General features: G+C 37.1%; 47 protein-coding genes and 3 pseudogenes (1 of these 50 cut by a window edge). 10 read left to right on the forward strand and 40 right to left on the reverse strand.

The genetic code is table 11. The features are described from left to right. From AB8E63_RS07100 to rpsL, 10 genes are all read right to left on the reverse strand, one after another. Positions 1-344, reverse strand: partial view of an ABC transporter substrate-binding protein gene (locus tag AB8E63_RS07100; RefSeq protein ID WP_368910547.1) — the 5' portion only. It extends 220 nt beyond the left edge of the window; only the first 344 of its 564 coding nucleotides appear in the window; its start codon is at positions 342-344; its stop codon lies off the left edge, out of view. A 186-nt stretch (positions 345-530) separates the two neighbouring features. Next, complete coding sequence (gene queA, locus AB8E63_RS07105; protein WP_368910549.1) at positions 531-1,568, reverse strand: tRNA preQ1(34) S-adenosylmethionine ribosyltransferase-isomerase QueA; 1,038 nt, start codon at positions 1,566-1,568, stop codon at positions 531-533. 28 nt (positions 1,569-1,596) lie between these two features. After that, on the reverse strand, positions 1,597-2,505 hold the full coding sequence (locus tag AB8E63_RS07110; RefSeq protein ID WP_004250738.1) for a LysR family transcriptional regulator: 909 nt from the start codon (positions 2,503-2,505) through the stop codon (positions 1,597-1,599). Between the two features lie 141 nt (positions 2,506-2,646). Further along, positions 2,647-2,877 (reverse strand): GlsB/YeaQ/YmgE family stress response membrane protein, encoded by a 231-nt coding sequence (locus tag AB8E63_RS07115; RefSeq protein ID WP_314944312.1) that lies wholly within the window; start codon positions 2,875-2,877, stop codon positions 2,647-2,649. A 9-nt stretch (positions 2,878-2,886) separates the two neighbouring features. Beyond that, the gene (locus tag AB8E63_RS07120) at positions 2,887-4,128 is read right to left on the reverse strand and encodes an aminopeptidase (protein ID WP_016466266.1); all 1,242 of its coding nucleotides are present in this window, start codon (positions 4,126-4,128) and stop codon (positions 2,887-2,889) included. A 20-nt stretch (positions 4,129-4,148) separates the two neighbouring features. Next, on the reverse strand, positions 4,149-4,301 hold the full coding sequence (locus tag AB8E63_RS07125) for a hypothetical protein (protein WP_368910552.1): 153 nt from the start codon (positions 4,299-4,301) through the stop codon (positions 4,149-4,151). A 23-nt stretch (positions 4,302-4,324) separates the two neighbouring features. Continuing rightward, positions 4,325-8,719, reverse strand: coding sequence for a PolC-type DNA polymerase III (locus AB8E63_RS07130; RefSeq protein ID WP_368910554.1), 4,395 nt, complete (start codon positions 8,717-8,719; stop codon positions 4,325-4,327). 113 nt (positions 8,720-8,832) lie between these two features. Next, a complete protein-coding gene (fusA, locus tag AB8E63_RS07135) occupies positions 8,833-10,914 on the reverse strand; it encodes an elongation factor G (protein ID WP_049495285.1) in 2,082 nt (693 codons plus the stop codon). Between the two features lie 277 nt (positions 10,915-11,191). Beyond that, the gene (rpsG, locus tag AB8E63_RS07140) at positions 11,192-11,662 is read right to left on the reverse strand and encodes a 30S ribosomal protein S7 (protein WP_004250722.1); all 471 of its coding nucleotides are present in this window, start codon (positions 11,660-11,662) and stop codon (positions 11,192-11,194) included. 19 nt (positions 11,663-11,681) lie between these two features. Next, positions 11,682-12,095 (reverse strand): 30S ribosomal protein S12, encoded by a 414-nt coding sequence (rpsL, locus tag AB8E63_RS07145; protein ID WP_001142332.1) that lies wholly within the window; start codon positions 12,093-12,095, stop codon positions 11,682-11,684. Positions 12,096-12,438: 343 nt separating this feature from the next. Between rpsL and AB8E63_RS07150 the strand changes: the two genes are divergently transcribed. Beyond that, complete coding sequence (locus AB8E63_RS07150; protein WP_254724853.1) at positions 12,439-12,879, forward strand: LytTR family DNA-binding domain-containing protein; 441 nt, start codon at positions 12,439-12,441, stop codon at positions 12,877-12,879. Continuing rightward, positions 12,876-13,334: a DUF3021 domain-containing protein gene (locus AB8E63_RS07155; protein ID WP_254724854.1), complete on the forward strand. Its 459-nt coding sequence runs from the start codon at positions 12,876-12,878 to the stop codon at positions 13,332-13,334. The genes AB8E63_RS07150 and AB8E63_RS07155 overlap by 4 nt, the downstream gene beginning before the upstream one ends. Positions 13,335-13,373: 39 nt before the next feature. Here AB8E63_RS07155 and mutS read toward each other — a convergent pair whose 3' ends face one another. Together mutS and argR are read right to left on the reverse strand one after the other, a co-directional pair. Further along, complete coding sequence (gene mutS, locus AB8E63_RS07160; RefSeq protein WP_368910564.1) at positions 13,374-15,908, reverse strand: DNA mismatch repair protein MutS; 2,535 nt, start codon at positions 15,906-15,908, stop codon at positions 13,374-13,376. 46 nt (positions 15,909-15,954) lie between these two features. After that, positions 15,955-16,401 carry an arginine repressor gene (gene argR / locus AB8E63_RS07165; protein WP_004250715.1) on the reverse strand — a complete coding sequence of 149 codons (447 nt, stop codon included), beginning with the start codon at positions 16,399-16,401 and terminating at the stop codon, positions 15,955-15,957. A gap of 153 nt (positions 16,402-16,554) precedes the next feature. Here argR and argS point away from each other — a divergent pair, with 153 nt between their 5' ends. Then, a complete protein-coding gene (argS, locus tag AB8E63_RS07170) occupies positions 16,555-18,246 on the forward strand; it encodes an arginine--tRNA ligase (protein ID WP_368910565.1) in 1,692 nt (563 codons plus the stop codon). Positions 18,247-18,756: 510 nt separating this feature from the next. After that, entirely contained in the window at positions 18,757-19,005 is a 249-nt protein-coding gene (locus AB8E63_RS07175) for a MarR family transcriptional regulator (protein WP_368910566.1), read from the forward strand. Between the two features lie 34 nt (positions 19,006-19,039). Here the strand turns inward: AB8E63_RS07175 and AB8E63_RS07180 are convergent, their stop codons facing one another. From AB8E63_RS07180 to AB8E63_RS07290, 23 genes and pseudogenes are all read right to left on the reverse strand, one after another. Further along, positions 19,040-19,249, reverse strand: a complete 210-nt coding sequence (locus AB8E63_RS07180) for a hypothetical protein (protein ID WP_004250709.1) — start codon at positions 19,247-19,249, stop codon at positions 19,040-19,042. Positions 19,250-19,319: 70 nt separating this feature from the next. Next, a complete protein-coding gene (gene nrdI / locus AB8E63_RS07185) occupies positions 19,320-19,787 on the reverse strand; it encodes a class Ib ribonucleoside-diphosphate reductase assembly flavoprotein NrdI (protein ID WP_223333922.1) in 468 nt (155 codons plus the stop codon). 75 nt (positions 19,788-19,862) lie between these two features. Further along, the gene (locus tag AB8E63_RS07190; protein ID WP_223333924.1) at positions 19,863-20,393 is read right to left on the reverse strand and encodes an ABC transporter permease; all 531 of its coding nucleotides are present in this window, start codon (positions 20,391-20,393) and stop codon (positions 19,863-19,865) included. Positions 20,394-20,454: 61 nt separating this feature from the next. Next, positions 20,455-21,741, reverse strand: a complete 1,287-nt coding sequence (locus AB8E63_RS07195; protein ID WP_006153016.1) for a response regulator transcription factor — start codon at positions 21,739-21,741, stop codon at positions 20,455-20,457. 2 nt (positions 21,742-21,743) lie between these two features. Beyond that, a complete protein-coding gene (locus AB8E63_RS07200) occupies positions 21,744-23,417 on the reverse strand; it encodes a sensor histidine kinase (RefSeq protein ID WP_368910609.1) in 1,674 nt (557 codons plus the stop codon). Next, positions 23,395-24,009, reverse strand: coding sequence for a YesL family protein (locus AB8E63_RS07205; RefSeq protein ID WP_368910568.1), 615 nt, complete (start codon positions 24,007-24,009; stop codon positions 23,395-23,397). The genes AB8E63_RS07200 and AB8E63_RS07205 overlap by 23 nt, the downstream gene beginning before the upstream one ends. Positions 24,010-24,548: 539 nt before the next feature. Beyond that, on the reverse strand, positions 24,549-24,755 hold the full coding sequence (locus AB8E63_RS07210) for a CsbD family protein (protein ID WP_281137511.1): 207 nt from the start codon (positions 24,753-24,755) through the stop codon (positions 24,549-24,551). Between the two features lie 36 nt (positions 24,756-24,791). Next, positions 24,792-25,421 carry an Asp23/Gls24 family envelope stress response protein gene (locus AB8E63_RS07215; protein WP_368910570.1) on the reverse strand — a complete coding sequence of 210 codons (630 nt, stop codon included), beginning with the start codon at positions 25,419-25,421 and terminating at the stop codon, positions 24,792-24,794. Between the two features lie 11 nt (positions 25,422-25,432). Further along, positions 25,433-25,603, reverse strand: a complete 171-nt coding sequence (locus tag AB8E63_RS07220) for a DUF2273 domain-containing protein (RefSeq protein ID WP_004250679.1) — start codon at positions 25,601-25,603, stop codon at positions 25,433-25,435. A gap of 11 nt (positions 25,604-25,614) precedes the next feature. Beyond that, positions 25,615-26,178: an alkaline shock response membrane anchor protein AmaP gene (amaP, locus tag AB8E63_RS07225; protein ID WP_368910571.1), complete on the reverse strand. Its 564-nt coding sequence runs from the start codon at positions 26,176-26,178 to the stop codon at positions 25,615-25,617. An 85-nt stretch (positions 26,179-26,263) separates the two neighbouring features. Further along, the gene (locus AB8E63_RS07230) at positions 26,264-26,503 is read right to left on the reverse strand and encodes a GlsB/YeaQ/YmgE family stress response membrane protein (protein ID WP_195183617.1); all 240 of its coding nucleotides are present in this window, start codon (positions 26,501-26,503) and stop codon (positions 26,264-26,266) included. A gap of 405 nt (positions 26,504-26,908) precedes the next feature. Next, on the reverse strand, positions 26,909-28,174 hold the full coding sequence (locus AB8E63_RS07235) for a tyrosine-type recombinase/integrase (RefSeq protein ID WP_368910573.1): 1,266 nt from the start codon (positions 28,172-28,174) through the stop codon (positions 26,909-26,911). A 91-nt stretch (positions 28,175-28,265) separates the two neighbouring features. Beyond that, positions 28,266-28,526 (reverse strand): helix-turn-helix transcriptional regulator, encoded by a 261-nt coding sequence (locus AB8E63_RS07240; RefSeq protein WP_368910574.1) that lies wholly within the window; start codon positions 28,524-28,526, stop codon positions 28,266-28,268. Beyond that, positions 28,523-29,104 (reverse strand): replication protein, encoded by a 582-nt coding sequence (locus tag AB8E63_RS07245; RefSeq protein ID WP_368910576.1) that lies wholly within the window; start codon positions 29,102-29,104, stop codon positions 28,523-28,525. Before AB8E63_RS07245 ends, AB8E63_RS07240 begins: the two co-directional genes overlap by 4 nt. Positions 29,105-29,261: 157 nt before the next feature. After that, the gene (locus AB8E63_RS07250; RefSeq protein ID WP_368910578.1) at positions 29,262-29,852 is read right to left on the reverse strand and encodes a hypothetical protein; all 591 of its coding nucleotides are present in this window, start codon (positions 29,850-29,852) and stop codon (positions 29,262-29,264) included. Continuing rightward, a complete protein-coding gene (locus AB8E63_RS07255; protein WP_368910579.1) occupies positions 29,852-30,928 on the reverse strand; it encodes a cell division protein FtsK in 1,077 nt (358 codons plus the stop codon). The genes AB8E63_RS07250 and AB8E63_RS07255 overlap by 1 nt, the downstream gene beginning before the upstream one ends. Before the next feature lie 2 nt (positions 30,929-30,930). After that, on the reverse strand, positions 30,931-31,245 hold the full coding sequence (locus AB8E63_RS07260) for a hypothetical protein (RefSeq protein ID WP_368910581.1): 315 nt from the start codon (positions 31,243-31,245) through the stop codon (positions 30,931-30,933). A 95-nt stretch (positions 31,246-31,340) separates the two neighbouring features. Continuing rightward, positions 31,341-31,874, reverse strand: a complete 534-nt coding sequence (locus AB8E63_RS07265) for a hypothetical protein (RefSeq protein WP_368910582.1) — start codon at positions 31,872-31,874, stop codon at positions 31,341-31,343. Between the two features lie 299 nt (positions 31,875-32,173). Further along, a complete protein-coding gene (locus AB8E63_RS07270) occupies positions 32,174-32,845 on the reverse strand; it encodes an ATP-binding protein (RefSeq protein WP_368910583.1) in 672 nt (223 codons plus the stop codon). Positions 32,846-32,972: 127 nt separating this feature from the next. Continuing rightward, positions 32,973-33,821, reverse strand: coding sequence for a DUF87 domain-containing protein (locus tag AB8E63_RS07275; protein ID WP_368910585.1), 849 nt, complete (start codon positions 33,819-33,821; stop codon positions 32,973-32,975). Beyond that, positions 33,808-35,178, reverse strand: coding sequence for an SIR2 family protein (locus AB8E63_RS07280; protein WP_368910586.1), 1,371 nt, complete (start codon positions 35,176-35,178; stop codon positions 33,808-33,810). Before AB8E63_RS07280 ends, AB8E63_RS07275 begins: the two co-directional genes overlap by 14 nt. A 4-nt stretch (positions 35,179-35,182) precedes the next feature. Then, a pseudogene (locus AB8E63_RS07285) lies at positions 35,183-35,638 on the reverse strand (type ISP restriction/modification enzyme); the annotation flags it as partial. Positions 35,639-35,908: 270 nt separating this feature from the next. Continuing rightward, positions 35,909-36,697, reverse strand: coding sequence for a hypothetical protein (locus tag AB8E63_RS07290; protein WP_368910587.1), 789 nt, complete (start codon positions 36,695-36,697; stop codon positions 35,909-35,911). Between the two features lie 215 nt (positions 36,698-36,912). On the opposite strand from AB8E63_RS07290, the gene AB8E63_RS07295 reads away from it, so the two are divergent. From AB8E63_RS07295 to AB8E63_RS07320, 6 genes and pseudogenes are all read left to right on the forward strand, one after another. Continuing rightward, on the forward strand, positions 36,913-37,686 hold the full coding sequence (locus AB8E63_RS07295; RefSeq protein ID WP_368910589.1) for a hypothetical protein: 774 nt from the start codon (positions 36,913-36,915) through the stop codon (positions 37,684-37,686). 13 nt (positions 37,687-37,699) lie between these two features. Next, the gene (locus AB8E63_RS07300) at positions 37,700-39,205 is read left to right on the forward strand and encodes a serine/threonine-protein kinase (RefSeq protein WP_368910590.1); all 1,506 of its coding nucleotides are present in this window, start codon (positions 37,700-37,702) and stop codon (positions 39,203-39,205) included. A gap of 16 nt (positions 39,206-39,221) precedes the next feature. Continuing rightward, on the forward strand, positions 39,222-39,884 hold the full coding sequence (locus AB8E63_RS07305) for a hypothetical protein (RefSeq protein ID WP_368910591.1): 663 nt from the start codon (positions 39,222-39,224) through the stop codon (positions 39,882-39,884). A 61-nt stretch (positions 39,885-39,945) separates the two neighbouring features. Beyond that, on the forward strand, positions 39,946-40,635 hold the full coding sequence (locus AB8E63_RS07310) for a hypothetical protein (protein WP_368910593.1): 690 nt from the start codon (positions 39,946-39,948) through the stop codon (positions 40,633-40,635). 102 nt (positions 40,636-40,737) lie between these two features. Then, positions 40,738-41,583 (forward strand): FRG domain-containing protein, encoded by an 846-nt coding sequence (locus AB8E63_RS07315; protein ID WP_368910594.1) that lies wholly within the window; start codon positions 40,738-40,740, stop codon positions 41,581-41,583. 305 nt (positions 41,584-41,888) lie between these two features. Beyond that, positions 41,889-42,514 (forward strand): annotated as a pseudogene (locus tag AB8E63_RS07320) (IS3 family transposase); the annotation flags it as partial. A 52-nt stretch (positions 42,515-42,566) separates the two neighbouring features. Here the strand turns inward: AB8E63_RS07320 and esaA are convergent. The 5 genes and pseudogenes from esaA to AB8E63_RS07345 form a co-directional block, all read right to left on the reverse strand. After that, positions 42,567-45,254: a type VII secretion protein EsaA gene (gene esaA, locus AB8E63_RS07325; protein ID WP_368910596.1), complete on the reverse strand. Its 2,688-nt coding sequence runs from the start codon at positions 45,252-45,254 to the stop codon at positions 42,567-42,569. Between the two features lie 272 nt (positions 45,255-45,526). Continuing rightward, positions 45,527-45,982 (reverse strand): DUF5085 family protein, encoded by a 456-nt coding sequence (locus AB8E63_RS07330; protein ID WP_241767293.1) that lies wholly within the window; start codon positions 45,980-45,982, stop codon positions 45,527-45,529. A 22-nt stretch (positions 45,983-46,004) separates the two neighbouring features. Beyond that, complete coding sequence (locus tag AB8E63_RS07335) at positions 46,005-46,433, reverse strand: hypothetical protein (RefSeq protein WP_368910598.1); 429 nt, start codon at positions 46,431-46,433, stop codon at positions 46,005-46,007. Next, positions 46,426-47,151, reverse strand: a complete 726-nt coding sequence (locus tag AB8E63_RS07340) for a hypothetical protein (RefSeq protein WP_368910599.1) — start codon at positions 47,149-47,151, stop codon at positions 46,426-46,428. The genes AB8E63_RS07335 and AB8E63_RS07340 overlap by 8 nt, the downstream gene beginning before the upstream one ends. Beyond that, positions 47,148-48,150: pseudogene (locus tag AB8E63_RS07345) on the reverse strand (virulence protein); the annotation flags it as partial. The pseudogene AB8E63_RS07345 and the gene AB8E63_RS07340, both read right to left, overlap by 4 nt.

Below are 48,150 nucleotides of genomic sequence, written 5' to 3' on the forward strand. Positions count from 1 at the left end.
TGGATCGTTACAATTCCATCTGCTGTGACTGTTGCAGTTGTTCCCGCGTAGTTTTCCCAAGTCCCTACAAACTTAGCGTAAGCCTCTTGTGATTTTTGCTTATCTTCCTTTTGTTCTGCTTGAGTGGTTGTAGCTTCTGTCGCACTATTTGTTTCTGACTTCTGCTCCTCTTTTTGGCCTGCTTCAGTTTTACTTGCGGACTCTGTAGTCACCTTGCTTGTTGTCTCCTTTTGGTTTGAAGATGACGTATTCTTGTCAGTCTTTCCACCACAGGCAGCCAAGGTCAAGGCAGCTAACAAGGTCAGGACTGATAGGCTCGTATAGCGCAATGTTTTGTTTTTCATAAAAATCTCCTTTGAAATAGATACAGATAAAAGTAGCTCGTCAGATTTTGCATATATTTGACGGCTGTATCATAGTCTTCAGTGTATCATTTATTTGCTTTTAATTCAATAGCTATCATATATCGAAAAAAGGCTAATCCAAGTAGGAATTAGCCCTTTTATTTCTAGTTTTGATTTGCTCGTTTTTTAGTAGATAAACATGGCATCGCCAAAGCTAAAGAAACGGTATTTTTGCTCGATAGCATGCTGGTAGGCTTCGAGGACCAATTCACGGCCTGCAAAGGCTGAGACAAGCATGACCAAGGTAGACTTCGGCAAGTGGAAATTAGTAGAAAAAGCATCCACCACCTTCCAGTCATAGCCTGGTTTGATAAAGATATTGGTCCAGCCAGAGTCGGCCTGGATTTTCCCATCAAACTTGCTTCCGATGGTTTCTAGCGTACGGATAGAGGTTGTCCCTACCGCAATGACACGGCCACCATTTTCTTTAACCTGACGCAAGGTCGCTGCAGCTTCCTCAGACAATTGGTAAAACTCTGAGTGCATCTCGTGCTCATCCAGATTATCTACTGAAACAGGTCTAAAGGTCCCAAGTCCAACGTGCAAGGTCAGGTAGACTAGATGAACGCCTTTTTGCTGGATTTCTTCTAGTAATTCTTTGGTAAAATGTAGCCCTGCAGTTGGGGCTGCTGCTGATCCACTCTCCTTGGCATAGACTGTCTGGTAACGTTCACGGTCATCCAATTTTTCATGAATATAAGGAGGCAAAGGCATTTCTCCAAGACTTTCAAGCACTTCTAGGAAAATTCCTTCATACTCAAAACGGACAATACGACCGCCATGGGTTAATTCCTCAGCCACGACTGCGCTAAGTCGACCATCACCAAAAATAACACGGGTGCCGACCTTGAGACGTTTGGCAGGTTTTGCCAAGACTTCCCATTCGTCTCCTGCTGTATTTTTCAAAAGCAAGAGTTCAACATGGCCCCCTGTTTCTTCCTTTTGGCCATGAAGCCGCGCTGGTAGTACGCGGGTGTCATTCATAACCAGGGCATCACCTGGCTCTAGCATTTCGATAATGGAGTGAAAGTGGCGATCTTGAAATTCTCCAGTCTGGCGATTGACCATCAAGAGTTTAGAGGCATCGCGCTTTTCAAGAGGTGTTTGTGCAATCAACTCCTCAGGCAAGTGAAAATCAAAATCATTTGTATTTAATGTCGTCATTCTTCTTTTCTCTTCTCATTTATTCAAATTACTTATCAAAGCGAACTTCTTCAAGTAGGTACTCGATGAAGCGTTCACCCATCTTAGACAAGCTAGTTTTCTCATGCTGGATATAAACCAGTTCAATGGGATCATCAATATCAAGCGGAATCGAAACGATATTGTCTCCATTAAGATTACTATTGAGGATACCCGTCGCGATGGTATAGCCGTCCAAACCAATCAAGAGATTGAACAAGGTCGCACGGTCACTAACAACGATGGATTTCTTGTGGTGTTCCTGAGACAAAATCTCCTCTGAGAAATAGAAGGAATTATGGGTACCTTGGTCATAGCTCAAATATGGGAAGTCTTCTAGGTCTGCCAACTGCACCTTGTCTCTTTTAGCAAGAGGGTTGGTCTTGCTGACAAAGATATGGGGTTGGGCTGTAAAGAGATGGTGGGCAACTAGATGGTTGTCGTCCAACATCTTCGAAAGAACGTCCCGGTTATAGCTATTTAAAAAGAGGACTCCGACTTCACTTCGGAAGTTCTTGACGTCGTCAATGATTTCCCAGGTTCTGGTTTCACGCAAAAAAAGCTCATACTTTTCCATATCGCTTTTCTTAAGCAAGGAAACAAAGGCGTTGACCACGAAGGCATAGTGCTGCGAAGACACACTAAAAAGCTCGCGATGAGCGATTGGGTTCTTATAGCGTTCTTCTAAAAGTTGCGTTTGTTCGACAACCTGACGGGCATAGGACAAAAATTCCATCCCATCACGTGTGAGGGTGATTCCCTTAGGATTTCGGATAAAAATCTCAATCCCCATCTCATTTTCTAAGTCACGAACTGCATTTGATAGACTGGGCTGCGTAATGAAGAGTTGCTTGGCAGCCTCATTCATGGAACCAGTCTCTACAATTTTGATAATATAGTGTAATTGTTGAATTCTCATGCTTTTATTGTACCATACTTGACGCAATATAAAAAGGACCAGTCACTGAAAGCCAAGCTAGTCGCATATCAGTCTTTTTGCAACTCATAAAAAAGAGGTTGGAAGATTTCCAACCTCTTTATCTGTTCTAGCAAGTTAAAACTAGCTGTCTTTTTTCCAAAAGATGGCTAATAAAATCATGGCTCCTAAAACTGATGGGATAATGGCTGTACCGTTTAGGCTTGGCCCCCAAGCACCAAAGAGTAATTGTCCTAAAAAGGCACCAATCCAGCCGAGAAACATTTTCCCGAAGCATCCCATACGTTCTCCACGATTGGTGATAGCTCCTGCTAATAGTCCGATCAAAAGACCGACAAACATACTTCCAATCATAGTTTCTCCTTAAATTGCCCAATCTCCATTGCGGAAGAGTGGTACGCGTGTCCCATCCTCACGGATACCATCGATATCCATTTGGTTAGAACCAATCATAAAGTCAACGTGAACATCTGAACGGTTAAGTCCTGCAGCTTCCAGCTCTTCTTCGCTCATCTCAGCTCCACCAACAACGCTCGTTGCATAGGCTGCACCGATAGCCAAGTGATTTGAAGCATTTTCGTCAAAAAGGGTGTTAAAGAAAGTAATTCCTGATTGTGAAATTGGGCTTGGATCTGGTACCAAGGCACATTCACCCAAGGCACGCGCACCAGCATTCTTAAAGACGAGGTCCTTCATAACCTGATCACCCTTTTCAGCTGTGATATCAACGATTTGACCATTTTCAAAGGTCACCTTGATGCCTTCGATAATATTTCCATTGTAGCTAAGAGGTTTTGTAGAAGTGACATAACCATCTGCGCGACGGAAATCAGGGGCTGTAAAGACTTCTTCTGTTGGCATATTTGGCAAGAAACCTTCGCCTTGAGCATTGATTGCTCCGGCAGATTCCCAAACGTGGTTCTTAGGCAAGCCAAGTGTCAAGTCTGTTCCAGGAGCAGTGTAGTGAAGAGCTGAGAATTGTTCTTTGTTGAGCATTTCTGCCTTGCTCTTCAAGATAGCTGCATGTTCTTCCCAAGCTTTAACTGGATCTTCTTCGTAGACACGGCAAGTCTTGAAGATTTGGTCCCAAAGGAGGTCTACTGCTTCTTCGTCACTTGCAGCATTTGGAAAGACTTTCTTAGCCCACTCGAGTCCAGCAGCTGCTGCTACAGTCCAGCTAACCTTGTTAGATTGAGTTGCAATACGCATTGGCTTCATAGCAATTCCCATAGCTTTAGCAGAAGCTGAAAGTTTTTCTGCATCTACTCCGTTCAAGGCACCTGGGTCAGAAGAACGAACACCGAGACGACTTGCTTTGTTTTCAAGAAGGTAGTTCATCTCAGCAATCTTGTATTCTGGCACATTGTCCAAACGCTCCATCGGCGCGTGAAGGAATTTCTCACGGTTTACAAAATCATCTGCCCATTGAACGATAACTTCGTGCGCTCCAAGTGCATAGGCTTCTTTGACGATTAAGTGAGCCAACTCGCGTTGCTCCACATCGATTGAGAGTGCCAAAGTATGACCAGGTTGCACGTTAACTCCGTTTGCCACCAATAACTTGGCGTATTTTTCTAGATTTTCTTTAAAATTTGGTAAAACCATCTTGTTTCTCTTTTCTATTTTTATTTTTCTTTCAAAGCAGAAAGTAGCCCTGCTAGTGCAATAGTACCTGACAAGAGTGCTGTCGATAGAAGAATTGTTTGATCAGCAATGTCTAATTGATACTCAAACACCTTCTCAGCCGGCTTGTCTTCCGCAAAAATTCTTAGTTTCATGAAATGCCCTCCGTTACTAACCCTTAAAACAAATCATCAAACAAGCTCAACTGATTGTCCTCTGGCATATTGCCGAGAATGCCCATTTCATCCATTTTTTCAACCAAGGTTGAGGAAAGTCCTCCACGCTTGCGCAATTCAGTTTTAGAGAGGAATTCTCCCTCTTGACGGGCACGAACCAGTTGCTTGGCAACGTTCTCTCCCAGACCATCCATAGCAACAAACGGTGGGATAAGGGTATCTCCATCGATGATGAATTCAGTCGCATCACTGCGATAGAGGTCCAATTTGCCGAATTTAAAGCCACGTTCCCACATCTCATTGACGATTTCAAGTGTTGTATAGAGGTCAATTTCTACGTTGGAAGCTTCATTGTTCTTACGCTTTTCAGCAATTTCTTGCATCTTACGTTTGATAGCATCCAAGCCTGCACCCATGGTCTTGATATCAAAGGCCTTGGCACGGATGGAGAAGTATGCACAGTAATAATAAATTGGATGGTGAACCTTGAAGTAGGCCACGCGAAGGGCCATCATAACGTAGGCTGCCGCATGGGCTTTAGGGAACATGTACTTGATTTTTCCACAAGATTCGATATACCACTCAGGCACATTATTAGCCTTCATGGCTTCGATATAACCATTGCGCTCTTCTTCTGAGATTTTAAGCCACAATCCCTTACGCACTCGCTCCATGATGGTAAAGGCCATCTTTGGATCTAGACCTGCGTGCATGAGGTAAACCATGATGTCATCCCGACATCCGATAACGGTTGATAGGTCTGCAATTCCAGTCTTAATTAAATCCTGGGCATTTCCCAACCATACGTCTGTCCCGTGAGACAAACCAGAAAGCTGAAGCAACTCTGCAAAGGTCGTCGGATGGGTTTCATCCACCATGCCTCGAACAAAGTTAGTTCCAAACTCTGGAATTCCAAGCATACCAGTTGAAGTCCCGATTTGTTCAGGTGTCACTCCAAGGATATCTGTACCTGAGAAAAGGTCCATGACACCAGGATCATCCATAGGAATATCATTTGGATCAATGCCTGACAAGTCCTGGAGCTTGCGAATCATGGTCGGATCATCATGACCAAGGACATCGAGCTTAAGGACGTTCTCATCGATATCGTGGAAGTTAAAGTGAGTGGTCTGCCATTCAGCAGTGACATCATCTGCAGGATACTGTACTGGAGTAAAGTCATAGACATCCATATAGTTAGGGATAACAACGATTCCTCCTGGGTGCTGACCGGTCGTCCGTTTAACACCAGCAGCTCCTTGGGCTAGGCGCTCTACTTCAGCTTCTCGGTAGAATTTGCCATAGTCACGCTCGTAACCCTTGACAAATCCATAGGCTGTTTTAGCAGCCACCGTACCAACCGTTCCTGCACGGAAGGCATATTCTTCCCCAAAGATATCACGAACATCCAAGTGGGCGCTCGGTTGGTCTTCACCTGAGAAGTTCAAATCGATATCAGGTACCTTATCCCCATCAAAACCAAGGAAGGTCTCGAAAGGAATGTCCTGGCCATTCTTGCTAAGCTTGTGGCCACAGTTTGGACAGTCTTTATTTGGCATATCAAATCCTGAACCGTAGGAACCATCTGTAATAAACTCACTGTACTGACACTGACCACAGACATAGTGAGGAGAAAGCGGATTAACCTCGGTAATTCCAATCATGGTCGCAACGAAACTGGATCCAACAGACCCACGTGAACCAACCAAGTAGCCTCGTTCGTTTGAACGGTGCACTAGCATCTGTGAAGCTAGATAAATCACAGCAAATCCATTCCCCAGAATAGAGGTTAGTTCTTTTTCAATCCGCAAATCGACAATATCTGGCAGCGGATTTCCATAAATCTCAAAAGCTTTCTTGTAGGTCAATTCAGCGACCGTTTCTTCAGCCTTGTCAATGAAAGGTGTATACAAGTCGCCTTTAACGACCTCAACAGGCTCAAAAATTTCTGCTAAGGCGTTGGTATTTTCAATGACAATCTTACGAGCCAAGTCTTCCCCTAGAAAGGCAAATTCATCCAACATTTCATTAGTTGTTCTAAAGTGTGCCTTGGGTAGTGGAGCTGGTTGGGCAGCTTCTCCATGACCGATCGTTCGGTTAATCATAGCCCCCTGACCTAGACTGCGGACGATGATTTCTCGATAAATCTCATCCTCAGGTTCGATATAGTGGACGTTTCCTGTCGCAAGAACTGGCTTACCGAGACGGTCTCCGACCTCTATCAAGCTCTTGATAATGGTCTGAAGTTCCTCCATATCCTTGACCTGCTCTTTGGCAATCAGAGGTGCATAGATAGCCGGAGGCATCACCTCGATAAAATCATAGTATTTAGCAACTTCGACAGCTGCATCTACACCTTGTGATACGACTGCATCAAAGACTTCCCCTTCCGTACAGGCTGAACCTAAGATCAAACCTTCTCGATGGGCATCCAGCACCGTACGTGGAATCCGTGGAACTCCTTCAAAATACTGGGTATTTGAGAGGGAAACCAGCTTAAAGATATTTTTCAAGCCTACTTGATTTTTCACATAGATAGTCGCATGCTTGACTCGAGCTTTCTTATAAGAATCTGGACTGATTAAATCAAGATTTAATCGTGCCAAGTTAGTAACACCGTGTTTTTCTGCTACTTCTTTGATAAAGATAAAGAGCAGACGGCCAGTTGCTTCCGCATCATAGTTGGCCATATGGTGGTGTTCTAGAGCTACACCAAAACGTTTGGTCAAGGCTCCCAAACCATGTCGCTTGTACTCTGGATAGAGATTTCTAGCGAACTCTAGCGTATCGATGACAGGTTGAGTAATTTTTGGAAGACCATGACGCTCATAGTTGGCATTCATAAAACCAACGTCAAAGCTTGCATTATGGGCTACAAGAACGGTATCCTTACAAAATTCCTGAAACTCTTTTAAAACTTGAACCAAGGGTTTAGCATTTTTCACATGGTCATCGGTAATCCCTGTCAATTCGGTTGTAAAGGCTGATAAGGGGTGCCCAGGATTGATAAATTCATCAAACTCAGCAATGATATTGCCCTTATACATCTTGGAAGCCGCCACCTGAATCAAATCATTATAGATAGCTGATAGACCAGTCGTTTCCACGTCAAAGACTACATAGGTAGCTTCAGAAAGATCCATCTCCACTTCGTTGTAGACGATAGGAACACGGTCTTCTACGATATTGGCTTCCATTCCATAAATGAGCTGAATACCAGCTTTCTTGGCTGCCTTATAACCGTGAGGGAAAGACTGAACATTGCCGTGGTCTGTGATTGCTACTGCTTTATGACCCCATTTGGCTGCTGTTCCAACGATTTCTTCGACCTCAGGAAGAGCATCCATAGTCGACATATTGGTATGGGCATGAAACTCAACACGACGCTCGCCTTCTGGCATCAAGTCCTTACGCTCATAGTGAACAACTTCCTGCACATCTTGCACATTCATGGTCAAATCTCGTGTGAAATTATTGACCTCGACATTTCCACGAACACGGAGCCATGAATTTTTCTTAATGATGTCAAACTTCTGAGCTTCTTCTTCGTTTCGGACCCATTTTTGCATGGAGAAACTAGACGTATAGTCCGTCATCTTAAAATTAATCAAGACACGACCCGTTCTAGTCACTTTATGCTCCACATCAAAGACAACCCCTTCAAAAACCAGTCGATTTTCTTCGGTATTGACCTCAATCATTGGAGTTACCTCTGCCTTGTCGAGTTTAGGCTTAGCAGCTGCCTTCTTGGCTTGGAAATCAAAGACAGGTTTATCCTCAACTGGAGGAGGCGGTGCCATCTGTTCTAACTGTTCCATAGCTCGAAGGGTCTCATCATTGGCAGCCTGAACAATCATTTGATTCTCTGTATGGAAGATTTCTTGTTCTTCCTTGGTCAGGTCCTCATTTTTTTCCAATCGGAAGGTTAGTTTAGGAAAACCAAATTCTTCCAACTGTTTGACAAGATTAGGCAGGTGATTTTTCCTGAAATGCTCTGTATCTGCTGCTTCAGAAGCCTCAATAATCAATTGATCATCTTCAAATCGAACCTGAAAATCCTGATACATGGTTCGAAAGCCTTGACTAGAACAAGGGCCAGCTGAAAAAGCCTCCCGATAGTATGCCTGTAAAAGCTCTCTTGAAAAATCTTGATCTTTCGTTTTAATCTCGAAAGTCGCTTGATTTCCTGTTTTTGAAAATTCTTCTTTCAATCCCTTCTTCAATGCTAAAAAGAGTTCAAAGGGCAGAATATTCTCAAAGACAAAACGAAACTCCCAAATGTTACTTTGCTTGTGTACAATAACTTGTTCAATTTCAGCCTGGGAGAAGGCCTCATGATTTCTGATCTCAGCGGGGATACCCAACTGATTCATTAAAATTTCAAAAGTGGTTGACATCCATTTTCCTCACAATATACTCCTTCTATTTTATCATATTTGAGGCAATTTTAGCTATTTCTACCAAACAGAAAAAGAAGCCACAAAGTGACTTCTTTTAAAGTGACGGTGAATTATTCTTCACCTTTGTTTTTCTTAATGATTTCTTCTTGTACTGACTTAGGTACATCTTCGTAGTGGTCGAATACCATCATGAATGTACCACGTCCTTGTGATGCAGAACGAAGAACTGTTGCATAACCGAACATTTCAGCAAGTGGAACGTAAGCACGAACGATTTGGCTGTTACCGTGTGCTTCCATACCATCTACACGTCCACGACGAGCAGTTACGTGACCCATAACATCACCAAGGTTTTCTTCTGGAACAGTGATTGTTACAAGCATCATTGGCTCAAGGATAGCTGGTTGTGCAGTCTTAGCAGCTTCTTTAAGTGCAAGAGATGCAGCGATCTTGAAGGCAGTTTCAGATGAGTCGACATCGTGGTATGAACCATCGTAAAGCTTAGCTTTAACGTCAACCATTGGGTAACCAGCAAGAACACCGTTAGCCATAGATTCTACCAAACCTTTTTCAACCGCTGGGATAAATTCACGAGGAACCACACCACCGACGATTGCGTTTTCGAATTCGAATCCTTTACCTTCTTCGTTTGGAGTAAATTCAATCCATACATCACCGAATTGACCTTTACCACCAGACTGACGTTTGAAGAATCCACGTGCTTGAGTAGAAGCGCGGAATGTTTCACGGTAAGATACTTGAGGAGCACCTACGTTCGCTTCAACTTTGAACTCACGACGCATACGGTCAACAAGGACGTCAAGGTGAAGCTCACCCATACCAGAGATAACTGTTTCACCAGTTTCAACGTTAGTTTCAACGCGGAATGTTGGATCTTCTTCAGCCAATTTTTGAAGGGCGATACCCATCTTATCTTGGTCTGCTTTGGATTTAGGCTCAACCATCAATTGGATAACTGGTTCTGGAACGTTGATTGACTCAAGGATGATTTTAGCTTTTTCATCTGTCAATGAGTCACCAGTTGTAGTGTCTTTCAAACCAACGGCAGCAGCGATATCACCTGAATAAACAGTGTCGATTTCTTGACGGCTGTTAGCGTGCATTTGAAGGATACGTCCGATACGTTCACGTTTACCTTTAGAAGTATTCAATACGTAAGAACCTGATTGAAGAACACCTGAGTAAACACGGAAGAATGTCAAACGACCTACGAATGGGTCAGTCATGATCTTGAAGGCAAGAGCTGCAAATGGCTCTTCATCAGATGCTGGACGAGTTTCTTCTTCATCTGTATCTGGGTTGATACCTTTGATCGCAGGGATATCAAGTGGGCTTGGAAGGTAGTCGATAACCGCATCAAGCATCAATTGAACACCCTTGTTCTTGAAGGCAGAACCACAAAGTACTGGGTAGAATTCAACGTTGATAGTCGCTTTACGGATACCAGCTTTCAATTCCTCGTTAGTGATTTCTTCACCTTCGAGGTATTTCATCATCAATTCTTCGTCAGTTTCAGCAACTGCTTCAACCAATTTTTCACGGTATTCTTGAGCTTGTTCAAGGTATTCAGCTGGAATATCTTCTTCAAGGATATCTGTACCAAGGTCGTTAGTATAGATTTCAGCTTTCATCTTGATCAAGTCGATGATTCCGCGGAAGTCATCTTCAGCACCGATTGGCAATTGAATTGGGTGTGCATTTGCTTGAAGACGATCGTGAAGTGTGCTTACTGAGTAAAGGAAGTCAGCACCGATTTTGTCCATTTTGTTGGCAAATACGATACGTGGAACTCCGTACTCAGTTGCTTGACGCCAAACTGTTTCAGTTTGAGGCTCAACACCTGATTGTGAGTCAAGAACTGTAACCGCACCGTCCAATACACGAAGAGAACGTTGTACTTCGATTGTGAAGTCCACGTGTCCTGGTGTGTCGATGATGTTTACGCGGTGGTTGTTCCATTGAGCTGTTGTCGCAGCAGATGTGATAGTGATACCACGTTCTTGCTCTTGCTCCATCCAGTCCATTTGAGACGCACCTTCGTGAGTTTCACCGATTTTGTGGATTTTACCAGTGTAGTAAAGAATACGCTCAGTTGTAGTTGTTTTACCAGCATCGACGTGGGCCATGATACCGATATTACGAGTTTTTTCAAGTGAAAATTCGCGTGCCATGAGGTTTGTTTCTCCTATATTTTTTATTTCTATTCTATTATAACACGATTTCAATAAAAACGGATAGGCAGGACCCACCCGTTCTCAATGTTTATCTTGTTTAGTTGGTTTCAACTCGTGAGATGGGAAGTTGAATTGTACTCGGGCTATAGTTAGTTAGCCGATTTGAGCCGGAACGGGATGCTGTGTGAAAAAGATAAACTTCCTTGTATTCGTCGAATACTGCGTCAGTTTCCTATTTTCACCTTGCATCCTTACCGTTCCTAGCATCATTTTATTACCAACGGAAGTGTGCGAAGGCACGGTTAGCTTCAGCCATACGGTGAGTGTCTTCACGTTTCTTAACTGCTGCACCAGTGTTGTTAGCAGCATCCAAGATTTCTTTTGCAAGACGGTCTTGCATTGTGTGTTCACCACGAAGGCGAGCAATTGTTACCAACCAACGAAGTCCAAGTGTTGTACGACGTTCTGGACGAACTTCAACTGGGACTTGGTAGTTTGATCCACCAACACGACGTGCACGTACTTCAAGTACAGGCATGATGTTTTCCATAGCTGTTTCAAATACTTCAAGTGCATCGTTACCAGTAGCTTCTTTGATTTGCTCAAAAGCACCGTAAACGATTGAAGCAGCTGTACCACGTTTACCGTCAAGCATAACGCGGTTGATAAGACGAGTAACTAATTGTGAATTGTAAAGCGGATCTGGCAATACTTCACGTTTTGGAGCTCTATTTTTACGACTCATTTCTCTTTATCCCCTTTCCTTATGCTTTTGGACGTTTAGTACCGTATTTAGAACGGCCTTGTTTACGATCGTTAACACCTGCAGTATCAAGTGCACCACGGACGATATGGTAACGTACCCCTGGAAGGTCTTTTACACGTCCACCACGAAGAAGCACCACGCTGTGCTCTTGCAAGTTGTGTCCGATACCTGGGATGTAAGCAGTAACTTCGATAAGGTTGCTCAAACGTACACGAGCAAATTTACGAAGGGCAGAGTTAGGTTTTTTAGGTGTCATAGTTCCAACACGAGTTGCTACACCACGTTTTTGTGGTGAAGAAACGTTTGTTTGAACTTTTTTATGACTGTTGTAACCAACGTTCAAAGCTGGTGATTTAGATTTTTCTACTTTTGATTTACGCGGTTTGCGAACCAATTGGTTAATTGTAGGCATCTACATTCTCCTGTGTTTTTTTTATTTTTGGTGATGATACACTTGGTGACAGCTATCATCTGTGTGTACTTTTGCAACATTTGTCAGCACGTCCCTGTACACTCTTGAGAGACCAAAAGTAAAAAGTACCGTCTAACATTGTACCACGTTTTTTCTATTTTTGTCAATATATTTCTTCTTATTTTTTGACTTATTTGCTCTAAAATCTCTTTGAAAACGGTCACCTACCAGATAGACTCTTCAACCGACCACATAGACAGAGCTTCTTGTATTTGTCGACAAAATGGTGTTTAATAGATTTGTAAGTAAGAGATCTCTATTACAACTTTATAAAGGAGAAATTATGAAACTCAGACTTGATATTGATCAGCAATACACCGAAGAGCAAATCATCATAGAGGCACCGACCTTGTCCCCTAGAGTTCAAAAGGTTCAGGACTTTGTACAATCCCTGGATCAAAAAGAAACTATCAAAGGAAAATTCCAAGACCAGGTCTACTTGATTCAGATTAGCAAGATTCAGCGTGTATACATTGAAAATCGTAAGGTTCTGGCCGAGACGGATAGCCAAACCTATGCACTTGACATTCGTCTCTACCAAGCAAGTGAAATTCTACCTGCTTCCTTTATCCAAATTTCCCAATCGGAAATTGTCAACATTGATGCAATTAGTCATCTAAAACTAACCTCTAACGGCTTGATTGAAATTTATCTTAAAAACGAAAGTTTCACCTACTCATCTCGCCGTTACCTCAAAACTATTAAGGAGAAATTAGAACTATGAAAAAACAAGTATTTCACGATGCCACAACTGGTATCCTCATCGGCCTCATCCTATCTATTATCTTTTCTTTTATCCACTCACCAAGTAACTACGCACCTCTCAGCCCCAACTCTTTAATTGGGCAATTCATGACCCAACATCAGGTGCATGGATCACTCGTCTTACTTTACTGTCTGCTTATCTGGTCAGCTATTGGAGTCCTCTTTAGTTTTGGTAGCCGTCTATTCGCTCAAGATTGGAGCCTTCTTCGTGCGACTGTCACTCACTTCTTCCTTATGTTGCTAGGTTTTGTACCTCTAGCAATCCTAGCAGGCTGGTTCCCTCTTCACTGGACTTTCATCCTTCAACTCATCCCAGAGTTTGCAATCGTCTACCTCATCATCTGGGTTGTTCTCTATAAGAGAGAATCAAAGAAGGTTGCCCACATCAACCAACTATTAGCTCAGAAAAAATAAGACCTAAAAACCCACTCACAAAACGGAGTGGGTTTTTGCTTATAATTTTTGTTTTAGCTCTAATAAGAGATTCATGGCTTGCATCGGTGTCATATTGTACACATCTACTTGGGCCAACTCTGCTAGGATAGGATTTTCTTCTTTTTCATCAAAGAGAGACATTTGCTCATTGACAACATTCCTTTGATTGATAGAAATTGGATTTTCCTGGCCTTGGCTCTCTAGTTGAGTTAGAATCGCATCCGCTCTTTTTAGCAAGTCTGCTGGCAATCCTGCAATCTTAGCAACGTGAATACCGTATGATTTATCAGCTGGACCTGGTTCAATCTTATGAAGGAAAGTAACCTGGCCATTTTGCTCAAGCGTAGCCACGTGTACATTTACTAGATGTTCAAGACTAGCTTCCAGACTGGTTAATTCATGGTAGTGCGTGGCAAAGAGAGTCTTGGCACCAATATGCTCATGGATATACTCGATAATAGACTGGGCTAGAGCCATACCATCATAAGTTGCGGTTCCTCGACCAAGCTCATCAAAAAGAATCAATGAATCCTTTGTCGCATGACTAATGGCATTATTAGCTTCCATCATCTCTACCATAAAGGTAGATTGACCTGAAACCAAGTCATCTGCCGCACCGATACGTGTAAAAATCGCATCAAAAATTGGCAAACGAGCACTTTCTGCAGGGACATAGGAACCCATCTGAGCCATAACCGCTGTAATGGCTAGTTGACGCATGTAGGTTGACTTCCCGCTCATGTTCGGACCTGTAATTAGTTGAATGCTAGTATCTTCATCCATCTGGATACTATTGGGAATATAGGTCTGAGCTCCCATGACCTTTTCAACAACTGCGTGACGACCATTCTGGATAGCAATCCGCGACTCTTTCCCAAACTCTGGTCGAATCAGGTGCTGTTTTTCTGCAACTACTGCCAAGCCTTGCAAGACATCGATAGTAGCGATTCCTTGAGCCAGAGCCTGTAGACGTTGGATATACTTGCCAACCTCCTCACGAATACGCATAAAGATTTCGTATTCTAGATTTGCTGATTTCTCACGCGCCTCTAACATTTCTCCCTCGATACGCGCCAATTCCTCTGTCCCAAATCGTTCAGAGTTTTTCAGCGTAGCCTTACGGAAAAAGTGGGCTGGTACGTTACCTAGCTGCGAGTTTGTTACATGGAAATAGTATCCGTCCTTTTTATTGTAGTCAATTTTGAGAGTATTGATGCCAGAGTTTTCTCTTTCCTTGGCCTCAATCTCAGCAATCCAGCTGGTCCCTTCTCTCAGCACACGACGGTATTTATCCAAGGTCTCATCAAAGCCCGTTCGGATAATACCACCTTCGGTAATCACGTGGGGAGCCTCTGGGGCAATGGCAGCACTTATCAGGCTTTCCAACTCAGGGATAGCATCCAGTTGTTCAATCAGATAAGCTAGAGCTGGTTGCTCCATTCCTTCTAAAATAGCGCGAATTCGTGGAACACTTCCCAAGGTAGTCGCTAATTGCAAAAGATCTTTAGGATTACTTTTCCCAAAAGACACTCGACTGGCCAGACGCTCGATATCGTAGACTCCCTTGAGACTTTCCGTTAAATCACTACGCTCAAAGAAATAATCCAGAAAGACTTGCACAACCTCCTGACGTTCAAGGATACGGTCCTTATCAATCAAAGGGCGTTGAATCCAGGAACGTAAGAGACGCATACCCATTGCGGTCTTGGTCTCATCTAGCAACCAGAACAGACTCCCTTGTTTCCTACCTGAGCGAGCATTTTCAACCAAATCAAGACTAGCCTTGGTCGCAAAATCCATCTGCAAGAAATCTTTGATTTCATAACGGATAACAGGCTTCAAGTGGCTGAGCTCTCGCATCTGCGTCCGATGGACATACTTGAGAAGTTTACCACTAGCTGCTCCTTCAACAGTTGCCAATCTTGAATCCAACAGATGAACATCTTCATACGGTTCCTGCTCATAGGAAAGTACCAGATTCATTTGACAACTGAGAATCTGTTCTTCCGCTTCAGACAAGTCGTAACCAATCACCACTTCTCTGGCCTTGAGGTTACGGATTTCACCACAGACTAGAGAGAAATCTGATAATCCCGTTACATAGAAATCACCTGTCACTAGGTCCATATAGGCTAGTCCATACTGGGAACCTTCACGATCAATAGCCACTAAAAAGTTATTGTGACTATCTGGCTTACTACTATCAACCACTGTTCCTGGTGTAATGACCTGAACAACCTCGCGCTTAACAACACCAACAGCCTGCTTAGGATCTTCCATCTGCTCGGCGATGGCAACCTTGTAGCCACGTTCAACGAGGACATCGATGTACTGTTGGGCAGAGTGATAGGGAACACCAGCCATGGGAATCGGATTTTCAGCATTTTTATTGCGACTGGTTAGTGAGATTTCTAGTATCTGTGCAGCATTGACTGCGTCTTCATAAAACAACTCATAAAAATCACCCATACGAAAAAGCAAAAAAGCATCTGGATATTGTTTTTTGATATCCACATACTGTTGCATACCAGGTGATAATTTTTCAGTAGTCATTTACTCTCTCCTTGTAAAAACAGTCCTGAGAGAAGCTCTCAAGACCTTATCTATCTTCCATTAACTCTAGCAAGCGTTCTTCCATGACTTTAGCTGCATGTTGATCTTTACAGATAACCAACAAGGTATTCGCTCCGGCAACAGTACCTAAGATCCACCCATCTTTATTTGAATCTACTACATTGGCTAAAACGGATGCTTCTCCAAGTTTAGTGTGGAGAACCAAGGTGAATTCGGCTCTTGCAACACCCTCTAAGTGATGTGAAAGGAATTCGACCAGATCAATCTTCTCTGTCTCATTTGCTAACACATAGTAAACAACATCGTTTTTCTTAACTTTGGTTAAGCCAAGCTCTCGCAAATCACGAGATAAGGTTGTTTGTGTCACAAAGACATCACAGGCTTCCAATCGATCTTGAATTTCCTTTTGAGTTCCTAATTTTTCTTCTGTAATCATTCGCTTGATGAGCTGATGACGTTCTCTTTTTCTCATAAGATCCTTTCGATTGCATATTTATTACATTTTACATTTTTTTAGTAAGAACATTATATCAAAAAAACTGGATATTTCAAAAAATATCTCTTCTTTCAAAAAAAATGTAGTAAATTGTGATAAAATAGTAAAAAAGCCCTAAAGGAGCCTTAAATGAATACAAAAGAATTGATTGCTAGCGAGTTGGCTAGCGTCATTGATAGCCTGGACCAAGAGGCTATTTTAAATTTACTAGAAACACCTAAAAACTCAGATATGGGAGATATCGCCTTCCCTGCCTTCTCATTGGCAAAGGTTGAACGTAAAGCTCCTCAAATGATTGCTGCTGACATCGCTGAAAAGATCAATAGTCAAGCCTTTGAAAAGGTTGTAGCAACAGGTCCTTACGTCAACTTCTTCCTTGATAAGGCTGCCATTTCTGATCAAGTTCTACAAAACGTTATCACTGAAAAAGAGCACTACGCTGACCAAGAGATTGGCAATCAAGAAAATGTTGTCATTGACATGTCTAGCCCTAATATCGCTAAACCATTTTCAATCGGTCACCTTCGTTCAACAGTTATCGGAGATAGCTTGTCACATATCTTCCAAAAAATCGGCTATAAAACTGTCAAGGTCAACCATTTGGGAGACTGGGGTAAACAGTTTGGGATGTTGATTGTTGCCTACAAGAAATGGGGCAATGAAGAAGCTGTCAAAGCACATCCAATTGATGAACTTCTCAAACTCTATGTCCGCATTAATGCTGAAGCTGAGAACGATTCAAGCTTGGATGAAGAAGCACGCGAATGGTTCCGCAAGCTTGAAAACGGTGATGAGGAAGCTCTCGCTCTTTGGCAATGGTTCCGCGATGAAAGCTTGGTAGAATTTAACCGTCTCTACAATGAGCTACAAGTTGAATTTGACAGCTACAACGGAGAAGCCTTCTACAATGACAAAATGGATGCAGTTGTAGACATCCTTTCTGAAAAAGGACTATTAGTCGAATCAGAAGGTGCTCAAGTTGTTAATCTTGAAAAATATGGAATTGAATACCCAGCTCTTATCAAGAAATCTGACGGCGCAACTCTATACATCACACGTGACTTGGCTGCGGCCCTCTACCGTAAAAACGAATACCAATTTGCCAAATCTATCTATGTCGTTGGTCAAGAACAATCTGCTCACTTCAAACAACTCAAGGCTGTCTTGCAAGAAATGGGTTACGATTGGAGCCAAGACATTGTCCATGTTCCGTTTGGTTTGGTTACAAAAGAAGGGAAAAAACTTTCTACTCGTAAAGGGAATGTTATCTTACTAGAACCAACTGTTGCAGAAGCCATCAGCCGTGCTAAAGCGCAGATTGAAGCCAAAAATCCAGAACTTGAAAACAAAGACCAGGTCGCTCATGCTGTTGGAGTTGGAGCCATTAAATTCTATGACCTTAAAACTGACCGTACAAATGGATACGACTTCGACCTTGAAGCTATGGTATCCTTTGAAGGTGAGACAGGTCCTTATGTTCAATACGCTTACGCTCGTATCCAATCAATCTTGCGTAAAGCCGATTTCAAACCTGAAGCAGGTGCCAACTATAGCTTGAACGATGCTGAAAGCTGGGAAATCATCAAGCTAATCCAAGACTTCCCACGTATTATTAAACGTGCAGCTGATAATTACGAACCTTCTATCATCGCTAAATTTGCAATCAGCTTAGCTCAAGCCTTTAACAAATACTATGCCCACACTCGTATCTTAGATGAAAGTCCAGAACGTGACAGCCGTCTAGTCCTTAGCTATGCAACTGCAGTCGTCCTCAAAGAAGCCCTTCGTCTGCTGGGTGTAGAGGCGCCAGAGAAGATGTAACTCGTTACAAGAGACTGGAACTAAAGTTCCTAGTCTCTTGACGGCAATCGCTATCGGGCGATTTGCCTAAACGCCTTACTAATGCATCCAAATAAATAATATCGACTTATTTGGATGCATGTCGTGATCTATTAAATTAATTTATTACTAAGCAATCTCAGTAACTAACGTCAAATCCTATTCGGACTTTGGCTAGGCGCCTCACTAGTCTTTCGATAGAAATATTATCGATTTCTACCGAAAGACGTCGTAATCTTCAAGTTACTGTAACTAAAATTCATAATTGTTAGACGCTAGCCGCTTTTATGCAGACTAGCTAACTGCTTCACTAGTCATGCCCCCTAAATATAATCGATTTAGGGGCCACGACGTCGTAAATGAGGCGATTTGCCTAAACGCCTTACTAATTAATAACAAGTAGCTAGGCGCTTACAGTATCATCACTCGAAAGGCGAAGGATATTCGTTTTTCTCTAACCACTTACTTCTTTATCACCTAGGGAGAATTTTTATGAGCCAATACGCTTATATCTTAGTTGTTATCAGTCTTCTTTTTCTCTTTCTTGTCAATAAATATGAAAAAGAGAAACTTCAAAGACTGCTTCAGGACCAACTATTAAAAGATCCAGCTTTTCGTGCAACTATCAAAGAGAAAATCCAAACGATAGAAAATATCAATGATGTCATTGACTACATCAACAAAGGCTACCGTTTAGGGATTCCCATTTCAAAAGAAATCGTTGACGAAATTCGCAACTAACAAAAAGACTCGAGATGACATTTCTCGAGTCTTTTTATTTATTTCTGACAGCTAAGATTCCTACCAAGATAACAATCCCTAAGGATACCATGGTTCCAACTGGTGCTACATTTTCATCAAAAATTTTCTCAGAGAACAGTAGCAGAGCAATCGCTAATAGTAGCAAGGCACTGCATAGCATAATATCCTTGAAGCTTGGTTTGCGTTTTATATACTTTAAAAATGATCTCTGTAATTTACTCATTTGAACTGCTCTCTTTTGAAATAATTCTATGAACCAGGGGATAAAAATCTAGCCTCACAACTCTATCCTATTACAAGGATTCAAGTTCATAAAGTTCAGCAATAATCCCAGCAACCTTCTTGATGTCTCCCAACATTCCGCGCATTTCAAAGTCAGCTAGGACTGGAAAACCAAAGCGCTGGCTATATTGTTTGGCGGTCAAACAGTATTGGTTGTTAAAATTGCGATTACCCGATCCTACGACACCAAAACACTTGCTAGCATTATCACCATATGCGATAAAGTCACCTACTGGAGTGGTCAAGATTTCCACATCTCCATTGTCAACCCCATTGCCACCTTCGAGGTAAGTCGGTAGAAAAGCCACATATGGGTTGGTCATCTCAAAGAAGTCTTCTCCTTCCTTGACCAAGTCTTTAATATGAATTTTTTCTACTTCAATGTTCGCATACTGCTCCAACAAATAAGCTTTCAAACGTGTTACAAAACTCTCCGTGTTGCCGCTTAGACTGATATAAACTAAGGAAATTTTTTTCATCTTTTCCTCCCTCTTTCTCGAATCCAAAAAAATAACTACCAAGATTGTATCTTGATAGTTATCCTTTGTCAACTCTTATGCGAGTTCTTCCTCTTGAGATTCTGTTAATTCTTTTTGCTGACGCCATATTTTATAGAAGACGATTCCCAAAAAGATAACATTGATGACGATGAATATGATAGTGGTTACTTTTGACATGACTTCCATTCCTAAACGTAGGGTGTCATCTTTAATCAATTGCATAGCATCTTGTAAATTCATATTGTCATGGACTAGTCCAACAATAGCTAGCAAGGCATATCCAACATAAGTGTAGTTTGCCAACTGCAAGTTCTTACGAATTAAGAAAACAAAGGCTACTACAACTAGGATAGCAGATAGAATAATGAGTATCGTGTTAAAAATAGAGTGAGATGACTCTGACACTTGGTGGGCATAGTTGACAGCATCTTCTATTTGTTGAGCACTAAGTGTCCCAACATTTTCTTGGCTAGCACGAAGGGCGTCCTTACTAGGTACTGGAGTAAATATTCCAACTACTGCCAAGGCTGAATTAATCGCTGATAAGACTAATAAAACCCATAGATAGATTGGTTTCTTTTTCATAAAAGCAACCTCCTCATAATTTTGAATTTATTATAGCATATTTTAAGATGGATAACAAAAGTTAGAGGGTGACTTCAATCTGCTTGCGGTAGGCCTTCGGAGACTTTCCACATAGTTTTCGAAAGACCTTGTAGAAATACCCTACATTACTATAACCAACCGTATAGCAAATATCCTCAATACTATCATTGGTTGATAGTAAAAGTTGCTGGGCCGCCTTAATCCGTTGCTTATTGAGAAGCTCAGCAAAGGTTGAATTGGTTTCCTTCTTGATTAACTGACCTAAATACACAGGATTGATAAAAAGATCCTTGCTGATATCCTTGAGAGAAAGTTCTTTTTTATAGTCTCTACCAATGACTTCGAGTACACTGACAACATTCTCATTCATGCGGTATTGGCCAAAGAAGGACGTCAAAGTTTCCTTGGTATAAGCCACTAAATCTTCAAAGTTTGTGATGGCATGAATTCTTTTGACAATATCTGTCATATCATCTGCTTTCAGATGTTCAAAGAGGTGGAAGACATCCATCACAAACTGAGTAAAGAGTTGCTTGGTAATGGACACCCTCGGTGTATTTTCTAACACAATCTTCTCAAGCAAATTCAACTCTTCGATAATCTGCTGAAGATTTCCTTGGATAATCACCCGATAGATGGGTTCATAATAAGAGAAGAGACTTTCAGATTGATCGAGGTTTACAGTTCCATAGAAGAGGGCTTTTTCAACGTCAAATTTCCATTTTTCAAAGTTGGCCTGATAAGGTAACTCAAAAGGCATAACGAGTAAACCGTCGAATTTCTGAGCTGCAATCACAATCTGCCAGTCCTGACCTAAAACATAGTAAGGAATGACAAAATCCCCTTGTTTCTCTTGGGAGAGTCCAATCCACCAGTTTTCTTTTTGAGACAGGTGTGCTTTAAATGCTTCGTCGTCTAACTTTTGACTTAACATTTCTGGCTCATGCACTTTCTCACGAAGTTGACCAAGGATTTTCTCAAGTAAATGCTCCAGTTCAACCTTATCAACTGGTTTGACAAGATAATCTACAACATTGAGGTTCATGGCTTTCTTAACATAGTCAAATTCTTGATAGCCGGAAAGAAGAATATAGTAAGCCTCTGGCAAGAGTTCCTTCATTTCCCCAATCATTTCAAGTCCTGTCTTGCCAGGCATGTTGACATCAGAAATGACGATATCTACGGGATGTTCTCGGACATAGTCCAAAGCGTCGTCAGCATGATTGGCTGTTGCAACGACTTCCATATCCCATTTTTCAAAAGGGATCAAACGCTTAAGTCCTTCTGTAATCATGTACTCATCGTCAACTAATAGTACTTTATACATGTTTATCCTTTCTCTTCATCCTGAATGGTGATTCTATATTGAACACCTTTTTGTTCAGCTGATTCTACATTGATGTTATAGCGGTCTCCAAAGTAGAGCACAAAGCGTTCGTGGATATTAACAATCCCAATAGACTGTTGTTGCCCCTTATAATCTACTGTGTGTTCAAAGGTTCTTTGAGCCAGTTTAGCTTGAATTTCTGCTAGTTTTTCAGCAGACATCCCACGACCATTATCGGTTACTAAGATTTCGACATAGCCATCTTTTTTCAAAGCCTTGATACTGATAACATTATCTGTTCTTCTGTGATCAACTCCATGGGCAAAATAATTTTCCACTAACGGTTGGAGGGTGAACTTTGGAATACGCATTTCTTCCAATTCAGGGTCAATCTTAAATCCATAGGCAATGGATTTTGGATAGCGAACCATACAGAGATAACTGTATTTCCGACAAAACTCCACTTCTTGTTTGAGGGTCGTTTCTCGCTCGTCAGAGATATTATTGCGCAGAAGACTACTGAACTCATAGATGATATCTGCTAGTTCATTTTGGTTCTCCATTACTGCGTACATTCGCAAAAATTCCAAAGTATTGTACATGAAATGCGGATTAATTTGAGCTTGTAAGGCTCGCATGTTGGCATCTTTTTGATTGAGTTCCAGTTGATAAATATCGTGAATATTACTTTCCAGTCGATCCAACATATCATTTGTCGACTCAGCAATTAGTAGCAATTCCTGGTCCTTTTTATCTGTGTCGATTCTCTTGGTCTGCTCTCCCTTAGTAATGGCTTGGATAGAGTCCACCAAGTCCACAACCTGACTTTGATAGTCAGAAAAAGTCCTTCTTAAGGTCATATATAAAATGATGATAAAGAGGGCGCTCAAACCTAAAATAAGTGCCGAACTCGCTAAAGTCCCACTCCAAACATAATCCTTTGGTACAGCTACTCGAACTTGATAACCATGGGCAGTTGTTCCTACCAACCAAGACTCATTCGTTCCCTTCGTTCCAATATAGAACATATCTGTTTCATATGGTGCAATGACAGTTACTGCTACAGGAATTGTTCCCCTAGTGTTGTCAATCGCTTTATAGAGGACTTCTGGCTCTACGGAAATATAAATGACTCCAAGAGCCTGGTCCGAGATGGGATCAGACACTGGAACCGCAAAACTATTAGCATCCGGTTTAAAGCTCTCAGCTGGAATTTTCTGTCCACCTCTGTTTCCTCTTTTGGAAACAAATACATCTGTTGAATCCTGTAGAACAATCGAAATACCTGTCACAAAATCGTTTCGCACGTAAATATCATCGATATTTTCATAAATGGAAACGGAAATATAGGGTGATGCCTTGCGCTCTAACTGCCAGTAAAAATAATCCGGCGTACTAAGGCTAAAATACTTGTAAATACCTTCAATCCGAGCTTGATTATCCACTAAACTCTGGGCTAGACGGGTTGACTCTCGATAATAGTATTCAACCTCATCAACTGTTCGAGCGAGAACACGCTGACCGACACGATTGGCTTCCCTTTCACGCATATCCCAGTCTGCATAAGAAATCAAGAGAGCAAAGCAGGAAATGATGATAATCATCACCAGACTATAGATTCTTAGGAGTGAGTGAAGGCGGAATTGTTTGGTCTTATTTGGTTGCCAATTTTTCATGAATACTTTCATAAACAGGCTCCAATAAATCACTAATAAAGAAGTGCCACATCCCAATACCTACAAAAGCAATGAGGGCTGGCATATAGAAGCCAATAATGGCTAACAAGATGCTACCAAGGAGAACCTTGGCCACTGCTGATAAACTCATAAAAATTCCGATAAAGGCAAGTTTTAAGGTGTTTTTATAGGACAATTCAAAGTAAACCTGTAACTTTAAAGATACCGTGTAGGCCAAAAATACCAAGGCTACTAAAAAGATATTTAGAAATGTTGCTGCCAAGTGGATAATGGTCTGGTTTGGCAACTGAATCATCAGATACAAGCCATAAATCAAGATCAAGTCAATCCCTATAAAGGTGTAGAAACTGAGATTACTTTTGACAAAATTGCTCTTAAATAAAGCCCATGCTTCCTTGAAACGATAAGCACGGTAAGAATAGCCATTTTCAGCAAATAAACTCATGAGAGTTGCACTAGCGGGTGCTATACCAAAAACCACTCCTCCTGCTAGTGTCAATAACCAAAAATAAGCCGTCGCAATCATCCCCAAAAAGAAACGATGAAAGACTAGCTCAATGAAATTTCCCACGGTTTGCCTCCTATACATTAATCTAGTTTTATTATAACATATTTCAAGCGCTCTCAAAAATAGGAGCACTAAAAATAAATACATTTATCGGTTTAATAAGGATATTTGTGCTATAATAAAGATAGATAGAGATACCGATTAATAATCAAAGAACAAAGGCTTTCCCAAGGCAGATGGATATGTTTGAAAATTAGATAATTACTATTCAACTTATTTACTGGATTAACAAAATAACGAAAGGAGTATGTACCATGACTACTCAAACTTTAAGCACTGTGTTGATGTGTGTTGCGCTTATATTGACTCTTTTCTCTGAAAAATTGTTCAAGCAACATGAAAAATCGGAAAAATAATTTGCACTATAATCATATTAGTCGCTGTTTTGTTAATGCTGCTCTAAGTTATTTTAAGAATACAGGAATTTGTTTGTCCTGTATTCTTTTTTTCTCTATAAAACGTGCATTGATAAAAACGAATAACAAAAACACCCCCAGTTAGGGAGTGTTTTCAAGGGAAATAGCAAGATTACCTAAATTTTACTATTTAGCGTCGTCTTTTTTAAAGATGTTTTTAACACCTTCAACAGCGCCTTCAATTGCGTCTTTTGCATCTTCAGCGACTTCTTTCACTTTAGAAGCAACTTTTTCAGCAGCTCCTTCGCTTTCAAGTCCTTTATCGCCTATTAATTTGCCAACGCCTTCTTTAACAGATCCTGCTGCTTGGTTTAATTTTTCTTCTGTAGACATAAGTATGTCCTCCTTTTATTTTTTCTAAATTAGTAATTAGTGAACACGTGGTTCTGCTTTGGCTGCAGCGTCTTTAACAGTTTCAACGCCTTGGCCAACTTTTTCTTGAACGAATTCAGCGCCTTCGCCAAGTTTTTCTTGTGCTGCTGCGACACCTGAACCGATACCAGATTTCACTCTAGACAATTGTTCTGACGCAAATTCGCCTGTTGATTCTGCTACGTCAGTTACACGATCTTGAAGGCTAACTGAGTCTGCTTCATGTTGTTCTTTAGTTTTGATATCAACAACATTAACGTTAACTTCAACTACTTCTAGATCAGTCATTTTCGCAACTTCTGATACGATAACGTCTTTGATTTCCTTGTATAGAGTTGGAACGTTTTTTCTGTACTCTACGATAACGTTCAAGTCAACTGCTACTTGTTCTTTACCAACTTCAACGTTAACACCGTGTGTTACATCGTTAGTGTTAACAAGTTTTTCTGTAAGATTTGAGAAGAATCCACCGTCAACATGTAATAGTCCTGGGACTCTATCTAGTGAAAGACCGATGATTTTTTGAATAACTTTATCTTCGTAAGTTAATTCTCCGCGAACATCTTTAGAAACAACAACATCTTTTTTTTCATTATTTACATTTACATTTTTTTCTACGTTTGACATATGAAACTCCTTTATTTATTTAAATAATTCTTCTGTACATAGTATCCCAACCAAATTCCTAGGGCTCCACAGATTAAAACGAATAATGTTTTAAAGAAACCGAAGGATAGGATGAAGCAGGCTAGAATAATACCTACTACACCACATAGAATTGGGTATTGATATTTTTTAAACCATTCCATTTTTTACTTCCTTACTTTACACGACTAACAATTTTCTTAGCTGCTTTTTGAGGGTCATATTCTTTCACTGAAACTTCCAGTTTAACCTCTCGATCAATACCAAAGAATTCTTTCAATCCTTGAGTGATTTCGTTTTGAACTACTTCAAATTTGTTAGCAATGTTATCTGAAAGAACAGCTGTACCTTCTACATAAACGAAACATTTCTTTTTCCGAGTATGTACCTGAATTTTGGGATTTTTGACCATCTTGTGTTCATCCAATAAACATCGAACAAACCCTTCAATAGCTGAATTCTTTAGTTTTAAATTATCATCTTTAGTTCCAAGTTTTATTTCCAGATATTGTTTAGGATAAAACAGGATTACTAACATCCATAATAAAACTAAGATAGACAGCCCTAAAAGCCCCCAAAATACATATCTAGCGAGATAATATTCAAATGATGTCTGTCTCCAGCTAGTCAATTGAATCCCTAAATCACTAACCTGGTGGTAATCTATCAAAATAGGAAGGAAAATTGTCAAGATTAAAATACAGAAAATAAGTAATAATATTTTCTTTGATTTTGACATATAAAATCCTTTCAATTAGTGCAACAAACCATAGCTTTACCCGTCATTATAAATTAAAAGCTATAGACTGCTTTCGAGTAAAACATTAACCTTTTTTACCCAAAAAGAATGATACCACAGAAACTACAATCACTGCACCAACAATAGATGGAATGATAGCCATACCACCTAGTGATGGTCCCCAAGTACCAAGGAGTGATTGACCTACTGATGAACCGATTAAACCGGCAAATATATTAGCAATTACTCCCATTGAGCCACCTTTTTTAGTGATTGCCCCTGCTGCAAGGCCGATAAAGCCTCCGACAATAATGGACCACAACATAATATGCGCCTCCTTTCACAATCCCAATATATCTGGGTTAAATATAGTATATCAAAATATGAGAGCGCACTCAAATTATATGCTCACGAATATATGCTTTAATAAATTTTAAAACAATATAAAAACGCTCTAGTCATTGTGACTAGAGCGTTTTCTATATATCCGAACATCTAATTTATTTCACAAAAAATGTAGTCATTCGGTTGATTTTTATTGCAATACATTGAAATTGGAAAAAATAAAAAACGCTTAAAACAAGCGTTTTTCTTATGTATTGATTCGTATTGAATGCTTACTTTACTTCTGTAAAGGTTGTGAATGTTATTTTAGCACTCTTTAAACACCGTTATATCAACGTTTTTAGATTGTTCTATAGAAAATGTAGTCATAAATGTAGTCATTTTGCTAAGCCGTCAATTTTGCAATTTCTTTGAGGTAGATTTCAACTGCTTCTGCTTTCTTTTTCGGTGCCAATTCAGCATAAGTGTCCATAGTCGTTTTAATCGACTTATGTCCCATTCTTATCTGGAGTTCTTTCCAGTTCGCACCAGCATTCAGCATCAAAGAAGCATGTGTATGACGGAAAAGGTGAAAACCATAGTTTGGTAGTCCCAACTCAGTCAAACGCTTTTTAAGCGTTGCACGTTCATTTCTATCACACATATAGTTCCCGTAAATTGTCGGAAAAATTAGATCCACAGTTGGTAAATCATGACTCTCAAAGTAATCACTCATCTCAGCATGAAAAGCTTTCAAGTCATCTAGGACTTGTCTCGGGACTGCAACTCTTCTGTTACCAGAATCAGTTTTGGCACTGTTCTTACAAACAATCTCACCCTTAATCCCAAGTTTCTTACTTCCAACTTTCCACATCAGCGTCTTATTAACGATGATTTCATTGGAATCAAAATCGAGATCATGAATCGATAAAGCAAGAAGTTCATTGATTCGAAGCGCAGAAGCTAACAGCGTGTCGCAAATAACTTTAAATCTTCGATTAGCTCGTGTGTCAGGAAGAGTATCAAGATAGTTCAGCCAAGTACCCAAATCCTCTCCGTGCAATACCATAATTCTCTCCTTAACCACCTTTGGTTTTGGAGGAATTTTTACTGTCCGAGCTGGATTATGAGAAAGTTCGAAATTCGTGATTCCATAATCGAAAATATCACTAAGCTTATAGATAACTGCGCCGAAATCTTTTGCGTGTCCCTTTTTGGATTTTTTAACACCTGATTCAACAGATTTTTTAGATTGTTGGGCTAATTTATTAACCCAAATCTGAATGTCTGCAGATTTTATTTCTTCAGGCCTATATTCTCCAAACTTAGGGATGATATAGGTATCAAGATAGCTTCGAACTCGGTTAATCGTATTCTGAGAAGTCACCCAAGTTACAAAACTGACAAACCAGGCTTCAGCTAACTCCTCAAAATTATTAATCAGCAAGGTTTCTTTTAAAGTTGATCCCTTCGCTTCAAATTCAATCCGAGCTTGAATGATTTTTCTATCAAGACTTTTTAAAGTTTTGGCAGTTATAGATGATGTAACTTTTTTACCAGTCTTAATATCTACACCAATATACACACCACGTTGCGTATAACTAACAGTTCCATTACTCTTGGTAGTTTTAATGACTTTTCGATTGTTGTGAATGATAGTTTCTTTCTGCATAGTAGCCTTTCACGTTCGGATATATAAAAGGCTAAAATAACAACCTCACACTATTCCATGTGATATTACTATTTTAGCACATTTCTTAGAATTAAGGAGTTAAATAGTTCAACACATCCTCCATTCTGTAATAGACTGTGCGAGTCCCCTCGATTGGTGGTTCAAGACGCCTTAGTCCGGTCTTCTCCCAAGACTTCAACGTGTTTGGTGAAATCTTAAGTATCGAAAGCAGCTCTTTCTGAGTAAGAATACTTACATGCTTTTGAGTAGCTTCTTGTTTCTGCATCAAAGCTAGCAAACAATTCAAAATTTGTTCGATTTGATTCAGCTTTATAAGTTCATTATTCGTCATTCTTCACTCTCCTTTTTATGACTTGAGTGTCTACGTGAATCGAGATACTTTGCGAAAAAGTATGTCTTATCAATGATGAGATTTAACAGCGACGGATTCTCAACTCGTGCATATCTAACAAGGTTGTTAAACTCAGTAAAGTTGTGTTCTTCGATAATATCAATCACAGTTGAAAGAAATTGTTCGTTATTGTTAGTGATTAGAAATTTCTCCAATTCAAAACCACAACCTGATTCAATTTCATCGATATTGTAGAGTGTTTTATCAGGATTCTCTGCGTGTATGAAATAATCATACATACCTTTTGGTGACATGACCACTTCTACATGAGAAGGTGCATGCAGTTTTTCAGTTAGTAACTCTGAGACCTGCGTATAGCTTTTAAGTGATTCGAAAAATAGGACTCCGTGCTTATGCGCTTTTTTAAATTCTCCTGTTGCTTTATTTACATCCTTATCGTGCCAAGGACTCAATACAAATGGAATATGCATTTCCTCTAGAATATCAATATAATTTTCCGGTGTACTTTCTTGATAAATCAGAAATGCCCATTTATTCGAACGTTTATCTTTGACCATGAATATCTCCCTTCAATTAGCATTTTCAATTTGTCTGCAATTAGTCTGGTTATTGATTATTGAACCAATGGGTCGTAGTAGCCCCAATAGGAATAAATATTTTTGGAAAATAGAGTGTATTTGACATTCACTACGTGTGTCAAACACTCTATTTTCACTACCTTTTTGAACCTTTATAAAACAATTTATTTCCAATTCTCACCGGAGATGAAAAATAAAAGTTTGGATTGTAATTCGAGATTTCTTCTTTTACATGTGATACTATATTTTTTAAAATGTGCTGTGATTGTTGAGCTACAGGATATTTTAAAACAACTAGCACACTCTCATTTCGTACATCAACAATACAATTTGAGAGTGATTTATTGAAATCTCGTAAAATTTGATTTCTTTGAAAACTATTTGCAGAAGTTGAGATAGTCTCATGTTGTATTAAAAAATAACGTAGTCTCATAGTTTGTCTCACCGATTCAAAATAATTTGATACTTTGTCTGTTTTATATCTTTCTATCAGCTCAATTATTAATAAAGTTAACAGAAGGAGAAATAGCACAATAGCAACTAATAAAAATATCATAGAAACCAAATACAATTTATTTTGGATTACAACAATTTTTCTTGAAAAAACTTCATTATTAAACAAAATTATTAAAAGACGAGAAGTTATACTCAAGATAGTATTAATAATTACAAAAGCCAATAGATATCTAGATAGATTGAATGTCTTCTGAAAAAATGTCTTCTCCATTACAAAATTCCTTTCTTTGTGTAATAAGTCGGACAAAGCAGCGGAAGAACTTGATAAGGATGTTCGTTATCAATAATTTGAATTAAACCTGTACCCTTACCAATTGGAATCACAATACCTTCTGGATCTAAGTCTGGAAACAAAAATTGTGTTGTCTTTTTATTGATATTTCCAATCTGCATGAGTACATTCAGCTGTTCACGAACTGAAACTGGAATTGTATTATGATCGAAACGCTGACTAACAAGTAGAAGATGTACTCTAGTAGCTCGTCCAAGAAGAGCAACTTGTGATAAAAGTGAAAAGAAAGACTCCTTTATCGTTTTGTTAACACCTTCAGAAAGAGCTAGTACCTCGTCTATGACAATAGTTAAATGTTTAAACTGTTGGTCAGGATTTTCATAGAGAAGTTCTTGTCGTTCTTGAATAAGATTCAAACATGAACTTAGATTTTCATTTATCTCTGATACAAAATCTGATTTAGATCGATTTCTTTGAGGATGGAGAACAGGAAATCCATTTTCCCGGACCCAACGACTAGGTGTATCAAACTTAGGATCCACAATGATTAAATCGGAAAAATTTTTCAGTAAACTTAGAAAATAAGTCAAAGCATATGATTTCCCTGAACCACTATTTCCTGCGATAGCTATAGAAGTTACTTTATTAAAATCCAGAGTTAGATTTTTCATTATTGGTACTGTGTTAATTTCTTGCTTCAAAACAAACTGATCTAAATCTGAAATTACAAGTCTTTCTGAAATTCCTACTTTCCAAGGGAAAAATAATCCTCTTTGAACGTGGATATCATCGGTTTCAAGAGCAACAAAGTAAGCAGAATTTTGTTTAAGTACTGTATATCGTGGATAAAGAGCAGCGTTAGCAATCAGAAAAATCTTCTGATAGAGTTCATCATCAATAATGAAACCTGCTGGTAGTCTTGGTATAAATAGAAAGCCATCTTGCATGATTGTCGTGTGAAAACTATTACTGTAGCTAGTTTCCCCTTGCATGATAGCTCCAAGCCCCATATTCAGGGCTTGGAGCAAGTATTGAGCAAGTTCCTTAGTAGTCATTATTATTTGACCTCTTTGATTCCATTCGCACGAAAATAGACATTGTAGCCAACTTCGCAAGCCTCTAGATTATCAAAATCAATCATCGCTAAATATGGTGGAAGGGCAACTTCCGTTTCGAATTTGACTTGGAATGGTGGCAACCCTTTCTGAGAGAACCAGGCCTTGTGTCCGATAATCTCACCAGTTGGCTGACTATCTTCAAACTTGATTTGCGGTTCAAATTCAGTACTTAGACAATGAATTGGTTGTTTCTGATCAACATATTGTTTAGCTGTGTTAGCTGAGTAGCCATTTTTACGATTATTTGTACGCATAACGTACCTCCTTTACTTTTTCTTAGCTAAGATAACTACAGTTTACCAAAGAGATTACTGATAGACCGTCAAAATTTTTGACGGTTAAAAAACTATTATTGTGATAATAAACAAGCTAATTCAATAAGCCAGTCGCAAATTTTCTCCGAAATTTCATTGGATGTTTCTTCAACTGGAAACGTTGGAAAAAGATTTAACAAACTTGCGATAAATTTGTCAATAATATTTTTTTCAAAATTTTCAAATTTAATATCATTTTTTCCATATCTTCTGTTTAAAAAAAGAAAAAGTTGTGGTCGGAGCAATGATTCTTCAAAATGTGAATCTGTTTTTACAGCTTCTAAAATTTCTGAAATAAGGCCTGTAGAAAACTTCTCATTGGGGAAAAAAAGATCTTTAGGTGTATTAATTCCCAAGCTTTCTTGAAATGCGTCTGCAGCTTTATTTGTCATATTTCGCTTCCCTTTCAAAATTTCTCTAACCGCAGTACTACTCAACATTTCAATATCATCTTGACCACATGTTCGGCCTACTTCATCTTGTTTCAAACTCTTCTCTTTCATTTGTTCTTTCAAATACTTTCCTAATTTTTTTCTATATATTTGAACAATAATTTCTTTATTATGCATTATACTACTCTCCTTTTTTAGGCAAAAAAAAGAGCCATTCGACCGATGGCTCTTTGATTTTTTAATTTGTAATAGTAGTATGCCACAAAAAACAATTTAAAAAATTTAACTTGGAACACTTTAGTCCCTATGTTAGATTTTAAATATAATTAATGTTTTATGTACAAACAAATACCTACTGAAATAAACGCTTCAGTAGGTATTTGTTTGTATCAAAGTTTTAGAAATTAGTCTGATTCAATCAAGACTCTCATTACATGGATTATTTTGTATTAGATTTCCATATAAAAGATATGTAGTTATTTAGTGGATTTAATCTTCTTAACTAGGCCAGGCGTATCATTATAATGAGGGCGATTGCACTTTTCAACTGTTATATACAAATCTTTAAGCAAATTTATACTGGTCAGGACTGCTTCTCCGGTATTTAATTTTTTAAGTTGATTTATTTGGTTTTCAGACAAATGATTTTGAATTGCCTTTAATTCATCAGGCGCTGTAAGTCTATGAATTACCAATGTTCCAATTTGTCCCAGTAATATTTTATCTACATCATTTGGATTCTGCGTTGTCAAAAAAAGAAAAATACCTTTCTTTCGCCCTTCTCTTGCAATACTATTCAAGCCCGTATGGTAGGATATTCCATCATTAGTCACTCCTCTTGTATATCGATGAATTTCATCTACAAATATTACAAAAGGATTTATACTATCTTTGTCAATATTAATGATATAGTTTGTTATTAAATCTATAATCATCCCACCTATTTCATCAGTCGTACCAATTTTCGAAACATCGATATACAACGACTTTTTTGTATCACTTTTTACCCAATTATCAATAATATCTAACAAGCCTTGGCCACTTGAGCTAAAGAAGCTTAAGAAACTTGTATTAGATAGTTTATAGTCTATTTTTTGAACTAAATATTGATTGGAATTAAAGTTAAAATCATCATAGATAAAATACAAATCTCTTCCCCGTTTTTCTCTTTTTATAGCTTCATTCGCAACCTGTTCAGATAAGAGGCTGATATCAAATTCTTTATCACTTGGAGATAATGAATTTATGTTTTGAATTACTTCATTTACTTTTTTTTCAAATTTTATATATACCAGGTAAACTATTCTTTTTTTGATACCTTAATGAACTGATAGCAGATGCTAAAACTGCTGGTTGTGTCCCGCCGTTTGTTTCAAATAATATTGACCATTGTTGCATGGTTAAAGCTGAAACTGAAACAAAGGTATCTTCTCCAAGTATATATTTATCTACTTCTTCGTCTTCAAATGAGTCTGAATACTCCCCTGTTGGATCTATTATTAAAGTCCTTATACCATCATTGATTAGTTTATCCAATATACTCAAAGCTGAGGTAGATTTTCCACTATTTGTAGTACCAACTGTCATTAAGTGTCTATCAAATAATGTTTTAGACTGTAATTTAACAGAATAATCCTGTGGACCAAAAGCAAGATTAGCAAAAGGTGACAACTGTTTTTCAATACCAGGATCGACCTCTATTGATTGAATAAAAAGCTCCACAGCATTTTCATTTGCGATATATACCTTATCAGTGATACCAACTGTCTTTGTTCCATTTAATTTAAAATATTTTTCACCAAGTGGTATATATCCCAGTATGTCAATACTTATTTCCGGAAATATTTTTTCCTGCTGACCGTTTGTTAACATCTCATGAACACTATCTGAATTCGGGACCTTAGATTGAAATATTTCTCCGAAGAATAAACCATTGCTTGAATCAATTAAAACATAGTAATTAATCGTATTAGGTGAAAGTATATCTTTCTTTAACTTCCTATATGAGAATAAAGATAAGTTCTCAATTTGAATTGTTGCATATGAACGATTTACTTGTGAAATCATTCCAAGATAATAATTACTCTTATCAGCTACTTTAAAAAAAATATCAATCTTTGTCATTTAAGTACTTCCCTTTCAAGAAATCAACTAAATCACTGTTCATGGTCGCCTTTAAAAATGTAATTGGATACCCTTCATCCATTAAATCTATAAGTTCTGCCCAATTTTGATTGTATCTCGAATCAGTCTTATCGATTAACTTGAATTTCCCCTCATCCTTGCTGTACTCTCTATTCGGATCAATATTAAAATCGGTAACCAAAAGTTTTAAACTTGTGTTATTTTTCAAAGCTTGAGTTACCATTTTGGAAATGTGAACATCTGCGAAACTGAATCCAGATGAAATCAACAAAGTGTTTGGACGCTTTATAAGATCTTGAAATTTTGTAAAGAGTTCAAAATATGGTTCTTGGTAACTTTGGGCATATTTATCAGAACTTGGAAAAACCATCACCATTTTATCTGTATCTGTGATGCTATCTTTAGCTTTTCTCAGAATAGTTCCATCATCTTGTTTTTCCCAGGTAAGTGAGCCATGTATTTTTAAAAGATTGAATGTCTTATCCTTATATTCAACCTCTCTGGTGTTGATATTCTGAACCTCCTTTACAAGATTCCATTCAAACATACTGCTATCAAACTTCGGTATTGGAGTGAAATTAAATCCATCAAAAATAACAAAATTATTTGTTGCAGCAGCTTCTTCGATTAAAACATCATAGTTTGTCGTAATAACCGAAAACTTATTTCCATCCTTACCTGATAGGCTTGACAAAAAGTTTAATAATTTACCATGTTTCAATTCCTTACTGTCATATGAATAATTTGTATTTTCTTTAATCAGTTGTAAAATCTTTTTGATACTATTATTAAATTTTTCTTTATCTGTATCAGGTACAAATGGTCGATAATGGAATAGCGTTGATAAGAAATCTTCGAGATTAAATCCACTGTATAATCTAGGCGTATCGGATTCTCCAAGTTCTTCTTCATCTAATATATTTCCATTTTTGTACATACATTGTCTAGCCAACTCTTCTAGCGTATATAATTCATTCGCTTCATGAAGTTTTAAAAACACATCATCAGCAATCATTTTTACTGTCTTTCCATAATTTGGATTTAAATCATGTGTCACTGACGCTCCAGCACCTGCTAGAAAAACAATATTTGAATATTTTTCACCGTAAACTATTTTACGAATTTTTTCACTAATTACACGCTCGAAGTCAATTTTTGTAAAATCTTTTTTGGATTCCTCTTGAGAGGCAGGAGATTCTAGTTCCCCGTTTGAATCGTAGAAAACAATCTCTCCATTTTTCTTTTTCTCCAGTCCATATGAAATTGTATTAGATAAATAGTGTAATTCAATTTTTTCATAATCTTTATCTTTTTCTTCGTCGTAAAAGAAATCCATGATTTTACTCCTCCACCTCAAATTTAGGTAAACTATTGATTAAATCAACTGTTTGTACAGATACATTGATGATTCTCAAAAGCAAATTGAAGATGTACTTTTCATCATCACTATAGTCATTTGGATCATCCGTAATTCCTGATTTTTTATCGGTTTTAACTTGATACTGATCCATTATCCATTCAATAGCAGAGCGCCCATTCACAACATATTCATACGCTTTTTCAGGAATATTACTAATGGTGATGTCGCTGTTAAAAATGATTGTAGATAAATCATTTACTGATTTTCCTTTTTCATCACGCTTCTTGGCGAATCTCATTTTGGTTACTTTGTAACTTGGATTAACGAATGGTGTAATCTCTACTCTATCATAAACAGGAACTGCTTCATAATTGAGATGCAAGTTCATTAACTTCTGACCAACTTCGACATATTGATATGTAGGCTCATTTTGTAAGTATGCACGTGCTAGATATTCAAAATATGTTCCTCGATCTCGCTGTGTTTCAGCAAGTTCATTAATCTGATGTACTAAATTATCAAAAGTCATTTTATTTCTCCGTTTTGAAAGATAAACTATTATTTAATTGGTAGCAGACCAAAAGCTTACAATACCGTTTTTGTTACTATTATACCATACTTAGATAATTCATATTATTGCTATTTATAATCAGTAAAATAGCAACTATAAGAATAGTTGCTACAGGATTTTATGAAGGAGTTTAATTTATAGTTGGATTACTTTTAATAGCTTAGAATGAATTATTTTCCCATTAAAATACGATAATTTTTTTTCGATTTCAGAGATAAAAGCTATTCTAGCAGGAACAGATTTTCCCTTAGAATTATTTACATCGAAATCTTGCTCGCAAGGAATAAAGTTTAATTCATGCGATAAATGATTGAAAACAACTTTTGGAATTTTTAAACTACATAGATAATACCTAGTTTCATCATTTCGAAAAATTCTTAGGTAGAAGTTGTTCCACTTATCTTGCACTAGAAACAATCTGCATTCTCCATAATACATTACAAGATGGTCAGATTCTTCCATTTTTCTTAACTGTAATGATCTTCGAGGCAAGTATTTTCTAATACCATTTTCATTTGTTAATTCGTAATTTTCATCATCACCTTCATCAACATCATCATTAGGATTTTGATTTTGAGGTAGATTTACCACAATTATTCTATCTTCTAAAATACGTTCTAACATTTGTTCAGCTCTGTCAGGAACGATTTGATCATAGAATACTCTTAATTCTCTTCTAGCAGCAGGTTTAAGTAAGTACTCACAATTTTCTGTATGAACAGAGTTGGGGTAAGCAGCAAGGTAAATTCCATTACTATTCTCTTTTATAGATAATCGTACTTGTTTACACCCAGGACATAGTAGTTGATCTCTGTATCTGTCTCTTGTTGCTTGTTTGTTTCTATAGAATTCCTCTTCTAGTACGTGAAGTTCAAGTATTTCATTGTTGCTTATACAGTACTGATATTTATTTGTTTCAGGCATAATTATTCCTTCTTAATTATATAAATAAAAGGTAAAGATGTTTGTATTTTATTATACCATAATAGTACAAAATACTCTAATACATAAGGTATCCATAGTTGTTACTAAAGGGTAGGTGGTAGCATAAGCTAGTGAACAAAGAAGTTATTTGTTGTAAGTGTATTAAGTGTAATAATTTTAAGATGTTAATGTTATAATAAACTGGAGGAATTTTTATGGAAGATAATTTAAACCCTAATATTGACCCACGTATAAAATTCAAATTGTTACCACCAGCTACTATTATTAAAAATTTTGTTGATGGAGAGTCTGATTGTAATTATGAGAACTATTTGTTAGAGCTACTTAATAAATCATCTCATTTTAAAAAAAGGGGACAATCTCTTTTCTCTAAACCGTTCAATGAAAATAATGGTCAATGTGATGCAATCTCGAAAAGTTATGAAATAGACTTTAAATTATTATCATCTAGCATTAGATTACAAGCTAGTCATTTGTTTTCTCCGGGCATTAGCAATTATGGCGATGGTATAATTGGTATTCATGAAAGTAAAAAGAAATTCGGTGAAGTAAAAGCTACTCAGATTCATGTTGCATTCCGAACAAGAGATATATCAGAGCTCACTCGATTAAGGGAAAACTTTTTAAATATTAGAAATTATGGTATTAAAAGAGATATCATAAAAGTGTTGAAAATGCTTGAAAAACAGAAAAACCTTTTATTATTTTTTCCATATTCGTTTGAGCTGATTGATATACTAGAGACAGATAATTCGGATGATATTATTGTAAGCGCGTTAAATTATGATTTCCACTCACTATTTGAATACAGAAGTTTAAAAGCGAAGGGATTTGATACCTATTTTGTAACTATATTTCAAGATAGATTTTATATTTTTTCTATTCTTGACGATACCCTCTGTTTAATTGAGAAAGTAGATTGTATGTCACTGCCTACATTTATTAAATTAAAGAATTACCATCTATAAGGAGGACGAGTTATTGATCAATCCAGATTTTTACAAAAGACTAGCAAAGATATTCTGTGGAGATGAAATAGAGCTGTTTACTTATAAATCAGGGCCTCAGCTAGTTTCTTTTTTCAATACCCATTTCCATACTCAAGATAGTTATGGTCAGGGTTTTCCTACAAGATGGGTATATGTGAATGACAAGCTGTTGGACTTTTCATCTAGAGGCATTATCAATTCATTTTTCAACATTATACTCAGCAAACAATATCTTTTAACAGAGCGTCAGATAAGTGAAGTGGATACTATAGAGCATCAGCAGAAAATAATAAATGAATTAGATAAAATTTGTTCTGTTTATTCTTTAAAAATCTCAAAAAAGGGGAATGAGTTTTATTTAGTGGAAATTGATGCAGATTTAGTTGAGATTGGGAAAGGGGGCTTCGCTGATATTTATTTCCAAAAATCTACAGGATTGGTGTTAAAAAAATTAAATGAGGAATCTGTTAGACGTGAGGCTTTGAGAAGTAGATTTAAGAGAGAGTATGAAATAACCAAATCTTGTTCTGATATTGAAAATGTTATCAGAGTGTATGATTTTGATAGTGGTAGTTACTCCTACACAATGGAAAAAGCTGATTATACATTGGCTAATTATATTGAAGAAAGTGAATTAACAGGGGATTCCAAAATCAATATACTACGCCAGATACTTCACACTATGTCTCTTGTCCATCAAAAAGGAGTTTTGCATAGAGACTTAAGCCCAACTAACATCTTTTTTGTGAATGGTGTAATCAAAATTGCTGATTTTGGTTTAGGAAAAAACCTAAATACTCTGACATCTCATCAAACAATGGACACAACTTCCTTTGGTCAACTCTTTTATTGCGCACCAGAGCAATTAACGCTTTTAAAAGATGCCGATAAACGAAGCGATGTGTATTCGCTGGGACGTATTATTAATTTTGTTATGACTAAGTATCCTAATATTTCTTCTCATTCACTTCGTTCTGTTAGTGAAAAAGCTACGAATTTAGAACCTGATTATAGGTATCAAGATGCTACTGAAATGTTGAGTGCATTAAATGCATGGTTGAGAATTAGAAGTGACGATGCTTTTAAGAAGGCAATATGGGAAAAAATTAGCAACGGTGTTTTTGATGACGACATAGAAAACTATATCTATGAAATGCCAGCAAGAGATTTATGTCAAGCATGTATAAAAAAAAGTAATGTTTTTATTGAAAGCTTAATGATCTTTATGAAGTTAGATGATACACATGCGATTTATATCATTCAGACGATTCATTCTAACTACGAGCAATATTTGAAACGATTTGAAGATGCAGACTCTTTTGCTACCCTTTCTTATAGAGTTCTAAAGGAACAATTTTCATTCAATGTTAAAGAAGTGGCTGCTCAGATTTTACACTATGTAGCCTATGAAGTTGGGCGCTTTTCTGCTCAGCGTAAGATAGATAACTTGATTGAAAATGGGATTGAACCAATGATTGAATCCATATTAGAAAGATAGATTAGGAGGAGATGTAATGACAAACGATGAATATTTTAATGAAATAGAGACATATTTCATTAAATTAAGAGAATATCGCGAGAAATCAAAGTCAATAGCTGCTGGTATTATTGGTGAAAATCTTACTGAAGATGATTTATTTTTTATTTCTGCACTTAACAGACGAGTTCAATTTATTGATGGAATAATGAACTTATTAAGAACGAGAAATCTGACTTGTACAGGAATTATAGTACGAACACAACTTGATAACCTTATGAGAGTCTTTGCAGCTTTTATATCAGAGGACAGAAGATCATTTATTAAAGAGACATTAAGTGGTACACCTATTAGGAATATGAAAGATAATCAAAATGAAAAGATGACTGATGCCAATCTTAAGAAAAGGATGTCGAAGTATTATCCTGAAATTGAAGAAATTTACAATAAATCATCTGGTTATGTTCATTTGTCTGAAGTCGCATTTCATGAAGCCTTTTGGACCGAACGTTTTGAAAAAGAAGACAAAATTAAATTTTCAGTTGGATTACCCCCAAGAGAAAAACTAAATCCTATTTTAATTGAGTGTGCTGAAGTATTCTGTCACTTTACAGAGATTGAATATGATTTTTACCAAAAAATCATTGATTCAAAAAAAGTTTTTGATAATAAACAAAAAGATATTTTTGAATTAATGTGAACTATATTAAACTATCAATAATTACGAAGATAAAAAATAAATAATTGGGGGGAAATGAATTATGACAACAAATAGTATTAACTCAGATATCACATTGATATCGATTGCTCATAACCAATATGGTGATGAGTTGAACATTGATGATTGGAATTGTGAGTTTAAAAATTGGAAAATGCTACCAATTAAAGATGGTAAATATTATAATTTTTTGAAGAAAGTAGAAATAGATTGTAGAGTGACCCATGAACCTATATATCGGGAAAACCCAATAATGTGGAAGGTTATACTTAGAAAAAAACCAAACGCTAACTATTTCGTTTCTAGCCTAAATATTGTAAATCATAATATTACTGGAAGTAATAATGCTGAAATAAATTCTACTTCAGAAGAGAGCATTAAGGACAAAGGGCATTTTATTGCCGATTCATTTGATAAATTCCTACTTACAGAGAATGAACTTAAGGAAAATAGATTCAAAGTTCAACAATTTTTTGGTCTAGGGAATAAAAGAAACGTCTCACCTCAAGATTATAGAGCAAATAGAAATTCTAAAGCATTTACTGGACAATTGAAATTTGAACAAAAAATCTTAAATTTCTTAAACAAAAGTACTAATATGGATGATGAAATATACTATGAAATAGAAGAAATCAAGTTTAATCAAAACATATTCGGTCGGAGAATATTCATAAAATGGCCTTCTGAAAATCCTGATTTTACTCATGTTTTTATTCCAGAATGCCGTAAATAGATGTTATTATTAAACATATCAATAAAAAAAGAAATTTTACAACTTTGTGTTTGGATATATTAAAAAGCTAATACTATTTTGATAATTGAGAGGAATTAAACAATGAAATATACAAAGGAAATAGATAGTTTAAAAGATTACATAGATTTTATTATAGAATATAGTTTAGAATCTAATACGGAACTCTGGTATAGAGGGCATCGAGATGACTCTTGGTCCTTAAGACCTAATATTTTTAGGAATCAAATTTTAGATATGCCTGCTGATAATAAGGTTCACCCAATTAAGTATAAAAATTTTATAAATTTTAAAGATGAGATTATAGAATTTAGAAATCAATTTAAACATAAAAAAAATTATAACTCTGATTTCAATTTATTCCATTATACATTCATTGGTCAACATCATGGTTTACAAACACCTGCACTAGACTGGTCTACAGATCCTCTTGTAGCTTTATATTTTGCTTTGGATAACTATAAATATATTGAAGATGGCCCATTTCCAGTCATTTATGTTTTACATCCTAATAAGTTAAATGAATATTCAAGGGTGGTTTCGAATGAGATTCATATTACAGAACCTCTAATTGTTGATGAACTAAATGATGAGTGTTTTACAGAGTGGTTTGAGGATTTAAATAATACCCCCTTCAATCTTAGCCCACTTGCGGTCAAAAGTAATCTGGATTTGCAGTGTCAAAGAATTTCTAGACAATCTGGTGTATTTACGCTTCATGAAGCTAGACACTTAAAATCTCCCGATTGGTTTGCTAGAATTCCGGATTTTGGTATAGCACTTAAAATCAATCCCCAAAAAGCTGTAGAAATAAGAAAATATCTAAATTCATTAAACATTAATAAAGCTACAATTTATGGAACTGGAGTTGATAGTAAAGAGTTATCACAGATAGCAGAAGAAATTGCCAATAAAACTGACAAAATATAGGTTGGTTTTAACATTTAAACAAAATTTCTAGCATTTTTTTATAAGAAATTATCTAAATAATAGATTGAATAAATTTTATAATATAGAAAACGCTCTAGACAATATGACTAGAGCGTTTTTCTTATTATGCGACTTTCAGTTCGTCTCGCTCCGTTAGGTGCGAGTTAAAAAACACCCGCTATTTAACTACACCCCAAAAGTTAGACAGAAAAAATTTAACTTTTGGAGTGTTTTATAATGAAATTAACTTATGAAGATAAAGTTCAAATATATTAATTAAGGAATTGTGGTTTTGTAGTGAACCAAAAAAGGTCCGACGTTTGAGGAAAGCTCTTGGTTTAAGTGCTCGAATTCATCGTAAACAGAAGTATTCTTCATACCAAGGAGAAGTTGGCAAGAAAGCAGAAAATCTCATTCAACGTCAATTTGAAAGCTCTAAACCAATGGAAAAGTGTTATACGGATGTGACAGAGTTTCAATTCCATCAAACAGTCAAAAACTCTACTTATAACCAGTTTTAGATGGCTTTAATAGCGAAATTATCGCCTATAATCTTTCTACGTCACCGAATTTGATACAAGTGAAAGATATGCTAGAACAAACCTTTACAGAGGAACATTACGAAAATACAATTCTCCATAGTGATCAGGGATGGCAATATCAACACGATTTTTATCACAGATTTTTAGAGAGTAAGGGAATCCAGCCGTCCATGTCACGTAAGGGGAATAGTCCAGACAATGATATGATGGAGTCCTTCCTTGGTATTCTTAAGTCTGAGATTTCTTATGGTTATGAGAAGTCGTTTAAATCACTTAATCAATTAGAACAAGCTGTTGTAGACTTTATTAATTACTACAACAACAAACGAATTAAGGTAAAACTAAAAGGACTTAGCCCTGTGCAATACAGAACTAAATCCTTTGGATAAATTAATTGTCTATCTTTTTGGGGGCAGTACATTTTGAGAGTTATTATCTACATTATTTGCCTTTTTCTTTTGTCAACCAATATGTGATTCCTGCTGATGAAATTGCTGACAAAATAATCGCTAAAATAACCCATACTCTGTTATTATCCACTGAAATTGGCGCTTCATATGTTTCTTTTTTAGTTTCAATTGGATTAGATAAAAAATTCATCACATTTTGATTGGTCGTTCCACCATCACGAATATTCTTCATAACAGTTTTAAAGGACTCTGCGTAGTCTCTATTCCCTTGAATAACTTCTGCTTCATTAGATATCAAATCATTCGTAGTTGAAATAGTCTTATCAACATTACCTTTAATAGTCTGAACTTGGTCAACAAATTGAGTAAACTGATCCTTCATAGTTCCAACCGCCTCATGATTTTGACTAGTTTCTTTTGATCCATTAGAAGTTGTAGACACTAATGATTCAATTGAACTATATAAGCGATTTGATGACTCACTATCATTTATTAATGTTCCGCTATTAGCATCTGAAGCTGTACCCGTCACTTCCAATTGTTTCGCTTTCGTTTCTTTCCACTTATCATACTCGGTTGATAAGGTCTTAATCGAATTGTTATACCAATCAGCTAAGTTTGTAATTTGATTTTTGAAATAATCATTTGGTAACTCAGATTCAGCCAATTCAGGCAATGCGTTGCTTGATTTTTCTAATGACTCCAAAGAGTTTTGAATTTGTTCCAACAAAGCTATACCTGACTCTTTAAACTTAGCAACTTGATCTTCTGACAACTGAGTCGCTATATCATCACGACTGATATTACCATACATATTGTAAACAGAATCTGGTGATAAGGCAGAAAAATTAATAGAGGAACTACTTGGACTTCCATAAATTGCTTGAATCATACCAGTTGTACGATCGATTTTACTTAATTTATCAAAAATATGTTTTAAATCTTTTTTCACTAAAACATCTGACTCTTCTTTATCACTACGATAAATAGTTTTCTTGATAGGAATTGTAGTTTCACCAATGTGTACTTCAAATGAAATTTCATTTTTCCCATAATGTGGTTCTAAAGTATATTCAACCGTCATAGTATAAGGCTTATCATCTGTTATAGTTTGCTCTCCTCCAACTAAGGTAGCATCTCCTGTAACATAAACTTTAGCTTTAGGAGATAAATATTTTGTCCCTTCAGAACTGGTAGAAACTCCGCTAGCCTCAACTACCGTTGATGATTCAGACGAACTACTTGATGGTTTTGTCACAGATGCCTCGACAGTTTTAGACTCAGCTTGGGGTAATTTAACTGTCAATTCCATCGTTTCTGTTACTTTATCGAGCTTATCATTTTCAATCGATAAAAATTCAAAAATAGGTAATCCACTTATAGAGGTGGCCTTCTTATCAAATTTAGTATAATTCTTAAGTAAATCTATTTTTTCATTATATTCTTTAACTTGATCAGCTGTTAGAACATTGAGTTTCTCCAATTTACTAAATAAAGTTTGGTAATCAGTTGGTTCAATACTAATGTCTGTTAGATTTGAACGAATTAAAGTTTGATAAGTTTCAGGCAAATGATTTTCAGTAATCAAACTTTTATTAATCTGATCTACAAGTGTTGCTTTAGCATCCGAAGTAAGGTCCGATTTTAAATCAACATCTTCTTTACCAAAGTAAAAGAGTGATATTTTCTTTTTCTCTTCTTCTAATTCTGTCTTGAGATGTCCAAATTCGGATTTTCTATCTTTTGTTTTATCTTGATAATCAACAATAACCTTATGATAATCAGCTACTAAATCTTCTAGTTTAGCTTGTTCAGATTTTTCCTCAGCTGTACTATTTCCAAATCGATACAATGATTTAAGCATCGAATCATTTAAACCATCTATAATTTTAGAATTTTCTTCATGCTGTTCTTTCAATGTGTTATTGGTTGTTAAGACATTCTTCTCAAATATACCCTTCTGATCATCAAAATAAGTTTTAACTTCCTTAAGTTGTTTGTCTAAGCCTATCCCTGTATTATTTAAAAGACTAACAACAGAATCAGAAAAAGCCTTTTGAGAATCTTCATAAGACGAATTCATTTTCTGTAGATTTGAAGCCAAGTCCAAAGTGCTTAACATAGACTGACTTGCTTCGTTTGACGGGCCATAGATATATTGAGAAATTTTTGTATGCGTGCCAGATTGTTCATTTACAATATTATCAACATTTCTTTTAGCATCATCTAAATTGTTGATAACACTTGAAAAATACATTTTTATAACATTTTGGTTAATAGTATTAAGGTGCTCACCTACTCGTAGCTCAACATTCTTAGATTTAACTGGATCTAAATTTGATTTAGTTTTATAAGTTATCTTTGCTCTATCAGGATTAAAACTTTCCAGTTGAGCTATTTTTTCTGAAAACTGTTGTTCGATATAAACAATTACATCAACCGATCCATTTTCAAATCGATTTTCAGCAACATTACGAGTCATGACAGTCCATTGATTTGTACTATCTTTGGATAATAAGGTTGTGAAATCGTTTCCTAAGTTATAGGCATTACCATTTAATGCCCCTCCAGCATCTTCATTTACCAGAGCAATATTCAATTTACGATCATTAACCTTATTTGTTACAGAAATTTCTTGATTCTTTAAATAAATAAATGTTGCTCCTGAACCAACCAACAAAGTTACAAAAACACTACTACCTATGATTATTTTTTTCATAACTAACCTCTCTCATTTATCTCTTTATTATACCACGAATACTAGAGTTCAGCAAGGAATACTTATAATCTTTACTCTATGAATAACACTTAGCAATTCGTAACTTGCTTATGTACTGATTTGTATACTAAATTTCTAGTCGTTTCATTTTCTCGCCATATAGAAAATCCTAGAATGAAATCCTAGGATTTGTATATCATTTTATAAGTTCTACAAAGAAACGAACATGAGTAGTTTTAAGTCTCTTTATTTCCTTAAGTTTTCTATTATCCTCAATTCATTTTATCTCGAACCCCTACCATGATATCTGTATATAAAACATCATTTATCTTGCTAGAAATATAAAATACCGGTGTAGATTCTTCTAAGTCATTATCAATCAATAAATTGGTTAAACCGTATATAGCCTTATCAAAGTTGACTGCTTCCTCCCCAGTAACTCTAGCTCCTACCATTCTAGGAACTAAAAAATAACTGTTATAGGCTGTCCCTTCAAGTAATTCATTCTCTCCTAGGTAATCCTCATGAACGGGAAGATAGACTGTGATGTTGTATGTTCCATCATCCAACTCTCCGATATGAGGGCATGAGTAAAATGGATTACTTTTAGGTGTATATCCAGCTGCTACGGCTGTTTGAACCATATCTTGAAAGGCTACTGCTATTTCATCACCAGTAATATTGTAATCGACACTTAAGACATTACTCATCATTAATGATTGATTCATACCATATGTAATTTCTGCCATTTTACTTCTCCACTGGGATAATCAAATCTACAAACAAATCATCATAAACTGGAATCAAGACCAGATATAACTTGTCTTGCAACTCCCAACCGTGGTCTCTGATGTAATCCTTCATCTCGTAGATGGACTGGTCCAAGCCATCCTCAAAAGGTACACGTTTGCTGATACCCTCAATACTTAAACTAGCTTGGTAACTTAGTTGGCTCGTTGAGTTTGTTTCTGAAATGACAGGTATATAAAGGGTAACGTCCTGTTCTTCTTCATCAAACTGAGTTGGAGTCATTTCAAAAATGGTCGGACCATCTTTATAGATGCCATTGGTATAGGGTAAGAGTTCTGTGTGGACAAACAACTCCAATAGTTCGTCCGCTTGAATCTGGACCTGGTCTGTCATCAAATGTTCCATATGAATCTGGATTTCTTTAATCATGTTTCTTTTCCTTTTTAAATCTATTTTTATCAAATTCTTTATTTTGAATCAAATCCGAAGACACTTCTATATGCTTGATTGGTCTTGTTTCCTCAATATCATGACGATGTTGGTAGGCATAGATAATCACAAACCAAGATGCATACAGAAATTGTCCAAAAACCATTAAGAGTAAAGATACTCCCCAGCCTATTAAAAAATCATAACCAAACACTCCCACTAAAATAAAGCAAGTGCTTAAAATTAAAGGTGGCCCCATCACATAGTTAAGCATAATTTTCCCAGCCTTCTCCGAAATAATTTCTTCAGAGTCCAAGTCAACCAAACAGCTCATGACGATAATAATTATAATGGCATAGATAAGGGGGAGAGATAACTTTAGAACAATAAAGTTATGGTCCCCACTCAAACTACTAAATCCAATGATGGTATAAACATGACCAGTCAAATACATGAGATAGGTTCCAAAACTAGTTAAAATTCCTCGCTTAAGATCCAGAAGAAAAACAAGATTTAAAATCCAAACAACAATCCCTGTAATAAGCAGTCCTTGATATAAGTCCTCATTTTTTAGAACCTCTAACCCTCCTGCCATAAACATAAAAAAGGCTATAGGATATAAAATAAAAATCCCATTTAATACACCCCACAGAGGAACGGGGCCTTTTATTTTGCTTCGTTGAAATTCAAAAGTTTTTTTGATTCGTTCCAGTATCATTTAAACCATCCTCTCATGCCTTTAATTAGGCTATTGACACCTTTTTTCAGGTTATCAGTGACATTAAACTTTTTATCAAGCCAGTTCAGCCCAGCTACCGCTGCAGCAGATGCTCCGATTGCTACTGCTCCAGTTACCCAAGCAGGGGCTGTTGCAACACCTAATAGACCTAACCCAACACCTGCTAAAGCAGCCCCAGCACTCGCTGCGGCAGTTGCCGCAACAGTTGTTCCTGCTGCCTTGGCCGCATCTATTACAAAACCTGTTGCCACACTGGCCTTAACTTCATTTCCTCTTAGTCCTTGACGTTTGGCCTCTTGTTCATTGTCATGGATTTTTGAGAAAGTATCAACCACATCTAAAGCAACACCAACAACTGCTGCTCCTTTTAAAAACTTACCAAACTTCGAAGCTGATTTAAAACCTTCTTTATAGTTTTTCAGGCTACCCGTTGCAGACTTAACTAAACCTTTAAATCCTCCAGATGCACCTGCCTTTCCTAAATTCCATAGACCTTTACCAGCGCCTTTGAAAGTTATCTCTTTAATAAATTCTTCTTTCAATAGGCTTCCAGTGGTAGACACAATTGATTTTCCGACACTTGCCGCTTTGGTACTAAATCGAGTTGTATCTGTAAAAGATTTGAAAACCTTACTCAATTCTTCATTATATTTAGTATAGCCTAGTTTTTTCATTATGGATTTGAAGGTCTGTGTAACACTACCATTTTTATATTGAACAACCTTATAAGTACGATTGCCACTTAACTTCTTGCTAACTTCAAAAAAGTCATCTAGTAATTGACCAAATTTTGTCGTTTCTTTTAGGACAATAGTGTCACCTCTTGTATTTTTGCTAAAACGATAAGCGGCATATAAAGCAGGTAAAATAGATTTTAAATGTTTTTTATAGCCCTTACTATTTTTATATAAATCATTCGTTGTGACGTTTTTATAAACATTAAATAATGAATCTATTAAGTTCTCATTTTCGGCCACC

The sequence above is a fragment of the Streptococcus sp. oral taxon 061 genome, from assembly GCF_964211575.1.
Classification (GTDB): Bacteria; Bacillota; Bacilli; order Lactobacillales; family Streptococcaceae; genus Streptococcus.

Bases quoted from the DNA above. Each gene is read 5' to 3' on its own strand.
- queA (WP_368910549.1), bottom strand. From the start codon at position 1,568: ATGACGACATTAAATACAAATGATTTTGATTTTCACTTGCCTGAGGAG.
- AB8E63_RS07110 (WP_004250738.1), bottom strand. From the start codon at position 2,505: ATGAGAATTCAACAATTACACTATATTATCAAAATTGTAGAGACTGGT.
- AB8E63_RS07115 (WP_314944312.1), bottom strand. From the start codon at position 2,877: ATGATTGGAAGTATGTTTGTCGGTCTTTTGATCGGACTATTAGCAGGA.
- AB8E63_RS07120 (WP_016466266.1), bottom strand. From the start codon at position 4,128: ATGGTTTTACCAAATTTTAAAGAAAATCTAGAAAAATACGCCAAGTTA.
- AB8E63_RS07125 (WP_368910552.1), bottom strand. From the start codon at position 4,301: ATGAAACTAAGAATTTTTGCGGAAGACAAGCCGGCTGAGAAGGTGTTT.
- AB8E63_RS07130 (WP_368910554.1), bottom strand. From the start codon at position 8,719: ATGTCAACCACTTTTGAAATTTTAATGAATCAGTTGGGTATCCCCGCT.
- fusA (WP_049495285.1), bottom strand. From the start codon at position 10,914: ATGGCACGCGAATTTTCACTTGAAAAAACTCGTAATATCGGTATCATG.
- rpsG (WP_004250722.1), bottom strand. From the start codon at position 11,662: ATGAGTCGTAAAAATAGAGCTCCAAAACGTGAAGTATTGCCAGATCCG.
- rpsL (WP_001142332.1), bottom strand. From the start codon at position 12,095: ATGCCTACAATTAACCAATTGGTTCGCAAACCGCGTAAATCAAAAGTA.
- AB8E63_RS07150 (WP_254724853.1), top strand. From the start codon at position 12,439: ATGAAACTCAGACTTGATATTGATCAGCAATACACCGAAGAGCAAATC.
- AB8E63_RS07155 (WP_254724854.1), top strand. From the start codon at position 12,876: ATGAAAAAACAAGTATTTCACGATGCCACAACTGGTATCCTCATCGGC.
- mutS (WP_368910564.1), bottom strand. From the start codon at position 15,908: ATGACTACTGAAAAATTATCACCTGGTATGCAACAGTATGTGGATATC.
- argR (WP_004250715.1), bottom strand. From the start codon at position 16,401: ATGAGAAAAAGAGAACGTCATCAGCTCATCAAGCGAATGATTACAGAA.
- argS (WP_368910565.1), top strand. From the start codon at position 16,555: ATGAATACAAAAGAATTGATTGCTAGCGAGTTGGCTAGCGTCATTGAT.
- AB8E63_RS07175 (WP_368910566.1), top strand. From the start codon at position 18,757: ATGAGCCAATACGCTTATATCTTAGTTGTTATCAGTCTTCTTTTTCTC.
- AB8E63_RS07180 (WP_004250709.1), bottom strand. From the start codon at position 19,249: ATGAGTAAATTACAGAGATCATTTTTAAAGTATATAAAACGCAAACCA.
- nrdI (WP_223333922.1), bottom strand. From the start codon at position 19,787: ATGAAAAAAATTTCCTTAGTTTATATCAGTCTAAGCGGCAACACGGAG.
- AB8E63_RS07190 (WP_223333924.1), bottom strand. From the start codon at position 20,393: ATGAAAAAGAAACCAATCTATCTATGGGTTTTATTAGTCTTATCAGCG.
- AB8E63_RS07195 (WP_006153016.1), bottom strand. From the start codon at position 21,741: ATGTATAAAGTACTATTAGTTGACGATGAGTACATGATTACAGAAGGA.
- AB8E63_RS07200 (WP_368910609.1), bottom strand. From the start codon at position 23,417: ATGAAAAATTGGCAACCAAATAAGACCAAACAATTCCGCCTTCACTCA.
- AB8E63_RS07210 (WP_281137511.1), bottom strand. From the start codon at position 24,755: ATGTCTACAGAAGAAAAATTAAACCAAGCAGCAGGATCTGTTAAAGAA.
- AB8E63_RS07215 (WP_368910570.1), bottom strand. From the start codon at position 25,421: ATGTCAAACGTAGAAAAAAATGTAAATGTAAATAATGAAAAAAAAGAT.
- AB8E63_RS07220 (WP_004250679.1), bottom strand. From the start codon at position 25,603: ATGGAATGGTTTAAAAAATATCAATACCCAATTCTATGTGGTGTAGTA.
- amaP (WP_368910571.1), bottom strand. From the start codon at position 26,178: ATGTCAAAATCAAAGAAAATATTATTACTTATTTTCTGTATTTTAATC.
- AB8E63_RS07230 (WP_195183617.1), bottom strand. From the start codon at position 26,503: ATGTTGTGGTCCATTATTGTCGGAGGCTTTATCGGCCTTGCAGCAGGG.
- AB8E63_RS07235 (WP_368910573.1), bottom strand. From the start codon at position 28,174: ATGCAGAAAGAAACTATCATTCACAACAATCGAAAAGTCATTAAAACT.
- AB8E63_RS07240 (WP_368910574.1), bottom strand. From the start codon at position 28,526: ATGACGAATAATGAACTTATAAAGCTGAATCAAATCGAACAAATTTTG.
- AB8E63_RS07245 (WP_368910576.1), bottom strand. From the start codon at position 29,104: ATGGTCAAAGATAAACGTTCGAATAAATGGGCATTTCTGATTTATCAA.
- AB8E63_RS07250 (WP_368910578.1), bottom strand. From the start codon at position 29,852: ATGGAGAAGACATTTTTTCAGAAGACATTCAATCTATCTAGATATCTA.
- AB8E63_RS07255 (WP_368910579.1), bottom strand. From the start codon at position 30,928: ATGACTACTAAGGAACTTGCTCAATACTTGCTCCAAGCCCTGAATATG.
- AB8E63_RS07260 (WP_368910581.1), bottom strand. From the start codon at position 31,245: ATGCGTACAAATAATCGTAAAAATGGCTACTCAGCTAACACAGCTAAA.
- AB8E63_RS07265 (WP_368910582.1), bottom strand. From the start codon at position 31,874: ATGCATAATAAAGAAATTATTGTTCAAATATATAGAAAAAAATTAGGA.
- AB8E63_RS07275 (WP_368910585.1), bottom strand. From the start codon at position 33,821: ATGACAAAGATTGATATTTTTTTTAAAGTAGCTGATAAGAGTAATTAT.
- AB8E63_RS07280 (WP_368910586.1), bottom strand. From the start codon at position 35,178: ATGGATTTCTTTTACGACGAAGAAAAAGATAAAGATTATGAAAAAATT.
- AB8E63_RS07290 (WP_368910587.1), bottom strand. From the start codon at position 36,697: ATGCCTGAAACAAATAAATATCAGTACTGTATAAGCAACAATGAAATA.
- AB8E63_RS07295 (WP_368910589.1), top strand. From the start codon at position 36,913: ATGGAAGATAATTTAAACCCTAATATTGACCCACGTATAAAATTCAAA.
- AB8E63_RS07305 (WP_368910591.1), top strand. From the start codon at position 39,222: ATGACAAACGATGAATATTTTAATGAAATAGAGACATATTTCATTAAA.
- AB8E63_RS07310 (WP_368910593.1), top strand. From the start codon at position 39,946: ATGACAACAAATAGTATTAACTCAGATATCACATTGATATCGATTGCT.
- AB8E63_RS07315 (WP_368910594.1), top strand. From the start codon at position 40,738: ATGAAATATACAAAGGAAATAGATAGTTTAAAAGATTACATAGATTTT.
- esaA (WP_368910596.1), bottom strand. From the start codon at position 45,254: ATGAAAAAAATAATCATAGGTAGTAGTGTTTTTGTAACTTTGTTGGTT.
- AB8E63_RS07330 (WP_241767293.1), bottom strand. From the start codon at position 45,982: ATGAATCAATCATTAATGATGAGTAATGTCTTAAGTGTCGATTACAAT.
- AB8E63_RS07335 (WP_368910598.1), bottom strand. From the start codon at position 46,433: ATGATTAAAGAAATCCAGATTCATATGGAACATTTGATGACAGACCAG.
- AB8E63_RS07340 (WP_368910599.1), bottom strand. From the start codon at position 47,151: ATGATACTGGAACGAATCAAAAAAACTTTTGAATTTCAACGAAGCAAA.